Consider the following 57,671-nt stretch of genomic DNA (forward strand, 5'->3'; position numbering starts at 1 on the left):
TAAAAGGGAAAGGGGACGCTGATTTCCCCCTCGCCCCTTCGGGGAGAGGGCTGGGGTGAGGGGAAACGTTCACTCACTTCTTCATCTGCCCCAAAATCGTCCGGCATTGATTATCGCTGCCTTCAGAAGTTGAGATCAGCGCAACCAGCGCCGCAGCCGGCGTGACCAGCGTCGCAAGCGCAGCGGCCACCGCACCACGAACGATCAGCGGCCCCGGCTTCACGCCCGCATCCGGGTTTTTGAACGTGCCGCGCACGTAGAGCGGTGAACGCAGGGTAATAATACGAATCCCTTTGCTCTCCGGATCGATGGTCAAATCCAGACGTTCGCTGGCAAAGTTGGTGCTGCCGGTCACGTTGATCAGGGCGTTTTCGGTATCAAAGGCGAAAATCCTCGGCGTCGCGATGCCGTTACGCAAATCCAGGTTCGCCGCAGCGCAGTTTATCCGCACCTCCTCGTCGCCAAAAATCTTCCCGACAATGTAGTTCCCAACGTTCAGGCCTACGATTTCCATCAGGTTGCGGCTGATAAGCCCGTCGTTCATCAGCAGCTTCAGGCTGCCGTTGCTGGTGCCAAGCAGTGCAGCCACGGAGTTACCGCGCCCGCTCAGGTTAGCGTCACCGTTCAGCTCACCGAGCGTTTTCTGCATCGATTCCACCTTTGGCATAAGCTGCTTCAGTTGGAGACGACGAGCCTGAATATCCGCTTTCCCCTGCATCGGTTTTTTGTCGCCTTCAAGGTGGATATTGGCATTGATGGACCCTCCCGCCATGCCGAATTTCAGCGGCTGCAGGCGCAGGTCAGCGTTATTCAGAATCACGTGGGTGCTCAGGTCGCTGAGCGGCAGCGTGCCGCTGTGCTCTATACGCTGCCCCTTAAAGCGCACATCGGCGTCCATCACGTTCCACTTGTCCGTCTCAAAGCGATCGTAAGGCAGCACTTTGTCGGCGGGCTGCGCCGTACTTTCTCCGCGCTGCTGTTTGGCTTTTTTCGTCTTCTCTGCGCCCTTCCCTGAGTCGACGCCAATCAACGGCCCTAAATCGGCCAGCCGCAGCTGTTTAGAGACTAAATCACCTTCAAGCTTAGGCCGCGGTTTGCCCTGGCTGTAAGTCAGGGAGCCGTGAATATCGCTGTCGCCAATGCGCCCGTTAAAATCCTGGTAACGGAAGACCGAACCTTTATCCGTATCGATTTTCGCCAGCAGATGGCCGTCCGTTTCAAACGGCGGGGTATCCGGCAGCAGCACGCCTGTCAGCGCGTAAAGGTTACCGAGGGAGTCCCCGGAGAATTTAAGCCTGAGGTCAACCCCGCCCATTTTCATTGGGTCGTTGACGGTCCCCACAAAGGCCACGCGAGACGTGCCAGAACGCACGTCGGCCTGCACCGGGAACGCGCTATCGCTTTCACTGCGCAGCGCCAGCATGCCGCCGATTTTACCGCTGCCTTCCACCGGCTGGCCGTTGTAGTGACCATTCACTTTCAGCCCGAACGCGTAATCCGCCGCCTTCGCCGCGTCCTTCCCCTGCGGCTTTTGGCCTGACACTTCACTGAACGGCAGCGGTTTACCCAGCGGATCGACGAGGATCGTTAGCTCTGCCCTGGTGACCTTGTCGTCTACCGCGATCCGGCCTTTATCAAACAAAATATTGTCCAGCCGGAAGGACCAGCCGGACGGTTTTTGATGGGGATCGTTGTCGCCAGAGCTGGCAAGGTTAAAGGTCCAGTTATTATTTTTTTCCGACAGCCGGATAATTCGGGCGTCGGGCTCAACCAGCTTAATCCAGGGGATGTAGACCGTTTTGGTGAGGAGCGAGAGTGGGGCAAGCGTCGCATCCACCCTCGGCAGATGAACCATGGTGACTTCGGGGATATCCGGCGGGTTGCCAAGAAGAATGTCCTCGGCGTGAACGTGCGGCCATGGCACCCAGCTACGCCAGCCGCTTTCGTCTTTGTTTCGCTCCCAAACCACGCCCAGATCGCCACGAATGGCAAAGGGGCGGTTCAGTTCGGTCGAGACTTTTTGGTTGATGGTTGGTTTTAGTCGGTTCCAGTCAAACGTCGCAATCACGACGATCGCCACCACAACCAACAACAAGAAAATCCCGGCGATTACACTGCTAATTTTACCTGCTCTTGTCATCCTTCTTACCTCTCCTGATGCCGGCCTGCCTGACTAAAAGATAGTCCAGCATGACCGAAACGGCATCAGGGGAGGTGAATCAGCACATGTTCAAGGTTTTCGAAAGGAACCGGGCGCGAAAGGAAATAGCCCTGCGCTGCATAGGCAGGCGAAGACTGAACATCCCTCCATTCTTCAACCGTTTCAATACCTTCCACAATTACGCCTTTGCAGTAACGGTTCATCAATTGCAGCAGCATGGTGAACAAATTGCGCCCTTCATCGCTTTTTCGCAGCATGATGAAAAGTTCGCGCGCCACTTTGATGTAGTCATAACGCACTTCGCTCAGCGCAGAAAAGTTTGCCAGGCCGGTGCCAAAATCATCCAGCCAAAGCGGGCCAAACTCGTGCATACCGGCCAGAGTTGCCGCCTGCGGCAGGTTGATATGCTCCACCAGCTCAAAGCGCACCCACGGCAGTTTTGCGATCAAATCGAGGATCGGCTGATGCTGCTTCATGGCAATCAGGGTGGGGCCATCAACGTTCACCGAGGCCAGAATGTCATGCCCGATAAAGGTCTGCTCCCATGCTTCCAGCAGGCGCAGCTGCTCTTCCACCACCGTAAGACGCTGGCGGCCGGGGATCGAAGAGAAATAGCGGTCAGGCGGAATACGCACGTCTGCCTCGGCCGGATGCGTCACCACCGTGAGCAGCTCCACTGCCATCAATTTCCCGTCTGTTTTATAAATCGGCTGAAAGGTATAGCGCCGCTGGCACTGCAGCCAAAATCGTCGCTCCTGCAAACTTTCAACGCTCGCCTCAAGCGTATGCAGCCGGTGAGTAATCTGTTTCAACTTCATCTGTACATCCTGTTTGACCTGATGACTCTACATGGCTCGTCGAAAGGTTATCGGCGTGGCAATTGAGAACTTTATGTTCGCTTTCGCAGCAAAATCGACTAGAGCGATTTTTGTCACAATCACAACAACCTGGCGCACATCAAAATTTTCCGAAACACTGTTTTAAAATGTTTGACTCACTTTTCACCACGGCGGAGAATGCGAAAAAACAGTCTTTTTGTTCATTTCATCATCAGGTTTCCTATGCCCACTCAGAAAATTGCCGTGATTGGCGAATGCATGATTGAACTGTCTCAGAACGGCGCTCAGCTGCAGCGCGGCTTTGGTGGCGATACCTTAAATACCTCCGTATATCTCGCTCGCCAGATCAGCGAAAGCGAGCTTGAAGTGCACTATGTCACCGCCCTTGGCGAAGACAGCTTTAGCCAGCAGATGCTGGACACGTGGCGTAAGGAGCGGCTGCATACGGCGCTGATTCAGCGCCTGGAACACCGCCTTCCGGGCCTCTACTACATCGAGACCGACGCCCACGGCGAGCGCACCTTCTACTACTGGCGTAACGAAGCGGCGGCGCGGTTCTGGCTGGAGAGCGAGCGTTCAGAGGAAATTTGCGCCGAACTGGCACAGTTCGATTATCTCTACCTGAGCGGTATTAGCCTGGCTATCCTCAACGAAACCAGCCGCGAGAAGCTGCTGGCAATGCTGAAGCAGGCGAGAGCCAACGGCTGCAAGGTGATTTTCGACAACAACTATCGCCCACGCCTATGGGCCAGCCCCGAAGAGACACGGCGCGTTTACCAGCAGATGCTGGCCTGCACGGATATTGCCTTCCTGACGCTGGATGATGAAGACTTGCTTTGGGGCACTGCCCCGGCAGGTGAGGTGATTCGCCGGACGCACGCTGCAGGCGTAGAAGAAGTGGTTATCAAACGGGGCGCAGAGTCTTGCCTGGTGTCGATCAGAGGTGCAAGCGAACTCGAAGTCCCCGCCCTTCGACTGGCGAAAGAAAACGTTGTGGATACCACCGCGGCAGGGGATTCGTTTAGCGCAGGCTACCTGGCGGTGCGTTTAACCGGAGGAACGACGGAAGAAGCCGCGAAGCGCGGCCATCTGACGGCAGGGACGGTGATCCAGTTTCGCGGGGCGATTATCCCGCTGGAAGCAATGCCCAAATAAGTGGACCCTCACCCCGAGGGCTAAAAGAATTCCCCCTCTCCCCTATGGGGAGAGGGTCGGGGTGAGGGGCAATCCCGGCACTAAGAAGCCGGAGGAATATCCGAAACATCCTGCTTAGGATCGTCGGTCACCGGCGGCGCGGCGGCTGGAACCATCACCTTATCCCACGTCGCTTTCAGTTCCTTCATGTTGTACTCAGGCTCGCCCTTAGGCTGCAGCAGTATCAGCGACATATCCTGAGACAGCTGCTGACGCAGGTCCTGGTTGAGCATCGACACGGTCAGGCTGTCGAGGAAGTCCTGGCGCAGCTTCTGATACTGTTCCGGCGCAATATCGACAACCTGGTTCTGCAGCGAGCGCATGCGCTGGCTGATCAACACATCGGTGTCGGTGCGCGCGTAGGTGGCAAACAGCTTCGTCAGCTCGCCCTTCTTCTGGGCAATCAGCGCATCAAACTCTTCCTGAGACAGGCCCTTATCACGCACTCGCAGCAGCTCGCGGCCTACGCTGGTCAGGCTGGCGTTCAGCTTATCGTTTGGCGACTCAATGTTTATCCCGCACTGGGCACGCAGATAGAGCACGCGACAGTCGAAGCTGAGGTTCAGGTCTTTAACGCCGTTTTTGCCCAGGCTTTGCTGCACGTTCCAGAACAGCGCTTCGCGAGCCAGGTCCGCACGCCAGTAGCGCAGCAGCGCCGCAGACTCACGAATCGGCTGCCAGGTGTTGTCCCACATCAGAGAAAGCCTGTCCTGGTGCACGCTATCGGTCATCAGGCTGACCGGCTCAGGCTTGAGCGGGGAGAGCGTTGGCACCGGCGCAGGCGTTTCGCGCTTGCCTTTCAGCTCGCCGAACGTTTTGTTGATTTGTTCCGCTACGCTGCGGCTGTCTACGTTGCCGACCACGATAAGGGTCATGGCGTCCGGGGTGTACCATTTGTCGTAAAACGCTTTCAGCTGCGCGGCGTCAACCGGGCGCTTGAGGCTTTCTGCCGGATCATGGCCCAGCAGCGTGGAGCCTTTGAGGCGATAGCGCCACCAGCTGTCTTTGGTGTTCATCGGCCAGGTGGCAACCATATCCGGCGCGTGCAGCGCAGCGGTCACGGTGCCAGAGGCCACGTCCAGCGAGCCGGTATTCGTCGCCAGGAACATCAGCGCTTCTTTCAGTAAATCATTACGGTTATTCGGCAGGCTGAGGTTAAACAGCGTGAAGTCATACGAGACGATAGCCGGAGGAAGTGGGCGCTCCGGGTCGCTGCTTTGCTGCCATAACGAACGCGCCTGGCTCGTCGGCAGGCCGCCAGCCTGCGTCAACACCATGCGCGGTAAAAAGTGGCTGTAACCGCTTTGCTGAGCGGTTTCGGCGAGCGAACCGGTATTCACCATCAGGCGAATTTCAACGCGATCGCTTGGGCGCTGGGGAGTGGATAAAACCTGCCACTGGAAGCCGTTAGAAAGCGTTCCCTGTTGCCAGGCCGGGTCCGGCTGGAGTGCTTCTGCCTGCACGTTACCGGCCATTGCTGCTAACAGCAATCCGCCAGCTAAAAGTCGAATCTTGGTGCCCTGCATGTGAACCCCTAAAAACAATCCTGGTTAAAAGTAGCACATCGGCGCGGCATTCGACGTCCGCAGACCGACATAGGTGACGTTTCACCAATCCGTTTGACCGCATTTCTGCGAAAACGTCACTTAAGAAAGTGAAAAATAGAGAGTGTTGAATATTTAGCGGGGTAATTATGCAGAGTCGCCCGCAGCGAGGGCAAGTCGCTGCGGGCAATTGGTCGGATTAGTGGGAGACTTCGGTCACTTTTTTGTCGGATTGTGGATTATCCAGCTGCTGGCGAAGCTGTTTTTCATCCAGCTGTTTCACCCATTTGGCCACCACGACGGTCGCCACGCCGTTACCCACCAGGTTGGTCAGCGCACGGGCTTCGGACATGAAGCGGTCGATACCCAGAATCAGCGCCAGACCGGCGACCGGCAGATGCCCTACCGCAGAGATGGTTGCAGCCAGTACGATGAAGCCGCTACCGGTCACGCCTGCAGCTCCTTTAGAGGAGAGCAGCAGCACCACCAGCAGCGTTATCTGGTGGAAGATATCCATGTGGCTGTTGGTCGCCTGAGCGATAAACACCGCCGCCATCGTCAGATAAATCGACGTGCCGTCCAGGTTGAAGGAGTAGCCGGTTGGAATAACCAGGCCAACAACGGATTTACGGCAGCCGAGTTTTTCCATCTTATCGAGCATGCGCGGCAGCACGGACTCGGAAGAGGACGTTCCCAGCACAATCAGCAGCTCTTCTTTGATGTAGCGGATGAACTTGAAGATGCTGAAGCCGGTGACGCGCGCAATAGAGCCCAGCACCAGAATCACAAACAGCAGGCAGGTAATGTAGAAGCAGATAATCAGCTGGCCCAGCTGAACCAGAGAGCCGACGCCGTATTTCCCGATGGTGAACGCCATCGCACCAAACGCCCCGATAGGCGCCAGGCGCATGATCATGTTGATGATACCGAAGATAACCTGAGAGAAGCTTTCGATGACGTTAAAGATCATCTGGCCTTTGTGGCCCAGGCGATGCAGGGCAAAGCCAAATAGCACGGCAAACAGCAGCACCTGCAGGATGTTACCGCTGGCAAACGCGCCAATCACGCTGCCTGGAATCACGTCCAGCAGGAAGGCAATCACGCCCTGTTGCTGAGCCTGTTCGGCGTAAACCGCCACCGCTTTAGCATCCAGCGTCGCCGGATCAACGTTCATCCCCGCGCCAGGCTGCAGCACGTTGACCACGATAAGCCCGATAATCAGCGCGATGGTGCTGACAACTTCGAAATAGAGTAACGCTACCGCGCCGGTACGGCCCACGGCTTTCATGCTTTCCATGCCCGCGATCCCGGTCACCACGGTGCAGAAGATGACGGGCGCAATAATCATTTTAATCAGTTTAACGAACGCGTCGCCAAACGGTTTCATTTGGGCACCCAATTCCGGGTAAAAGTGACCCAGCAAAATGCCGATGGCAATTGCGGTCAGCACCTGAAAATACAGACTTTTGAAGAGTGAGGTTTTCATTAGAGTATCCTTGGGACGGAGAGTAACCGCAGCCCGGCTCAGGGACCGGTATCACTGCGGCACTCAACATATCACCCCAAAAAAAACGCAGAAGTGGCCTCGATCGACTTTGTTAACGGAATTGTTAAAAACTTGAACTGAACCGATCCAGCTCGCAACATTTGTAACTAATGTTTTTCATTCAGGCAGCAAGAAATTCACTTTCAAACTGCTCCAGGGTGCGGGCTTTGGCATACAGGAAGCCCTGCGCGTAGATAACGCCGTGCGCCACCAGCCACTCGCGCTGTGCCTCTTGCTCAACGCCCTCGGCCACCACTTTCAGGTCCAGCGCTTTGGCCATCGCGATGATAACCCCCACCATCGCGTTGTCTTCCGGCAGCCCTTCCACGAAGCTTTTGTCTATCTTCAGCACGTCAATCGGCAGCGCTTTCATGTGGTGCAGATGACGCAGGCTGGCGTAGCCCATACCAAAATCGTCCAGCGCGATGCGCACCCCAGCCTGGCGAAGCGGCCGCAGGATATTCACCGCCGCTTTCGGGTCGTCTATGCGGCGGCTTTCGGTCACTTCGAGGATCAGCGTGCCGGGCTGGATACGATAGCGCTTAAGCAGCTCCAGCAGCGACGGCACCATCTCTTCATGCAGCAATTGTAACGCAGAGAGGTTCACGCATAGCGGCAGCGTAATGCCCCTGCTTTGCCAGGCAGACAGGGTGCGGCAGGACTCTTCGAGGATCCAATTACCGACGGTAATCATCATTCCGCAGGCCTCAATGCGTTCAATCAACCCTTCCGGCAGGCTCCAGCTGCCGTCCAGCTGGCGCTGACGCAGCAGAACTTCGGCGCTGACCACGCTGCCGTCGCGCATATCCACCTGCGGCTGCAGCCAGACGGCAAAATGGTGTTTTTCCAGCGCGTTTAAAATATCGTGTTCTTCGGTCAGGCGACGCTGCGCTTTTTCCATTTGATCGGGGTCGAAGAACTGAATCTGATTTTTCCCGCAGCGGCGAGCAGAAAGCGTCGCCGAGGCCGCCCGACGGTAAAGCTGCTCGGCGCTGAGCCCGGGCTTGAACATCGCAATGCCGAGGCTGGCGGTTGGCTTCAGCTGAAGCGCCTGAACCGGCAAACGGGCATTGAGCGTTTCCATGATTTTCTGCGCCAGCGACATCGCATACCACGGGTCGCTGACGCCGTAGAGCAGCAGCCCAAAATCATTCAGGCTGAGCTGGGCCAGCACCGCGTTGGCAGGCAGCACGGGTTTGATTTTTTCCACCAGCGTCAGCAGCAGCATCTCGCGCTGCTCTTCGTTCAGCACGCCGGCCGCATCCTGCAAGGTTTCGCTGCCGATTAACATCAGCGCACCGTGTTTCTCGTTCACCACCATCTGCTCAATCAGCGCCAGCAGCAGCGCTTTGTTTGGCAGCTCGGTGATCGGATTGTGGGTGCTCATCGTGTTCATCTGCTCTTGAAGACGCAGCGTAACCTGCTGGTTGCGGTTATAGCTGCGCACCAGCATGCCGATTTCATCGTCATGGTGCAGCGGCGGCAACGTTAGCTGGTGCTCACCCGCCTGCTGGGGGTTAAGGCCATCCAGCTCGCGGCTAATCTTACGGATCGGATGCACCACCAGCCGATTGATGCACCAGCTGATCGCCACGGTCAGAATCAGCGCCAGCAGCAAATAGGTGGTCAACAGGGTGGAAATCGTGCTGATGATGATGCGATACATGCGCCACGAGTCGGCCTGTAGCACGAGATAAGCCAGCGGCTGCGGGTTAGCCGGGCGCTCCAGCGAATAAAGCGGGAGAGATATCTGCACCGGCAGCTCAAACACGCGGGTGATCAGCATCGGGATTTGGTGTTCCGGTATAAAGCTAAGCCGAAGCGCCTGGAACTGGTTCGGCAGCACCACGTCCGCCCGGCTGATAATGCCGGAAGGTTGGATCTGGTGCAGGATAGCCTCGGCCTGAGGAATGTCCGCCCGAAGGATAGCGTCAGACAGCGGAAGACGAATGGAGTGGGCGATTTTCTCCATTTGGGTGGCGGTGTCGTAGCGGTTTTGCTGCACAAAATGGAACAGCTGAATGACGATAAAAATAAAAATAAACACCAGGGCCACGGCTGACACCATAGCCATCTGTTTTATCGTTAGGGAACGACTGACTCGCAAGCTGACTCTCCGCTTATGCTTAACCCACGCCACGCCCGGCATCAGGATATTCTTATGCCCGCAGAGTATACTGCATTGCCACGGTTTTTAATCCTCGCCCCTGGATAATCGGCTAATTCTGCTTTTATGGCTAAATTTGAGTCAACGTCGGGCTGAAGAACCGCTGACGGCGGGCTAACCCGCCGTCTTAGAATACGCCCAATCAGAAGTCTGCGTAAGGCACCAGCGGCTGCGGCGGCATATCCATATCGCCCTGCCAGCCCGCCATCGAGTAGCGAACGAAAATCAGCGCGTGGCTTGGGGTGTAATCCTTGGCCTGCTGAATATCAATCCCGGCACCGATTGACCAGTGCGAACTGATGCGGCGCTCTACCAGCGCCCTGGCCGTGTAGCCGAAGCCGTTGCTGCTGCTGGCTGAGGATGGGTCGTTACGGTCCGGATAGCCATTGAGATCGTCCGGGTAGGCGTTAGTGTTATTTGGCACGAGGTTACGCAGCGGATAGCGCATGCCCGCATTGCTGTGGGAATAGGACCAGGAGCCGGAAGCGCCCAGCTCCCAGGACCAGTTCTCTGTACGCTTACGCCAGGTCACCGGCACGGCAAACGACACGTATTTCTGCGGGCTGTAATAACCGCCCTGGCCGAGGAAGTAGTCACTAAGATCTTTTTCATAGTGCCAGACCATATTGGTGAGGCCGACGGTCAGGCGCTGGTTATTCTCGTTGATCAGCTTGTAGTAGTAGCCCGTCATCCAGCGCACGCGCCAGTTATCGGCCACGTTTTTCCCGGTAAGCGTGTCTGCGCTCAGGCTGGACCAGACGCCGTTAGCTTCGCCCTTATCGTAGCTCAGGCTGACACCGCCGCCGGTTGCCCGAACGCCGCCCCACACGGTATTGGTATTCGGATCCCGCTGCCCGCCGAAGGAAAGCAGGGAGCTGGAGATTGGGCGTCGGTGCGCATTCACGGTGTAGCCAATCGGCCCGAGGTCGTTGCTGTAGCTCACGCCGCCCACGACATCAACGACGTCAAAGCCCAGCGGCGTAGTGCCTATATCCGTCTGCCACGTATCGTTTTTCCAGCCAACGGCCAGGCTTGCGCCGTTGCCACTCTGTTTTGTGTTGCCGAAACAGTTGTGTTCCGCACAGGTGCCCCAGCGCTCCTTGTAGCCCGAGCCGTTATCTTTGAACGATCCGGCATCCATGTTCACCATATCGGTACGGAACCACATGCGTCCATCGCTGAGCGGGGCGTCCACTTCCAGCATGGTGGTGTGCGCTTTCAAATCTGAATAACCCGGCGTGCCGCTGGAACCCCAGTATTCGTGGTCAAGCGTCACGTTCACATCCTGCTGACGATAAAGATCGGCGGCGTCGCTACGCACGCCACGCTTCAGCCAGTCGTCTTTTTCGTCATTACGCGTAAGGCGAGTGAAGCTGTCGTTATCCACCGGGCGCGTCCGGGTGATACCTGAAGACACCATCGCGTCTTTATAGGTTTCCAGCGCCTGCTGCGGCTGGCCGCTTGCGGCCTGGAAGCGGGCGGCATCACGCATCACCAGCGCGCTGTCCATCGACGGCGGCTGGCTTTTCGCCGCAACCAGAATCGGGGCATAGGTTTGTGCAGCTTTTTCGTTATCACCCAAAACAGCCCAGGCATTTGCGACCCGGCGCTGGGTATTGATCGACGGGGTAACGCCCGCCGGGGTTGTTTGCAGCTTAGCCAGCAGATCACGAGCCTGCGGTTTATCACCTTCGGCGATCAGCACCTCGGTTAAGCCTAACAGCGCGTCTTCGTTATTCGGCGAGCGCTGCAGGACTTTCTGATACTGCGATTTCGCCGTGGTACGGTCGCCACGCTCGGCGGCCCAGTCGGCCAGCGTTAAATCAATGCGATCGGACGGCGTCTGCTGCTGAAGCAGCGCAATGGCGTCTTTTTCTTTACCGCCGTCCCGCAGGCGGTTAGCCGTTTGCATCACTTCGTTGAACTGCAACCGGTCGGCAAGCTCATGAATATTATCGTTCCACTGCGCTTTTGGCAGCGTATTGAGGTGGCTCAGCGCCGCCGCATCGTGGTTATTGCCTGAAAGGTAAAGCCCGTAGGCGAAGACCTGCTCAGGGTCGCCAGGTTTACGCTGGGCAAGACCTCGCATCAGGCTATCCGCCTCGCTATGCTTCCCGGCGGCGTAGAGATCGTTAGACAGGCGATAGGTAATCCATACGCTGTCCGGGTCAAGCTTGAGCCGCTGACGCTGAACGTCCGCTGCTTTTGCCCACTGCCCCTGACTTTCCAGCGCGGTAGCCTGCTGCTCCAGGCGATCTGCCGTCAGGCTGCGTTCAATATCATCTATGCTTTTGCGCTGGCTGGAGGAAAGGCTCTGAATATAGGCCGCAGCGCGCTCCGGCGACTGACGGCGATAAACGTTTGCCAGACCGCGAATGGCGTTGCTGTTCCCACGATCCATGCGCAGCGCCTGCTGGTAATAACGCTCGGCGCCCGCGTCGTCTTTTTTGGCGACGGCAACATCGCCAAAGCCCAGCACCGCATAGCTATCGGTATTATCAATTCTTTGCGCCTGCTGGTACTTCTGCAGCGCGGCATCCGGATTATTGGCTTTTAGCTGGGTATCACCCTGCTCAATAAGCAGCCAGTAGCGGTTCGTTTTGAGCAAGCTGTCCCACTTCCCGCGGTTATCGCTTTCAGGATCCATCTGAATCGCTTTTTCAAACTGCTGCACCGCCAGGGCACGTTTTCCCTGCTGGGAATAAGCCTGCCCCAACGCGCCAACCACTTCGCTGTCGTTCTGCTTAGCGTTTAACGCCTCTTTCAGCTGCGGGATCGCCTGGTTTCCGCGCCCGCCGCTGACGTCCTCTAAACCTTTAGCACGCGCCCGGAAGGCCGGATCGGCCAGCTGCTTTTGCTGCTGTGCGAGTTGTTCACGCGCGCTGGCGACCGTATCGCCCTCGGTGAACACGGTGAGAAAACGCTGCAAAGCCGCCACGCTTTCTGGCCCTGCCGGCAGGTTCTTAATTTGACCATACCACTGCACAGCGGCATCGCCCCGGCTGCTGTTGGACTTCGACATCTTCTCCAGCATCTGGTAAGCCTCGGCGCTGCGGTCGTTGGCAAACATCAGGCGTGCCAGGTTGCCACGCAGCTCGGCATTCCCCGGCGCGGCAGCGTCCAGCGCTTTGAGCTTATCAATCGCCTGGTTAGCACCACCGGGACGCTTCGCCATCAGCATCCAGTATTCAATCGCTAAATCACCCTCAGGCGGGTTGCCGCCAAACATTTTTTCATAGGCCGTAATAGCCTGCTCGGTGTGGCCGCTGGCCGCGAGTAACCGGGCTTCCTGCAGCTGCTGGCGGCCGTCCGCGCTGGTCAACATCATGGTGGACTGAGACTGTTTGTAGCCATCAGAACCGGGGGCCAGCTTTGCCAGCCGCTCCAGCTGCTTTTTCGCCCCGGCGTTGTCACCCTGGCGCAGCATGTAGCGCATCCGGGCTGAAATAACGTCCGGATCGTCGGGTGCCATCAGCTCCAGTCGGGCAAGGGACTGACGCACGATATCTTCGCGCTTGCTGGCCTCGCCCATACGCACCTGATCGAGCAATTGCTGCTGAGGCGTCAGGGCGGCCTGGGCCATCGGCATCAGCGCCATGCCCAGTGAGAGAGTGACTAAACTTAATGAGAACTTGCGCATACCTGACCCCAGCTCGGGATTAATTCACCCAGAGAATTGAAGCGAAAACGTTTTTGATCCCATCCCTGACCAAAGAGCGTTAAAACGTAGCTGTAATAGGCGTCAGCCTGGGGGAAATTGTCCTTAACCCGCTGGCGCTGCACTTCCCGTGCTTCGCTATCCTGTAAAAAAGGCAGCATCGCGGCGGAGAAACCCACCGGCCCGTTGCCCTGAATATTTCCGGTTTGCACCTCGACTTTTTCCGGCGGCAAACCTTGTTTAATCGTCATATCGGCCATCGGCTGGAATGCCTTTAGCAGCCGGGCCTTGTGCGGATCGTCGTCGGCCATCATGCCAACCCAAAGGTAAACGCGTATCGAGTCATAGCTGCCGTAGCGGGCATCATCTGTCGCAAACTGCCAGCCTTTGCCTTCGCGCCAGTCAGCCCAGTTTGGGGAGAATCCTTTTGGCGCAGTCTCGAGCAGTAACCGCTGATTAGCCGCCCGCATCGCCGGCCATGGGCCACGGTAGCGAACCACCCGCTGTAGCACCTGCGGCGGAAGGTAGCTTGGGTTCAGCCGCCACTCAGGGGAATGGTTAAAACCCACACGCCCAGGCAACAGTGAAAAACCAAGCCCAGGGATTTTAATCACTTCCTCTTTCGCCACGCGCTGAAGCAGCTTTTCGCCAAGGCGCTTATAGGCAGGCTCATGCCACAAACGCCCCGCCTCCAGCAGGCTCCAGACAATCCACATGTCGGCGTCAGAGGCAGAGTTAGTGTCTAAAACCGTCCACTCGTCTTTGTCGTTTTTGCCCCATAACCAGGCGGGCAGATGGTCTTTTAGCGCCCCTTCTGCAAGGTTGTTTTCCGTCCAGCTCAGCAGCTGGTCGAACATTGCCCTGTCGTTAGCGGCCAGCGCAAAGAAGAGCGCATAACTTTGCCCTTCCGAGGTGGTAATTTTGCGTTCATCGCTGGGGTCGATAACCCTTCCCTGGTCGCTGATGTAGTTCTGTTTAAACTGCTCCCAGGCAGGCCAGGTACAGGCGGCCTGCCCGGTAACGGCTGTCAACATCAGCCCGACCATCAGCAGTACGGAGCTGATTTTCATCGTGATTACTCGTCTTCAGGATCGATACGGCGGCGGCTAATAATACGCAGGATGCGCCACAGCACCCAGGCCAGTAGCACTACGCTTATCGCCGCAAAGATAGCCAACAGAACCGGATGGTTCGACAATGCGTACCAGATGCGCTCGAACCAGGGCAGATGGCCAACGTAGTAAATATCACCCACGCGCAGGCTATCGACGCCGGATTCACGAATCACCGCCACGGACCCGGAAATCGCCGCACGTTTGCCGCTGTCATTAAGCGCACCGTTCAGCAGTTCGTAGCCGCGAGGGCTGTCGGCCAGTAAAGCGAGGACGCTGCGCTGGTCGTTATACGGCGACTGGAAGCCCACGATGGCGGCCATCGCACCTTTGGAATTGACCGTGGTTTGCGTATCCGCCGCGCGATCTTTTGGATCGGAAACGCTGCTCAGCAGCGGCGTCTGGCGGACCGGCGTTTTCACCCAGCTTTGCGCGGCTTCAACCAGAAGATCGATACGTTTGTCATCTTTCATCGTCGGCGGAATGGTGCCGATTATCATGATGTCCGCATCTTTGCCCTGAATTGTGCTGCCATCATCCGTCAGATTCACGTTTACGGCAGGGAAGCCGGTTTGCGAACCAATGGTGCCAAGCGCGTCCAGCAGCGCGGTCACCTGAGCAGGTTTAGGCTCCTTGCTGACCACCACGATAGTTTGCGAGAGATCGGCCATGCGGCTGAACGGGAAGCCAGCATTCGCGTAGGTACGCAGATCCGGCATCGCAATAAAGTGATGGTAGTTGGAGAAGTCGATAGTTGACTCGTCCTCCACCACAACGTGGTTTTGAATCGGCTGGTAAGTAATACAGTTTTCAAGCGAACCACCCGGCATCGGGTTCATGTACGAGAAGTCAAAGCGCAGCTGGTTGGCGGCACCCAGGCGCAGCGCCGGAATGGCCACGTCGGTTTTGCCGTCCAGCAGCCCTTGCAGCACCGGCAGGCGCAGCAGCAGCTTGCTGTTCTCTTCGCTCGGCGTCAGGCTGAACGACTGCAGGAACTGGTTGTTCAGGCTGATATCCATGCGCGAGCTGTCTTTCATCGCTGGCGCGGTGTAACGATATTTCAGGTTCAGATCGATCCCGTTACTGCGCAGCAGATAGAGATCCGGCGGCAGGTTCATGGTCACGCTAATCGCACCCGGCTGCACTCCGCTGGACTGCAGCTGCTCCTGGTAGCCTTTCATTTCGCCAAGCGTCACCGGGCGGTCGGTTCTCACCCAGTTTGGCGCATCGTAAGGTTCACGTGGCAGCAATGGCTTCACATCATCCACGGTGACGCTGCTGCCGCGGAACAGGATATTGCCCTGGGCAATCCCTTTTGCGGCCTGCACGAGGTCTTTGTCATCGCGCCCCATCACCACCAGCAGCTTAACGTATGGGTTATCCGGGTGGCTTATCATCTCAACGGTTGGCGCCTGCACGGCCGGATGGTCACGCAGGAAGTCAGGACGCTTGTCGTTAGTGGCAAATACGATACCGTTGCTTGTCGGCAACTGGTTGAAAAGCACCGGGAAGCTCTGCCCACGCCACGCCGTGCGGGAGCCAAACCATGAGGCGACAATCCCTGCGGCGCGCTGCTGCTCAATATCCGGGCTGGCGGCAAAAACAATCGGCAGCGTCAGCGGGCGGTCATCGCGCGAGTCGAAGAACGGCACCGGGAAGTGCGACAGGTCGTTTTGCACCGGCAAACGCTGATAGGTCAGCGACAGCGAACTGCTGCGCCCGACATCCATCCACAGCGTGCTGCTGGCCGGGTTTTCACAGATATCGCGATAGTGGCCGACAAACTCCAGCCGCACGCGGTTAAAGTCGGTGATATACAGCGGATCGACCGGCACCTGAGCAAACGTCTTTTTGCCCAGCTGTTCTTTGGTGACCGGCAGAACGCCCATCAGCTCGTCGTTAAGATAAACTTTCAGCTGAGACTGCACCGGCAGCAGGGCAGGCGAAGGCGTGTATTCAAGATTCAGCAGCGCTTTCGAGACGATTTCATCCCGACGCATGCCAAACTCAACCCCGCTGTTCGGCTGCACGCCGGTTAACACCATACTTCCCGGCGGCGGCGCAATTTGCGCGAAATTCAGCTTCACATCGCGAGAAGGCACATTTTCGGCGACGATGGGTGCATTTGCACCCGGCACACCCGGCAAAACCTGCCCAACCATAGGGGCGTTTTCCGCAGGCGTTGCAGGCACCACCGCGTCCGTCGACCCAGGCTGAGGTGTCACCACCGCCTGGTTTGCCGTAGCCACGGCAGGAACCGTCGGAGCCGGGGTCGCGTCAGCCGCGTTCACCGCCGTAACAGGCAGGGCGCTGATGCCTACCGCCGCCGCATAAAACCAGGATATTTTTCTTTTCATCGCGTTTTCATCAAATTAATCAGGCTGTTGACAAACCTCAGGCGAAGGAAGAAACACCAGAGAACATCAATTCGTTATTTCGGTTGCCGGCTACAAAAAGGGAAAAACCACGCTTCCTCCCTCTTCATAAGCAATCTCGTCAGGCCAATGCAGACAAGGTCCGCCGTTTTGCTGGTTCGGCCGTCGGGCTGTGCGGAATAAACGACACAACCCAGTCAACCAGCACGGTGATCGCGTGGAAAATAAACTTCAATGACGGTGGAGCAAACTCCGCGAGGTGCCGGTAGCCCCGGAAACCAAGCTTGAGAATATCCACCAGGCTTTCCAGCGGCTTATCCTCAGGGAAACTGTCCTGCCATAGCGCCCAGGTGTCGGCGCGGGCAAAAGTACACTGAATAAAATCAATATGTTGTTTGGTGGTCATCTGCGCCAGCTGCAGGCCGACTTCGTCACCAAAGACCCTCATCACCTGGGCCGGGAAGAAGAACTCCTGCGCCCCACGCTTGAGCAGCAGATTCACTTTTTGGCCTTCCAGCACCTGCGTTGGGCCATGAATCTTGATGCCTACCCCGCCGTCTGAATAGTCGTGCACGGTGCAGGGGAACAGATGGCCGTCTTCACGCGCCAGCGCCGCCGGCATGGCGATTTCAACGCGGTGCGCGCGCCTGACCTGCTTACTCTCAACCGAAACGGCGACTGCGCCACCGAGAATAATCAGGTTGTAGAATACCCAAAGCAGGCTCACCACCACCGTTAGCGCCTCGTTTTCGGGGCCGTAGAAGAAACGCCATGCCCCAACGGCAACGCCCAGCAGGTTAACCAGCACCAGCACGAGGTACGGCCTTGTGATCACCCAGTCTACGTACTCGTTTTCAACTAACCCGCCTTTCGCGGTGACGTTGAACTTCCCTTTGTGCGGGTTGAATAGCGCCACCAGCGTAGGCTGGGCGATATACCACGCCAGCACCGTTTCATAGATTTCACTCCAGAACGAATGGCGGTACTTGCCCTGAATTTTGGAGTTGGTCAGGCTGGCGTGAACCATGTGCGGCAGAACAAACAGCGCAATCATGATAGCCGGGGCGTAAATGATATAGGCGTGGAACAGCAGAAACGCCAGCGGCGCAGTCAGGAAGATAAGCCGCGGGATCCCCGACAGGAAGTGGAACATGGCGTTGGCGTAACAGAGTCGCTGGGCAAACTTCAGCCCTTTACCGAAGAACGGGTTATCGAGACGGAAAATCTGCGTCATGCCGCGCGCCCAGCGAATACGCTGCCCGATGTGTGCCGAAAGGCTTTCCGTTGCCAGCCCTGCCGCCTGCGGAATACGCAGATAAGCCGAGGTGTAGCCGCGCCGGTGCAGGCGCAGCGAAGTGTGCGCATCTTCGGTCACCGTTTCGACGGCAATACCGCCAATTTCATCCAGCGGCCCACGGCGGATCACCGCACAGGAGCCGCAGAAGAACGTGGCATCCCACATGTCGTTCCCGTCCTGCACCAGCCCGTAGAACAGCGTGCCTTCGTTAGGCGTTTTACGAAAACGCCCAAGGTTGCGCTCGAACGGGTCGGGCGAGAAGAAGTGGTGCGGCGTCTGCATCATCGCCAGCTGTTTCTCTTTGAAGAACCAGCCCATAGTCAGCTGCAGGAAGGAGCGCGTTGGCACGTGGTCGCAGTCGAAGATGGCGACGAAATCACCTTTGGCATGCTTCAGCGCGTTATTGATGTTCCCCGCTTTGGCGTGCTCGTGCGTTGGGCGAGCGATATAATTTACCCCGACCATATCGGCGAACTGCTTAAACTCCTCGCGCCCGCCGTCGTCCAGAATCCAGATGTTCAGCTTGTCCTTCGGCCAGTCTATGCCCAGCGAGGCGTAGATGGTGCCCTTCACAACGTGCAGTTCTTCGTTATAGGTCGGGACAAAAATATCCACCACCGGCCAGGTGCTCATGTCTTTTGGCATCGGCACCGGCTGGCGGTTAAGCGGCCACACCACCTGGAAATACCCCATCACCAGCACCAGCCAGGCGTACGTCTCGGCAAACAACAGCCCCAGCCCGAAGGCAAGGCTCACCGGATCGTTCCAGTTAAGGGTCGAGGTGTAGCGCCACCAGATATAGCGGCAGGAAACGGTCAGCGACAGTACGATCAGCATCAGCGCGGCAAAACGCCCGGGCAACCGGCGAACCAGCAGCGCTACGCCCCACAGCAGCAGCAGGAAGATAAGCTGCGACAGCGGGTTAAACGGCTGAGTGATGCAAAGCAGGGCCAGAACGGCGGAAAAGACCACGATCGCGCCCAGAATAATACGCCGGGCGGTGTGGCTGATATGGCCAAGCTCTTTCTTCTCTTCGAGGTGCTGGGTGCGATTGCTAAAGTTTTCCGGCAGCTTATTCAGCCAGTCATGCCAGCTCTCGCGCCACGCCTGAATTCGGGCAAAAGAACGCACGCGAGGGCGCCCGCTTTTCTTGCCGGCACGAAGCATCAGCCACAGGCTTTGAATAGCGTAACGGACAGCGTCCAGCGGCCGAGGCCTGTCGGGATTGATGTGCGGATAAAGCTGGTCATGCTCGGCGCGTATGCGGCTCCAGCGCTGGCCTTCAAGCGGCAGAACAATCCACGCCAGAATAAAGACTATGCAGCCCAGCACGGCGCTGAACGGCGGAGCGCCGTTGCGACGGAAAGTACGATAACGCTCCCCCAACCGCCGGCTGGCAGCAGGAAGTAACAGCCACGAGGCCAGGTTACTCATGCTTCTTCCCTGAAAGGTTCAGCAGGCACCAGTTAGCGAGCGTCATAATTTCTTCTGCGATAAGTGAGTCCGGACGATGCTCGCCAGGCGGCTGTTTTACCGCGGCGCTTTCGGCCATCGCCTCATCCCGGTGGAGAATAATAGGGATCATCGTGCGCTGGCTCTGCAGCCAGATTTGGTAGATATCGTCCTGCAATTGGCTCGCTACCAGAAGATAGTTCACCAGTAAGTGCGCGCCTTTAGGCAGGGCCTGCTGGTGCAGGCGGATATGGCAGTTGGTGTCCGGTTTTACCACCGTCAGTACGCTATCGGTTTGCGCCAGAATCTGACGCGTTAATGCGTTAAAGCCGTGAGGTAAGTCCAGTAAAATCCACTGGTATTGCTGGCTCGCTTTCAGGTCAGCGAGAAAATGGCTGAACTGCCCGAGGGCTTTTTCCACCGTCTCGAACGTTTCATGCTCAGCCGGGCTCAGTTGACCAAACGGCAGCACGTCGAGGTGGCTGGTATAACGCCACGCGCTTTTGCGCCAGTCTTCGTTATCCAGCATGGCGCGCGCCCAGCCCTTAGGCTCTGCGAAATCAATATTATAAAACATGCGCAGCAGGTTATCTGGCGAGATATCTATCACCAGTACCGACTCCCCAAGCTGCTGCAACGACCAGCCAAGTGCCGCGGTGATAGAAGTCGTCCCTACGCCACCACGCAACCCCTGCAACCCAATGACAGCCATCAGGCCTACTCCCTATTGTTGCGTTAATTCCGCCAGCAACGGCCAGCGCTTAATTGCCGCCGCCAGCTGTTCCTGCTGCGATATATCGGTGTAATCTATTTCCGGCAGTGAGAATGCTTTACTTAGCGCCAGAAAATCATTTTGGAAGGCATAAACAAGCTTGTTTTCCTGAGCATTGCCAGTCTCTTCATCTTGCATTTTGGTAGTCATCCCTCGGGCAGGTTTCGTCACCAGCGATAACGGCAAATGTCCGGAAAACGAAAAGTGTTTTACAATGCTAAAACTGATGCTGTTTATTTTCAATGGTAGGTTTCTTTCTTAGCTTACGCTAGTAAACTGACATACATACTAATTTATCTCCAGGGGACGCCATGGAACCCATATTTTCGCTTGGCATCCGTTCATTGTGGAACGAATTGAGCCATATGCCCGCAGGCGGCATCTGGTGGCTAAACGTAGAACGTCAGGATGACGCAATAAACATTGTTAATCAAACAATTGCAGCCCAAAACTCGGATGCAAACGTTGCCGTCATTGCAATGTCAGCCAGGCCAAAACAAACGATAAAGCTCGACTCGACGAAAGGCCCGGAGAAAATACGCCTTTTTACGATGCCTTCGACTATCAATGGGCTCAACTCGCTGCGCCGTGATTTGATGTGCAGCATTAATCCCGAACACTACTTTTTTATACTCTTAAGCTCAGATAACGTTTGGGACAATATATCAACAGCCGACCTGCGCCATTGGCTTGCCGCGATGGGAAAATGGACCAAACGCATTAAGTGCAGTCTGCTTTTTGTCAATGTCGGAAATAATAATGACAAACAATTCTCATTATTAGTCAGCGAACATCGCAGCCTTTCCGGCCTCGCCAGCCTGCGCGCACAAAGTGATATTCACCGTTATGACGTAGCCTTCTGGTGTAATGAGAGAGGCGTCACAGCCGATCAACAACTTAATATTCAATGGCAAAATGAAGCGTGGCAGGTGCAGGAAAATTCCGAAAACGCCCCTCAGCCTCGCAGCGATGAAAAACGCGTGCTCAGCCACATTGCGGTGCTGGAAGGAGCCCCTGCCCTGTCGGAAAACTGGCAGCTCTTCGACAACAACGAGCAGCTGTTTGAAGCGGCGCGAACCGCGCAGGCCGCGACGATCATTTTCTCTCTCACCCAGAACGGCCAAATCAACAGCATTGCCCGCCAGATCCACTCGCTCCGCCGCCAGCGCGGCAGTGCGCTCAAACTCGTTGTCCGCGAAAACCAGGCCAGCCTGCGCGCCACCGACGAAAGGCTTTTACTGGGCTGCGGCGCCACGCTGATTATTCCGTGGAACGCCCCGCTTTCACGCTGTCTGACGATGATAGAAAGCGTGCAGGGCGCGAAGTTTACCCGCCATGTGCCGGAAGACATTAGCGTCCTGATAGACCAGATGCAGCCGCTGAAGCTGCGCGGCTACCAGCCGTGGGACGTCTTCTGCAACGGCATCGGCACGCTGATGAACAACGCTTTGCTGCCTGAAGACGGCAAAGGCGTAATGGTCGCGCTGCGCCCGGTGCCAGGGCTGCGGGTTGAGCAGGCGCTGACGCTGTGCCGTCCGAACCGCATGGGCGATATCGTCACCCTCGGCGAAAACCGGCTGGTGCTGTTCCTCTCTTTCTGCCGAATTAACGATCTCGATACCGCGCTGAATCACATATTCCCGCTGCCGGTGAACGACATTTTCACCAACCGCATGGTGTGGTTTGAAGACAGCCAAATCACGGCTGAAATACTCCAGATGCAGGCCATGCGTCCGGAGAAGTGGGCGAAACCGCTTGCCGCCACCCTCGACCTGAACACCGTGCGCCATGTCAGCCGCGAAGGGCACGGCTGGCGTCGGGAGCCAACGCCCATCACGCTGCTGGATGACACGCCGAGGGAGCAGACACCATGATGAACATCACCGACATCATTCAGCTCATCGTGCTTTGCGCGATTATTTTTATTCCGCTGGGCTACACCGCTCGCCGCTGGCTTCCTCGCCTTACCGCTTCGGTACGGCTGATGTTTTTAAAACCACGCTACGTTAAACCGGCCGGAACGCTGCGCCGAACTTCCGTCAAGGCAGACCATCAACATGACTAATCACTCTCAAACGGCAAAGTCGCCAGCCTATTTTCTGCAATACTGGCGTGGTCTGGGTGGCTGGAACTACTACTTCCTGTTGAAGTTCGGGCTGCTGTGGACCGGCTATCTTAATTTTCATCCGCTGGCAAACCTGGTTTTTCTGGCCTTTTTGCTGTTCCCGCTGCCGCCGCTCAAACTTCATAAGCTGCGTAACTGGATAGCCCTGCCGGTAGGGATTGGCCTGTTCTGGCACGATACCTGGCTGCCGGGACCTGACAGCATCATGAGCCAGGGCTCGCAGGTTGTCGGCTTTAGCGCAGACTACCTTCTCGACCTGGTGACCCGCTTTATTAACTGGCAGATGATCGGCGCGGCGTTTGTGCTGCTGGTTGCCTGGCTGTTTGTCTCGCAGTGGCTGCGCGTCACGGTCTTCGTCGTGGCAACCCTGGTGTGGCTGAACCTGCTAACCGTGGCCGGCCCGGCTATCTCTTTACTGCCGTCGACGTCGCAAACGACAGCCTCCGTTAACGCTGGCGGCACGGCTGGGGCAACAACTTCCGGCAATACGCTGGCCCCGGTTCCCGGTGATATTCCGGCGCAAACGGCACCACCGACCAGCGATAACATCACCGCGTGGCTGAACAGCTTCTATGCCAGCGAAGCTAAACGGCAGACCAAATTCCCGGACGCGCTGCCCGCAGACGCTCAGCCTTTTGAGCTGCTGATCATTAACATCTGCTCGCTTTCCTGGTCCGATATCGAGGCGGTGGGCCTCAGTTCGCATCCGCTGTGGAAACACTTCGATATTCTGTTTAAAAACTTCAACTCGGCGACGTCTTACAGCGGCCCGGCGGCTATTCGCCTGCTCCGCGCCAGCTGCGGCCAGTCCACGCATAAAGGTCTGTATGAGCCAGAGGGCAACCAGTGCTATCTGTTTGACGATCTTGCCCGCCTGGGCTTTAAGCAGCAGCTGATGATGGATCATAACGGCGTGTTCGGCGACTTCCTGAAAGAAGTCCGTGAGTACGGCGGCATTCAGGTGCCTCTGATGGATCAAAGCGGGCTGCCAAGCGACCTGCAGGCGTTCGACAATTCGCCAATTTACGACGACACTGCCGTGCTGCACCGCTGGCTGCAGGGTGAGCAGAACGACGGGGTTAACCCGCGTACCGCCACCTTCTACAACCTGGTACCGCTGCATGATGGCAACCACTATCCGGGGAACAGCAAGCCTGCAGACTATAAGGTACGTGCCCAGAAGCTGTTTGATGAGCTGGACTCATTCCTGACCGAGCTTGAGAAGTCGAACCGTAAAGTGATGGTGGTGATTGTGCCGGAGCACGGCGCGGCGCTGAAAGGCGACAAAATGCAGGTGTCGGGCCTGCGTGATATCCCAAGCCCGGATATCACCCACGTTCCTGCAGGCGTGAAGTTCGTCGGTATGAAGGCGCCACACGGCGGCGATGCCATTGAAATCACTCAGCCGAGCAGCTATCTGGCGATTTCTGAACTGGTTTCCCGCTCGATAGACGGCAAGAACTTTGTCGCCGACCAGGTCGACTGGAACGCGCTGACCGGCAACCTGCCGCAAACCGCCCCGGTTTCCGAAAACTCTACGGCGGTGGTGGTGAAGTACCAGGATAAGCCTTATGTCCGCCTGAGCGGCGGCGACTGGGTGCCTTATCCGCAATAAGGTTTGCGTTTAGACGATTGAAAACCGGCGCCTGGAGCGCCGGTCACATTGATGACAAACAGCCGAAAAACGTGGTTTTCGACTGTTTGGGGCAAACCAGAGAACATTATTCATTGTTTTTAGTAGACCTGGGTTCGGACTTTTTTAGAGCAATGAACTTTGTCAGCAGTCTCACCGGCGCCTGGGGCGCCGGTTTTTTTTATGCGGTTATCGGAAAATCTGAACCGCAGTGAGTCAGATTACCCCAAAGGACTCAGGGTGATTTCTACGCGACGGTTTTGCGCTTTGCCTTCCGCAGTGCTGTTGCTGGCGATAGGATTCGCCGGGCCTGCACCGGAGGTGCGAATACGGCTCGCGTCAACGCCCTGGGTAATCAGCGCGCTGCCTACGCCGTCCGCACGCTGCTGTGACAGACGCATGTTCAGCTCTTTGCTGCCGGTACTGTCGGTATAGCCGACCACGTTAACCGCCGTTTTTGGATATTCTTTCAGTACCATCGCCACGCCGCTCAGGGTATTGGCCCCCGCCGGTTTCAGGGTGGCGCTACTGCTGTCGAAGGTGACGTTATTCGGCATATTCAGCACGATGTTATCGCCGCTGCGGGTCACGCTCACGCCGGTTCCACGCATTTTGTCGCGCAGTTTGGCTTCCTGCACATCCATGTAATAGCCCACGCCGCCCCCGAGCGCTGCACCCGCGGCCGCGCCAATCAGAGCGCCTTTACCGCGATCTTTCTTCGATGACGAAAGAACCCCTACGCCAGCCCCTACCAGCGAGCCAATTCCGGCTCCTATCCCTGATTTCCCGGCCTGGCTTTCACCGGTGTACGGGTTAGTGGTACAGCCAGAAACCGCTAAGGTGCCACACACGACGGCGGCGATAATCATGACGCGTTTTTTCATCTTATTTCCTTCAATCCTTATTCATCCTTTGCCGGATACGAACCCGGCGATTGATTATGACGATAATTCGTGTAGAAAATTCCGGTAAGTATTCTGAATAGTTGTCGCAAATTGAGTGGGCATAGCCCACCGCCTGCAATCGCGGAGCCCAAATTGGCCAATTCATCCTCTTCACGTAAACAGATCCTCACTGCCGCGCACTGGGGCCCCATGCTGGTCGAAACCGACGGAGAACGTGTTTATCACTCTCGCGGCGCGCTTGAAACCGGTCATCAAAACTCCCTGCAAAGCGCGGTGCCGGATCAGGTTCACAGCAAAGCTCGCGTCGCGTTTCCCATGGCGCGTAAAGGCTTTCTGGCCTCGCCGGATAAGCCACAGGGCGTTCGAGGCAAAGATGAGTATGTGCGCATCAGCTGGGATGACGCGCTGACGCTGATTCACCAGCAGCACAAACGCATTCGGGAGAACTACGGCCCGGCGGCAATTTTCGCAGGCTCCTACGGCTGGCGCTCCAACGGCGTGCTGCACAAAGCCTCCACGCTGCTTCAGCGCTACATGAGCCTGGCGGGCGGCTATACCGGGCACTCCGGCGACTACTCGACCGGTGCCGCGCAGGTGATAATGCCCTACGTGGTCGGCTCCAATGAGGTTTACCAGCAGCAAACCAGCTGGCCGCTGCTGCTTGAGCACAGCGACGTGGTGGTGCTGTGGAGCGCGAACCCGCTTAACACGCTGAAAATCGCCTGGAATGCCAGCGACGAACAGGGCGTGAAGTACTTCGAGCAGCTAAAAAACAGCGGCAAAACGATTATCGCCATCGACCCGATGCGTTCAGAAACCGTCGACTTCTTCGGGGCACGCGCCGAATGGATCGCCCCGCACATGGGCACCGACGTAGCGCTAATGCTCGGCATTGCCCACACGCTGGCTGTGCGTGGCAGGCACGATACGGCCTTCCTGGCACGCTGCACCTATGGCTACGACAAGTTTGAAGCCTACCTGCTCGGCAACACCGACGGCATCCCGAAAAGCGCAGCCTGGGCCGCTGAGATCTGCGGTATTCCGGCAGACACAATCGAAAAACTGGCGGACCTTTTCAGCCAAAAACGCACCATGCTGATGGCCGGTTGGGGCATGCAGCGCCAGCAATACGGCGAGCAAAAACACTGGATGCTGGTCACGCTGGCGGCGATGCTGGGCCAGATAGGCACGCCTGGCGGCGGCTTTGGTCTTTCCTATCACTTTGCCAACGGCGGTAACCCGACGCGTAGCGCGGCCGTGCCCGGCTCGCTACAGGGCTCGCTTGCTGGCGGCACCGACGCAGTAGAAAAAATCCCCGTGGCACGTATCGTCGAGGCGCTGGAAAATCCAGGGGTGGCCTATCAGCATAACGGCAGACAGCACACCTTCCCCGACCTCCGCATGCTTTGGTGGGCGGGTGGCAGCAACTTCACCCATCATCAGGACACAAACCGTCTTGCCGCAGCCTGGCAGAAACCGGAGCTGATCGTTATCTCCGAATGTTTCTGGACGGCGGCGGCAAAACACGCCGATATCGTTCTGCCGGTAACCACCTCGTTCGAGCGAAACGACATGACGATGACCGGGGATTACAGTAACCAACACCTTGTGCCGATGAAGCAGGTGGTTTCCCCGCAGGGCGAGGCGTGGAATGATTTTGATATCTTTGCTGAACTGAGTGAAAAATGGGAAACCGGCGGTAAAGAACGGTTCAGTGAAGGAAAAAGCGAGCTTGAATGGCTGGAGAGTTTCTATGACATTGCCCGCCAACGAGGCGCAGCCCAACGGATCGAACTTCCGGAATTTAACGACTTCTGGGAAGCTAACCAGCTGATAGAAATGCCAGAAAACGCGAAAAATGCTGAATTCATTCGCTTCTCAGCTTTTCGCGACGATCCTGAAGCAAACCCGCTCAAAACGCCGAGCGGTAAAATTGAAATCTATTCCGAGCGCATCGCCAGCTTTGGCTACCAGGATTGCCCGCCGCACCCAAGCTGGCTGGCACCTGACGAATGGCAGGGCAACGCTGCTTCCGGCCAGCTGCAGCTGCTCTCATCCCATCCGGCACACCGCCTGCACAGCCAGCTAAACTACGCCGCGCTGCGCGACCAGTATGCGATAGCGGGACGTGAACCTATTACGCTGCATCCGATTGACGCCAAAGCACGCGGCATTGAGCACGGAGATTTAGTGCGGGTATGGAACGCTCGCGGGCAGGTCCTGGTGGGCGCTCAGGTTACCGACGGCATCAGGCCCGGCGTGGTCTGTATCCACCAGGGTGCATGGCCCGATCTGGACGAAGATAACCTGTGCAAAAACGGCGCGGTTAACGTACTCACGATGGATATTCCGTCTTCACGGCTGGCTAACGGCTGCGCGGCAAACAACTCCCTCGTCTGGGTAGAGAAATTTACCGGTCCGGCGCCTACGGTGACGGCGTTTGATCCGCCTGCCAGCTCATAATCCACGTCGGGTGCTGCGTCTCTTCCTGCCACGCGCTTTCTTCTATGCGAAAGCCGTGGCGGTGGTAGAAATGTACCGCCTGGCGATTTTTCTGGTACACCTCGAGGCTCAAGGCCGGGTATTCCTCTTTGGCCTTCTCCAGCAGCTTGCCGCCGATGCCTTGCCCCGTGCAGGAAGGCGCCACGAACAGCGCGCCAATAAACTGCTTCTCCATGACGCTGATAAACCCCACCAGCTGCCGCTCATGCAAATAGACCCACGTTTTTGACTGCGGGATATACACATTGCGCACCAGGTTCACGCTCTCATGCCAGTAGCTTTCCGCGATAAACGGATGCCCGTCGATGGTGCTCTCAAGCCAGAGCGCCATCAGCGCATCCATTTCCCCGGCGTTAAATGGCCGGATCATTGGCGAAAATCTGGGTGGCAGAAGCAGCCCGTCACATGGTCATTGACCAGGCCGCAGGCCTGCATAAACGAATAGCAGATTGTCGAGCCCACGAACTTAAAGCCGCGTTTCTTCAGCGCTTTAGACAACGCATCGGAGGTTGGCGTAAAGGCTGGAACTTCGCTGAGCGAGGCGGCATGCGAGATCTGCGGCTTATTCTCCACGAAGGCCCAGACGAACTCGGGGAATTTCTCTCCGTTGGCCTCCATCGCCAGAAAGGCTTTGGCGTTATTGATAATGGCCTCAATTTTCCCACGATGGCGAATAATCCCGGCGTCCTGCATCAGCTCATCCACCTCTTCCGGCTGGATCAGCGCGACGGCATAAGGGTCGAAATTCCTGAAGCGCTGGCGGTAGTTCTCACGTTTTTTTAGCACGGTTATCCACGATAGCCCTGCCTGCTGGCCTTCAAGACAGATCATCTCAAACAGCTTTTGTCCGTCGGTGACCGGCACGCCCCATTCTTTGTCGTGATAGTCCAGATACAGCGGATCCTGAGTGACCCAGCCACAACGTTCCATTTCGTTCTCCCTCATCACCTTCCGCACCCGCGGGCAAATTCACAATCTGACAATAGTGAATCCGGGGCGTTTCGCAACCCTAAACGAGATCAAAGAAAGGTGATTTAGCACTGATGATTTTGCAAAGTGTTAACTATGTCCCATTTATGATTTAACATTTAATATACAGCAATCACGCACAATAGATTGATAGCAAGCACTAACTAACAGAACTCAACATGCATTGTGGAGGCCGTTCATACCGCCTCAGAGGCATTTCATTCCGTTCTCCACGCATTTCATGCCGTTTTTTCCTGGAATAAACGGCGCTTCGCTATCGTAGGCGGCAGATAACTTCCCTTAGATTCGCAGGACATCTGCCATGAACACTGCCACCTACAACCGTACTCGCTGGTTAACCCTCATCGGGACCATCATTACCCAGTTCGCACTGGGTTCCGTTTATACCTGGAGCCTGTTCAACAGCGCGCTGTCCCAGAAGCTGGACGCCCCTATCAGCCAGGTCGCCTTCTCCTTCGGCCTGCTGAGCCTGGGCCTCGCCATCTCCTCTTCCGTAGCGGGCAAACTGCAGGACCGCTTCGGCGTGCGTAAGGTCACCATGGCGGCAGGCGTGCTGCTCGGTGCCGGTCTGTTCTTCACCGCGCACGCCAACAACCTGATGATGCTGTGGCTCACCGCAGGCGTACTGGTCGGCCTGGCCGACGGCGCAGGCTACCTGCTGACGCTGTCTAACTGCGTGAAATGGTTCCCGGAGCGCAAAGGCCTGATTTCTGCCTTCTCCATCGGTGCCTATGGCCTCGGCAGCCTCGGTTTTAAATATATTGATACCCATCTGCTGGCGGCCTACGGCCTCGAAAACACCTTTATGATTTGGGGCGGCCTGGCGATGGTCATGGTGCTGTTCGGCGCCACCATGATGAAAGATGCTCCGCTGCAGGAAACCAAAACCGCAAACGGCGCGGCGAAAACAGACTTCACCCTGGCGGAATCTATGCGTCAGCCACAGTACTGGATGCTGGCGCTGATGTTCCTGACCGCCTGCATGAGCGGCCTGTACGTTATCGGCGTAGCAAAAGATATCGCGCAGGGCATGGTGCACCTGGATGCAATGTCCGCCGCCAACGCGGTGACCGTTATCTCAATTGCTAACCTGAGCGGCCGCCTTATCCTCGGTATTCTGTCCGATAAAATCGCCCGTATTCGCGTTATCACGATTGGCCAGGTGATTTCTCTGGTCGGTATGGCGGCCCTGCTGTTTGCCCCGCTGAACGAAATGACGTTCTTTGCGGCCATCGCCTGCGTTGCCTTTAACTTTGGCGGCACCATCACCGTTTACCCTTCTCTGGTCAGCGAATTCTTCGGCCTGAACAACCTGACTAAAAACTACGGCGTGATTTACCTGGGCTTCGGTATCGGCAGCATCTGCGGCTCCATCATCGCCTCGCTGTTTGGCGGCTTCTACGTCACCTTCTGCGTCATCTTCGCCCTGCTGATTCTCTCCCTGGCGATTTCCACCACGATTCGTCAGCCAGCCCGTACAGCGCTGAACCACAAACACGCACACGCCTGATTATTCCTGATAATCAGCAGATACAGCCGCCTACTCGGGCGGCTTTTTTTATTCCAGAAGCGCAGGTCAGGATTGGGCCACTGCCTACAAGTAAGGTAATTAACTCACCATCAAAGATCTGAGGCGCCAACTGTAAATAACGGGCCGGATCGTCACGTATCTGGATACATCCCTCTTATCCTGTGCTCTACTAGCCGCCGCTGAGTTTTGACGCGGAGATGAGATTTTTCTTTGAATTCACCCCTCATAGAGAACTACGCTCGAACCCCACGGTCTGATAAGCGCTAATATGTTTATATCGCCAGGATACCCTGCATGAATTACTTTAAGACAATGTCCCAGCAGAAATTATGTTTACTGCTCGGGGTCTACATTGGTTGGTTTTTAAATATTTCTGTTTTCTATCAACGCTTTGATAGCCGGGCACAGGTTTTCATCGCCTGGAAGGGCCTTGCCGCTGCAACTGAGTTTTTCGCCTGCCTGCTGGTGACGTTTTTCCTGTTCCGCCTGCTGTCGATTTTTGGCCGCAACCTCTGGCGCGTGCTGGCTACCTTTGTAGTGCTTTGCTCGGTGGCCGCCAGCTACTATATGACCTTCTTCAACGTGGTGATCGGCTACGGCATTATTGCCTCGGTGATGACCACTGATATCGACCTGTCTAAAGAAGTGGTGGGCTATCACTTCGCTATCTGGATGGTGCTGGTTAGCCTTATACCGCTGTATCTGATCTGGACGAACAGGTCACAAGATACGCTGCTTCAGCAGCTGAAAACCCCTGGCCAACGCATTAAAAACATCGCTATCGTCGTCTGCGCAGGCTTACTGGTTTGGGCGCCGCTGCGTACGCTGGGTGAAATACAGTCCAACGATGAGCGCGGCTCAACCACAGATATGGCAAGCTACGGCGGCGTCGTGGCGAGTTCCTATGTTCCGGTAAACTGGGTTTCCTCGCTGGGGCTGTTTGCCTGGGCACAGGCCGACGAATCTGACGGTAACGGTTCTCTGATGAACCCAACGAAAAAATTCACCTACGTCGCGCCGCCAGGCATGGATGACACCTACGTGGTGTTTATTATCGGCGAGACAACCCGCTGGGATCACATGGGCCTGCTCGGCTATGACCGCGACACCACGCCAAAACTCTCTAAAGAGAAAAACCTGGTCGCTTTTCGCGGCCAGTCCTGCGATACCGCCACTAAACTCTCGCTGCGCTGCATGTTCGTGCGCGAAGGCGGAGCTGAAGATAACCCTCAGCGAACCCTCAAAGAGCAGAATGTTTTTGCGGTCCTGAAACAGCTGGGCTTTAGCTCCGACCTGTACGCCATGCAGAGCGAAGTCTGGTTCTATAAAAATGCCATGCCGGACACCCTGGCCTTCCGCGAACAAATTGCCGCTGAGCCTCGTAACCGCGGTAAAACCGTGGACGATATGCTGTTAGTGGATGAGATGAAGCAGTCGCTCAATCGCAACCCCGATGGCAAACATCTTATTATCCTGCACACCAAGGGTTCTCACTTCTCCTACGCTCAGCGCTATCCGCGCAGCTTTGCGAAATGGACGCCTGAGTGCATCAACCTCGAAAAAGGTTGTTCAAAGGAACACCTGATCAACGCCTTTGATAACTCGGTGCTGTACATCGATACGATGCTCGACAGCGTGATTGACCAGGTGCGCGATAAGAAGGCGATTGTTTTCTACGCCGCGGATCACGGTGAGTCCATCAGCGACTCAATGCACCTGCACGGCACGCCGCGAGCTATGGCTCCGCCAGAGCAGTTCCGCGTGCCGCTGATGATTTGGGCCTCGGACAAGTATCTGGAGAACCCAACGTTCGCCGAGTCCTTTAAACACCTGCAGGAACAGGCAAAAATGAAGGTGCCGCATCGCCACGTTGAGCTGTACGACACTATTCTCGGCTGCCTGGGGTATACCTCACCCAACGGCGGGATTAACCAGAACAACAACTGGTGTCACGTTCCAAATAAAGCCGTGAACTAACCGATTCACTGCAGCACGCATTTGAATAAAACACTCCGTATCGCGGGGTGTTTTATTCTCTTCAGCCCACGGGTTTATTCGCATCAGGTTCTGCTATTTTGGCCTCTGCCAGGCCACATTAAGTCATCGTGTTTGGTTATGGAAAACCGTGGTTTTTTGCGCCGTCGCTTATGATGGGAGACAGCATTTTCCGCTGTGAGCGATGCAGATCACAAAATAAATCGTGCAACAATTCATCATTTAACACAAAATTTTACCCATTCAGGGCAATCGATTCCCTCTGTAGGTTGCAAATTAATCAGTGTAATATTCTGGTAACAAGCCTGTAGCATAAATTTCCCTGCTGGAAATGACCCCTGAAGGTTTTTTTAATCTTTGCCCGCTGAATCCCACCTTGCTTGTAAATCCCCGTAACCTGTATTGACGTTTCCTTAATCTGTTGACAGATTGTAGGACGAGAGGAGCTATTTACGGACCGTCTGTGCTACCTCCATGCATGACTCGCGAAAGGAACTGCTAGCCTCACCACTGCCTCCGGGCACACCGTACCGACCACCCACAAATAACAATGGTCAGACGGTTACAAAACACAACACGACACATAATTGGAGCAGAATAATGAGTATTTCCTTGAAGAAGTCAGGGATGCTGAAATTTGGTCTGAGCCTGGTTGCCATGACCGTTGCAGCAAGCGTACAAGCCAAAACCCTGGTTTACTGTTCAGAAGGTTCCCCAGAGGGCTTTAACCCACAGCTGTTCACCTCCGGCACGACTTACGATGCCAGCTCCGTACCGATTTATAACCGACTGGTAGAATTCAAAACCGGCACCACCGAAATCATCCCTGGCCTCGCTGAGAAATGGGACGTTAGCCCGGACGGTAAAACCTACACCTTCCACCTGCGTAAAGGCGTGAAGTGGCATGACAATAAAGACTTCAAACCGACTCGTGATTTTAACGCCGACGACGTTGTGTTCTCCTTCGACCGTCAGAAAAACAAAGACAACCCGTACCACAAAGTTTCTGGCGGCAGCTATGAATACTTCGAAGGTATGGGCCTGCCTGACCTGATTACCGAAATCAAGAAAGTCGACGACAACACCGTGCAGTTCGTGCTGGCACGTCCAGAAGCGCCATTCCTCGCGGACATGGCCATGGACTTCGCCTCTATTCTTTCTAAAGAATATGCCGACAACATGATGAAAGCCGGCACCCCGGAAAAAACCGACCTGAACCCAATCGGTACCGGCCCATTCCAGCTGCTGCAGTACCAGAAAGACTCCCGTATTCTGTATAAAGCCTTCGAAGGCTACTGGGGCACCAAGCCGAAGATCGATCGTCTGGTCTTCTCCATCACCCCAGACGCTTCCGTGCGTTACGCCAAGCTGCAGAAAAACGAATGTCAGGTGATGCCGTTCCCGAACCCGGCTGACATCGCCCGCATGAAAGAAGACAAAAACATCAATCTGATGGAACAGGCCGGCCTGAACGTGGGCTACCTCTCCTTCAACACCGAGAAGAAGCCGTTTGACGACGTGAAAGTGCGCCAGGCGCTGACCTACGCGGTAAACAAAGAAGCGATCATCAAAGCGGTTTATCAGGGCGCGGGCACCGCGGCTAAAAACCTGATCCCACCAACCATGTGGGGCTACAACGATGACGTGAAGGACTACACCTACGATCCTGAAAAAGCGAAAGCGCTGCTGAAAGAAGCGGGCCAGGATAAAGGCTTCACCGTTGACCTGTGGGCTATGCCGGTACAGCGTCCTTATAACCCGAACGCTCGCCGCATGGCCGAGATGATTCAGGCTGACTGGGCGAAAGTGGGCGTGACCGCCAAAATCGTGACCTACGAGTGGGGCGAGTACCTGAAGCGTGCTAAAGCGGGCGAGCACCAAGCCGTAATGATGGGCTGGACCGGCGACAATGGGGATCCGGATAACTTCTTCGCGACCCTGTTCAGCTGTGCCGCGGCGAAAGACGGTTCTAACTACTCTCGCTGGTGCTACAAGCCGTTTGAAGACCTGATTCAGCCGGCTCGCGCAACCGACGACCACAACAAGCGTATTGAACTGTACAAACAGGCTCAGGTTGTGATGCACGATCAGGCGCCTGCGCTGATCATCGCTCACTCCACCGTGTTCGAGCCAGTGCGTAAAGAAGTCAAAGGCTACGTGGTCGATCCGCTGGGCAAACACCACTTCGAAAACGTGTCCGTCGAATAATAAAAGTTACGTGCTTTATTCCCTCTCCCTCAAAGGGAGAGGGGAAACATTTGTGAGCAATACAGACGGAACAGTTACCAGGCTTTCCGTCACTACAGAGAATCCGGGATATGCTGCAGTTCATCCTCCGACGACTGGGGTTAGTCATCCCCACGTTTATAGGTATTACCCTACTCACCTTCGCTTTCGTGCATATGATCCCCGGAGACCCGGTAATGATCATGGCCGGAGAGCGTGGTATTTCTCCTGAGCGCCATGCTCAGCTGCTGGCCGAGCTTGGTCTCGACAAGCCAATGTGGCAGCAATACCTCCATTACATTTGGGGCGTAATGCATGGCGATCTGGGTATTTCATTAAAGAGTCGCCTCCCGGTCTGGGACGAGTTCGTGCCACGCTTTAAAGCGACGCTGGAACTCGGCATCTGCGCGATGATGTTCGCCGTTGCCGTCGGTATTCCGGTCGGGGTACTTGCCGCCGTGAAGCGTGGCTCTATCTTCGACCACACCGCCGTGGGCCTCGCGCTGACCGGCTACTCCATGCCAATTTTCTGGTGGGGCATGATGCTCATCATGCTGGTCTCGGTGCACTGGAACCTGACGCCGGTTTCCGGGCGCGTGAGCGACACCGTGTTCCTTGATGACTCCCTGCCGCTCACCGGGTTTGCGCTGATAGACACCGCTATCTGGGGCGAGCCGGGCGACTTTATTGACGCCGTAGCCCACATGGTTCTGCCTGCCGTCGTGCTGGGCACTATCCCGCTGGCGGTTATCGTGCGTATGACCCGCTCCTCGATGCTGGAAGTGCTGGGCGAAGACTACATCCGTACCGCTCGCGCCAAGGGCCTGACGCGTATGCGCGTAATCGTGGTCCATGCGCTGCGCAACGCGATGCTGCCGGTGGTCACCGTAATCGGCCTGCAGGTCGGAACCCTGCTTGCGGGTGCCATCCTGACGGAAACTATCTTCTCCTGGCCGGGTCTTGGCCGCTGGCTCATCGACGCCCTGCAGCGTCGTGACTACCCGGTAGTCCAGGGCGGCGTGCTGCTGGTGGCGACGATGATTATCCTCGTCAACCTGCTGGTAGACCTGCTGTACGGCGTGGTGAACCCGCGTATACGCCATAAGAAATAAGGGGCCATCATGACGCAACTGACTGAAAACAAAGTGGTGGCAGCACCCAAGCCGATGACGCCTTTCCAGGAGTTCTGGCACTACTTCAAACGTAATAAAGGGGCGGTGATCGGCCTGGTGTACGTCGCCGTAATGATCTTCATCGCCGTGTTCGCTAACTTCATCGCGCCTCACGCGCCCGCAGAGCAGTTCCGCGACGCGCTGCTGCGCCCGCCGGTCTGGCAGGAAGGCGGCAGCTGGAGCTACATCCTCGGCACCGATGACGTGGGCCGCGATGTGCTCTCCCGCCTGATGTACGGCGCACGCCTGTCGCTGCTGGTCGGCTGCCTGGTGGTCGTCCTGTCGCTGGTAATGGGCATCGTGCTGGGCCTGGTCGCCGGTTACTTTGGCGGCGTGGTCGACAACATCATCATGCGCGTGGTCGATATCATGCTGGCGCTGCCAAGCCTGCTGCTGGCGCTGGTGCTGGTGGCTATCTTCGGCCCGTCTATCGGTAACGCCGCGCTGGCGCTGACCTTCGTTGCGCTGCCGCACTATGTGCGTTTAACCCGCGCTGCGGTGCTGGTGGAAGTTAACCGCGACTACGTCACCGCTTCCCGTGTTGCGGGCGCCGGTCCGGTTCGCCAGATGTTTGTGAATATCTTCCCGAATACCCTCGCGCCGCTGATTGTTCAGGCGTCGCTCGGTTTCTCGAACGCCATTCTCGATATGGCCGCCCTTGGCTTCCTCGGCATGGGTGCGCAGCCGCCAACACCGGAGTGGGGCACCATGCTCGCCGACGTGTTGCAGTTCGCGCAGAGTGCCTGGTGGGTTGTGACCTTCCCTGGGGTTGCGATCCTGCTGACGGTGCTGGCATTTAACCTGATGGGTGACGGTCTGCGTGACGCGCTCGATCCCAAACTGAAGCAGTAAGAGGTTCGAGATGGCGTTATTAAATGTAGATAAATTATCGGTGCATTTCGGCGACGAAGACGCACCGTTCCGTGCCGTTGACCGCATCAGCTATAGCGTGGATCAGGGGCAAGTTGTCGGCATCGTGGGGGAGTCCGGCTCCGGTAAATCCGTCAGCTCGCTGGCGATTATGGGGCTTATCGACTTCCCAGGCCGCGTAATGCCGGAAAAACTGGAGTTCAACGGCCGGGACCTGAAGCGCATTTCTGAGAAAGAGCGCCGCAACCTGGTGGGCGCCGAAGTGGCGATGATCTTCCAGGACCCGATGACCAGTCTGAACCCGTGCTACACCGTCGGTTTCCAGATTATGGAAGCCATTAAGGTGCACCAGGGCGGTAATAAGAAAACCCGCCGCCAGCGCGCTATCGACCTGCTGACGCAGGTGGGGATCCCCGATCCGGGTTCGCGCCTCGACGTTTATCCGCACCAGCTCTCCGGCGGGATGAGCCAGCGCGTGATGATCGCCATGGCGATTGCCTGTCGTCCTAAGCTGTTGATTGCCGATGAGCCGACCACCGCGCTCGACGTAACCATTCAGGCGCAGATCATCGAACTGCTGCTGGAGCTGCAGCAAAAAGAGAACATGGCGCTGATCCTGATCACCCATGACCTCGCGCTGGTTGCCGAAGCCGCCCATAAAATCATCGTGATGTACGCAGGTCAGGTAGTGGAAGCGGGCTCGTCCCACGATATCTTCCGCGCGCCTCGCCACCCGTACACTCAGGCCCTGCTCCGTGCGCTGCCGGAATTTGCACAGGATAAAGCGCGTCTGGCCTCGCTGCCGGGCGTGGTACCGGGCAAGTACGACCGACCAAACGGCTGCCTGCTTAACCCGCGCTGCCCGTACGCCACCGACAAATGCCGCAGCGAAGAGCCGGAGCTCGCCATGCTGGCAGACGGGCGTCAGTCCAAATGCCACTACCCACTCGATGATGCCGGGAGGCCAACCCTATGAGTACCCAACAGGCCGCCGCGCAACCGCTGTTGCAGGCCATCGACCTGAAAAAACACTACCCGGTGAAGAAGGGCTTTTTCGCCCCTGAACGCCTGGTGAAAGCGCTGGACGGCGTGAGCTTCACCCTCGAGCGCGGTAAAACGCTGGCGGTCGTCGGCGAGTCCGGCTGCGGGAAGTCCACCCTTGGCCGCCTGCTGACGATGATTGAAGTCCCAACCGGCGGGGAGCTGTACTACCAGGGCCAGGATCTGCTGGTCCCGGACGTTTCAGCGGAAAAACTGCGCCGCCAGAAAATTCAGATCGTGTTCCAGAACCCGTACGGCTCGCTGAACCCACGTAAAAAAGTCGGGCAGATTCTGGAAGAACCGCTGCAAATCAACACCAGGCTGAGCAAAGCCGAGCGCCGTGAAAAAGCGCTGGAAATGATGGCGAAAGTGGGTCTGAAAACCGAGCACTACGACCGCTATCCGCACATGTTCTCCGGCGGCCAGCGTCAGCGTATCGCTATCGCCCGCGGCCTGATGCTTGACCCGGACGTGGTGATTGCCGATGAGCCAGTGTCCGCGCTGGACGTGTCGGTTCGGGCGCAGGTGCTGAACCTGATGATGGACCTGCAGCAGGATTTGGGGCTGTCCTACGTGTTCATCTCCCACGACCTGTCGGTGGTGGAGCACATTGCCGATGAAGTGATGGTGATGTACCTGGGCCGCTGCGTGGAGAAAGGCAGTAAAGAGCAGATTTTCTCTAATCCACTGCACCCGTACACCCAGGCGCTGCTGTCCGCTACGCCACGTCTGAACCCGGACGAACGCCGCGAACGCATCAAGCTGACCGGCGAGCTGCCAAGCCCGCTGAACCCACCGCCGGGCTGCGCCTTTAACGCCCGCTGCAGCCGTCGCTTCGGGCCATGCACCCAGCTCCAGCCGCAGCTTAAGGATTACGGCAACGGCCAGCTGGTGGCGTGTTTCGCTGTCGATCAGGATGTGAACGGGGAACTGCGTTAATTTCCCCAACAGTAAAAAAAGAAAACCGACGTGAGAGCGTCGGTTTTTTTATATGCTCGCCTGAACCAGACGATGAAGGCGCGACGTATCCACAGACTTCTCGGCCTCAGCGAGGCTGAAAGCGCTCTGAATTTTCATCCAGACATCAGGCGAACTCCCAATGACGATAGAAAGCTTAAACGCCATTTCAGGCGTCAATGCGGCTTTTCCCGTTATGTTCCTCTATGCGCAACAAAAGAACCGCGCATCTGTGAAGGGTAAGCGGCAAGAATATGGGGAGCTGCGGCAGCCAAAAAGCTGCCATTGGCAAAGCAGGAATCCGTCTCGCAGAAACTCTTTTTTATTATTTCAGGTGTTCAACCAGCGCAGCATAATGCTCGGCCATCGCCTTTCCCCCGCAAAAAAATATGTTACTCTCCGCTGGGTTACCCCTCTGGAGATGGCTATGAACGGCAAGGCAGCGCGCCCTACGATAAGCGATGTCGCAAAAGCGGCGAAGACCGGGAAGACCAGCGTCTCCCGCTACCTTAACGGCGAGCAAAACGCGCTGTCCGACGACCTCCTTGGCCGCATTGAGCGTGCCATTGCCGATCTCGATTATCGCCCAAGCCAAATGGCCCGAGGCCTGAAACGAGGTCGTACCCGCCTCATCGGCCTGATCATTGCCGACATCACCAATCCCTATTCCGTCGACGTGCTTAGCGGCATAGAAGCCGCCTGCCGCGAGAAAGGCTTCACGCCGCTGGTGTGTAACACCAACAACGAAGTCGATCAGGAGCTGCACTATCTCGACCTGCTGCGCAGCTATCAGGTTGAGGGGATCGTGGTCAACGCGGTTGGGATGCGTGAAGAAGGGCTCAACCGCCTGCAGCAGTCCGCGCTGCCGATGGTGCTTATCGACCGTAAAATCCCAGGCTTTGCCTGCGACATGGTCGGGCTGGACAACATTCAGGCCGCAACCACCGCCACCGAACACCTCATCGAGCAGGGCTTCGAGGCGATACTATTCCTGAGTGAGCCGCTGGGCATGGTGAATACTCGCCATGAACGCTTACGTGCATTTCGCAGCACGCTGGAGCGCTATCCCGGCGTGATCGCCGAAAATGCCGAAACGCCGCTGCATGAGGCAGAGTTAATCGACAACACGCTGCGCCAGTTCCACACCCGCCACCGTGGGATGCGCAAAGCGGTTATCTCCGCCAACGGCGCACTCACCCTGCAGGTTGCCCGCTCTCTGCGCCGCATCGGCCTGAGCTGGGGCAGCGATATCGGCCTGCTGGGCTTTGACGAGCTGGAATGGGCAGAGCTTGCCGGCGTTGGCATTACCACCCTGAAGCAGCCGACCTGGCAGATAGGCTATGCCGCGCTGGAGCAGGTTGTGAGGCGCATTGAAGGTACCGCTGAAACCGTGCGTGAGCAGCTCTTTTCCGGCGAGCTTATCGTGCGCGGCTCCACCTCCCGCTAAATCTTTTGTTCGTGATGGCGCTCAAAAATTAGCACTGGCGTTCTTTTCTTTGGAACCGGTTCCATCTAGCGTAATAACATCGTTAGTTAGCTGTTATCGCCCTGGAGACCGCCATGTCGCGAAAAATTATCGTCGTCACCGCCGCCTACGGCCACGACCGCATTGCCGCCCTCGGCGGGCAGCAGGCCTTGCTGCCCATTATTGCCGAAGCAGGTGCCGACGGCGTAGAGATCCGCCGCGAACTGTTCACCTCCGCGCAGTTAGATTTTCTGTCGACGATGGCCGGTGAAATCACCCAGCACGGGCTGGAAGCCTGCTATTCCGCGCCGGAGCCGCTGTTCACGGGCGACGGCAAGCTGAATCCGCTGATCCCTTCGCTGTTACAGGAGGCTCATCAGTTGAACGCCCGCTGGCTCAAGCTCTCTCTCGGGCAGTTTAACCACGCCCGGATGTTCGACACGCTGAAGCAGTGGCTTAGCGAAAGCCCCGTCGCGCTGGTGGTGGAAAACGACCAAACCGACAGCGGAAAGCTGGCCCCGATGCAGCGCTTCCAGGCCGCCTGTGACGTTCACAACCTGCCGGTCACGCTCACTTTCGACATGGCAAACTGGCTATGGGTGGATGATTCCCCACAGCAGGCCGCGCGCGCCCTGGCGCCTTCCGTCAGCTATATCCACGTGAAAACGGCAGTTGCCCACCATAACCACTACCGCGCCGTGGCGCTGGATGACGCCAGCTCTGACTGGAAAGGGCTGCTGAACATGCTGCCGGTGGATGCCCCACGCGGCATTGAGTTTCCGCTGGAAGGGCGAGACCTGGTCGCGGTAACCCGTCATTACGTCAATCTGCTACGCGAGGAGTAACCATGCATCAGCTGGATGTCATCACGATTGGTGAAGCGATGGCGATGTTCGTCGCCAGCGAAACCGGCGATCTGGCCGCCGCCGAACACTTTGTTAAACGCGCCGCAGGTGCCGAGCTGAACGTCGCCACAGGGCTGGCTCGCCTGGGCTTAAACGTCGGCTGGGTAAGCCGCGTAGGCAATGACTCCTTTGGCCGCTACGTGCTGCAACAGCTGGCGAAGGAAAACATCGATGCCCGCGCCGTCACCGTAGACGAGCAATACCGCACCGGCTTTCAGCTCAAATCCAAAGTCGAAGATGGAACCGATCCCATCGTGGAATATTTCCGCAAGGACTCCGCCGCCAGCCATCTGTCGGTGGCCGACTTCAACAGCGAATACTTTCTCTCGGCGCGCCATCTGCACCTGAGCGGCGTGGCGGCAGCCCTGTCAGGCACGTCGCTGGAGCTGCTGAATCACGCGGCAAAAACGATGAAGCAGCAGGGCAAAACGCTCTCCTTCGATCCTAACCTGCGCCCGGTACTGTGGCGCAGCGAAGCCGAAATGGCGCAGCAGCTTAACCAGCTGGCCTTCCAGGCCGACTGGGTGCTGCCCGGCGTGAAAGAAGGCATCGTGCTTACCGGGCAAAACACCCCGGAAGGGATCGCCGATTTTTATCTTCATCATGGCGTAAAAGTCGTAGTGCTAAAAACCGGCGCGGACGGCGCCTGGTATAAAACCGCAGACGGCGAGAAAGGCGCGGTCGCGGCGGTAAAAGTAGACAACGTAGTGGATACCGTGGGTGCCGGAGACGGCTTTGCGGTCGGGGTGATAAGCGCCCTGCTGGAAGGGAAATCTTTGCATCAGGCCGTCAGCCGGGGCAACAAAATCGGCTCACTGGCGATACAGGTCATCGGTGACAGCGAAGGTCTACCGACCCGAAGCGCACTGGGCGAATAAACCCGACTCCATCGCTTTGTACCCTACAGACAAAGCGATACGGTTAACCTCAAGATAGAGGCACTCTCATGAAAAACCAGACAATCGCGCCGAAGCGCTGGTGGTACATCATGCCTATCGTGTTTATCACGTATAGCCTGGCTTACCTCGACCGCGCCAACTTCAGCTTCGCCTCCGCCGCGGGCATCAACGATGACCTCGGCATTACCAAAGGGATTTCATCCCTGCTGGGCGCGCTGTTCTTCCTCGGCTACTTCTTCTTCCAGATCCCCGGGGCGATGTACGCCGAGCGCCGCAGCGTGCGCAAACTTATCTTCGTCTGCCTGATCTTATGGGGCGGCTGCGCCTCGCTGACCGGCATGGTGAGCAACATTCCGATGCTGGCCGCCATTCGCTTTGTGCTCGGCGTGGTTGAGGCGGCGGTGATGCCGGCGATGCTGATTTATATCAGCAACTGGTTTACCAGGTCCGAACGTTCCCGCGCCAATACTTTCCTGATCCTCGGCAACCCGGTCACCGTGCTGTGGATGTCGGTGGTGTCCGGCTACCTGATTCAGGCCTTCGGCTGGCGCGAAATGTTTATCTTCGAGGGGATCCCGGCGGTTATCTGGGCTTTTGCCTGGTGGATGCTGGTAAAAGATAAACCTGCCCAGGTGGGCTGGCTGTCAGACGGTGAAAAATCTGCCTTGCAGGCACAGCTACAAAAAGAACAGGAAGGCATTAAAGCCGTGCGTAACTACGGTGAAGCCTTCCGGTCACGTAACGTGGTTATCCTGTGTATGCAGTACTTCGCCTGGAGCATCGGCGTGTACGGTTTCGTGCTGTGGCTACCGTCGATTATCCGCAGCGCGGGTGCGGCGGGCATGGGGATGGTGGAGGTCGGCTGGCTCTCTTCCGTACCTTACCTGGCCGCGACTATCGCGATGATCGCCGTCTCCTGGGCGTCGGACAAAATGCAAAACCGGAAGCTGTTCGTCTGGCCGCTGCTGCTGATTGGCGCGCTGGCGTTCCTGGGCTCATGGCTGGTCGGGGCCAACCATTTCTGGGTGTCCTATACGCTGCTGGTGATTGCCGGGGCAGCAATGTACGCCCCGTACGGCCCGTTCTTCGCCATTATCCCGGAGATGCTGCCGAAGAACGTGGCCGGCGGGGCGATGGCTTTAATCAACAGCATGGGTGCGCTGGGTTCTTTCGTCGGCTCCTGGTTTGTGGGCTACCTGAACGGCGCCACGGGCAGCCCGGCGGCGTCCTATGTCTTTATGGGGCTGGCGCTGCTCGCCTCGGTATGGCTTACTCTGATTGTTAAGCCTGCTAACCATCAACAAATACCGTCCGGCGCACATCACGCCTGACCCCGCGCCGGGCGATTTGTCGCCCGGTTCGCGTTTAACCGAAAACGGAGAATCTCATGAAGCCGTCCGTCATCCTCTACAAGGCGCTGCCTGATAACCTGCTGTCCCGACTTGAAAGCCACTTTACCGTCACCCAGCTTGACGATATCAGCCCGGAAACCGTGCAAGCGAACGCAGAGCTTTTTGCCAACGCGGAAGGTATCCTGGGCTCCGGCGGCAAAGTCGACGGCGCGTTTTTGGCCAATACGCCCAAGCTGCGTGCGGCTTCTACCGTTTCTGTCGGCTACGACAACTTTAACGTGGAGGCCCTGAACGAGCGCGGCGTGGTGCTGATGCATACGCCGACGGTGCTGACTGAAACGGTGGCCGACACCGCCATGGCCCTGATCCTCTCCAGCGCACGCCGCGTGGTGGAAGTCGCCGAGCGCGTGAAGGTAGGCGAATGGCAAAGCAGTATTGGCGCTGACTGGTTTGGTATCGACGTGCACCATAAAACGCTCGGTATTCTGGGCATGGGACGCATCGGCCTGGCGCTGGCACAGCGCGCACACTTCGGCTTCAGCATGCCGATTCTGTACAACGCCCGTCGCCATCATAAAGAAGCGGAAGAGCGTTTTAACGCCCGCTACTGCGACCTGGACACCCTGCTGGCAGAGTCCGATTTCGTTTGTATCCTGCTGCCGTTAAGCGAAGAAACCCGCCATCTGATTGGCGCAGAGCAAATTGCGAAGATGAAATCCTCCGCCATTCTGATCAACGTCGGGCGCGGCCCGGTGGTTGACGAAAAAGCGCTGATTCAGGCGTTGGAAGAGGGGAAAATTCACGCCGCCGGGCTGGATGTTTTTGAGCAGGAACCGCTGCCGCTGGACTCCCCACTACTCGGCATGCCAAACGTGGTGGCCCTGCCGCACATCGGCTCAGCCACCCATGAAACGCGCTATGGCATGGCAGAATGCGCGGTGGAAAACCTGATTACCGCGCTGACCGGCAAGGTGGAAGTGAACTGCGTGAACCCGCAGGTGCTGAAATAGTTCCGTATTAACGCCCATAAAAAAAGCGGAGTCGCCGTTAAGCGCTCCGCCTTTTCTTAGCTTACTAAATTTACTGCATTGCGGTCTGTGCCGCGCTCCAGGCCTGAGTAAACGCCTGATGCTGGGCAGACAGCGGACCAATCAGCGAGTTGTACTGGCTTGCCTGCTGGGAAGTCGGGAACTGAATACCGCCGTTAGCAAAGCCAACCTGAGTCCCCTGCTGAGCGATAAAATCACCCACCTGTACCAGCTGCTGGGTCAGGGTTTGCGCGGCTGGGATCAGCGGCGCCATGGCGTTCGCCGGGCCGGTCACCACTTTCTGGTAAACCTGGTAGTAAACGGTTTTCAGATCGTCAGGCTGTTTCAGCGCCGCAAGCGCGCCGTCGGCCTGCATTTTTGCATTTTGCACCTGCTGACCTAAGACGTTCAGCGAGCCGTTAGCCTGGCGCAGCGCGTCGCGCTGGGTCATATAATCCTGCGGCGCGCGGATGCTGTTCACGCTATCCACGACCGGCTTCATTCCTTCGTCCATTGCCTGGCTAACCTGCTGGGAGAAGCCGTACAGAATGGCGTAGTCGGAGACCAGCGGGCCAAACTGTTTTTTCTGATCGGACGTCAGCGTTGGCAGACGATCGCCGCTACGCATAGCCGTGTTTTGCAGAAAATCGATGAACGCCTTACGCTGGTCGCCTTCTTTATCGAAGCAACCACTCAGGCTCACCACCATTAATAACGCCGCCAGCGGCGCAAACCAGCGAGACCAGGACTTACCTGTCGCCATCATTTCTACTCCTGTCACCAATGCACTACCTGGCAAATTGCCACCCAATAACGATGCTAAGAATAGTCCAACAGCCCTTCGCAAGATACCCTTTCGCAATAATCTCTTATGCTTCTTCCACGGCGGAAGACTGCGCGCGAAAAGCCCTGCGGGACAAAGGCTGGATTAGCTTGCTAAGGATTTGCATAACTATTTACACATTTATACTAACGCCCACCATCAGAAGCTTTTCAAACGCTTACTTCGACTGGGCATTCAGCTGAAACGCATAAGCATTTTTTTTCAGCACGTTTAGCCCCTAACGTGATCCTACGCACGCTTTAAATCCAGCTACAGTTAATAGGCTTCTTTGCGTTCACGTTCTCGCTGTGTGATTTATGAGGAGTTCTCAATGGAATATAAAGATCCAATGGTTGAGCTGCTTAGCAGTCTTGAGCAGATTGTTTTTAAAGATAATCAGGTCATTAGCCTGAGTCAGAAACCCAGCGCCTTCTCGGAGTTTGAGCAGCTACGTAAAAGTACCGGACTAAAAATCGATGATTTTGCTCAGGCGATGGGGGTTAGCGTCACGATGGTGCAGGAATGGGAGTCCAGACGACTCAAGCCCTCAAGCACCGAAATGAAATTGATGCGTCTGATTCAGGCCAATCCAGGCCTCAGTAAGCAGTTAATAAGCTAGAAAATCGTTGCTCCGTTTGAAAACAACCCCGCTATGATGCGGGGTTTGTCATTTTAGCGCCGGGATCAGAACGTTTCCCAGTTTGCATCGGCCGCCGACGCTGCCTGTGGTTTTAACATGGCCGGCTGAGGACGCAGTTTTTCCTGCACTGGCTCCACACGACGCCCTCCGGCCTGCTGAAGCTGGAACACCGCCACAGCCTGACGCAGTTCGCTCGCCTGATCTTCCAGCGCGGCAGCGGCAGAAGCGGACTCTTCCACCAGCGAGGCATTTTGCTGGGTCACGCTGTCCATCTCGGACACCGCCTGTGCCACCTGCTCAATGCCTTTGCTTTGTTCTTCGGAAGCGGAAGCAATTTCACCCATAATGTCGGTCACGCGGGTGACAGCCGAAACGATTTCCTTCATGGTCGCACCGGCTTCGCGAACCTGGCTTGAGCCGGTATCTATGCGCGATACCGAGTTTTCAATCAGCACTTTAATCTCTTTCGCGGCCTGCGCGCTGCGGCTGGCCAGCGTTCTGACCTCCCCTGCAACAACGGCAAATCCACGGCCCTGCTCGCCCGCACGGGCAGCTTCTACCGCGGCGTTAAGCGCCAGAATGTTGGTCTGGAAGGCAATACTGTCGATAACGCTGGTGATATCCACGATTTTGCCGGAGCTTTCGGCGATTTCGTTCATCGTGCTGACCACGCTATCGACCACTCGCCCGCCTTTCTGCGCGGTTTCGGAGGCGTTTTTCGCCAGACCGGTCGCCTGGCGTGCGTTGTCGGTGTTCTGTTTCACGGTGGCGGTAAGCTGCTCCATGCTGGCCGCCGTCTCTTCCAGCGCCGCTGCCTGCTGCTCGGTGCGGGAGGAGAGATCGCTGCTGCCGGCAGATATTTCGCTGGCGCCGGTGTAAATGGAATCGGCGTTGTCGCGCACCACGCTCACGGTCTTCGCCAGCGACTGCTGCATGGATTTAAGCCCGGCAGACAGGCGGCTCATTTCGCTGCGCCCTTCGGCGTCGATAGTGCGGGTTAAATCCCCTTCCGAGATAGCCTGAATGTGCCCCATCGCGGTTTTTAGCGGCCACAGCAGCACGCGCTGCAGACCCAGCCAGATAACCACCAGCGCGGCGATAACAATCAGCAAAATGGTGCCCAGCGTCCAGAGCATACCGGTATAGCTGCTTTGGTTCTGCGCGCTGGCGGCCTTCAGCAGACGGGTGTTTTGGGTCAGCCACTGGCCATAAACGGCTTTGAAATCGTCCTGAGCCTGCTGGGCATCAAGGTTGCCGTAGGCCTGGTAGTTATCGGCCTTCAGGAACTGAATGGACTGCGCCATGACGTCATGCATTTGCTTAAAGCTGGCGGCCGCTTTGTCATCAATGGCTTTGTCCTGGCCCGGCACATCGTCGGAATCCATGTAGTTGCTGAACTGCTTTTGCGCCTCGACCAGCAGCCCGCCAGCATTCGTCAGCAGCTTGTTCATCGCCTCCAGCGAGGCAGGATCGCGCTGATTTTTCAGGACACGAATCGCCACGCGGTTGATGGTGACGCGGGTTTCAACCAGCGTCTGGAAGCTGCCGCCAAGCTGCTGTTGCTGGTAGTTAAGCAGGCCGGTATTTTGGAAGTTAAGGCGATCGCTGCTGACGGAGGAGTAGAACAGAGCCCCGGTCACCAGCAACAACACGCTGAAAATCCCGAGCGTAGTCACGATGCCGGTAATAACTTTGATATTTTTCATAGCGCCGAACGTTCCTGAAGTAGTGGCCGATATGAGATATATCGGTTCGGCGCAGATTTACCTTATCGCCCCTGGCGCGACTTTTTGTTAATCCATTGATATTTGAAAGTAAAAAAATTAATAAAAAAACCCGCCGAAGCGGGTTTCTGAAGGTGTATAGCTTTTAAACCATTACTGCAACAGGGAGATATCCGCCACCTGCAGGAACAGCTCGCGCAGCTTGGTCAGCAGCGTCAGGCGGTTAATACGCAGATCTTTATCTTCCGCGTTAACCATTACCTTGTCGAAGAACTCATCCACCGGCTCGCGCAGATTGGCCAGCTCTTCCAGGGCTTCCTGGTAACGGCCTTCGGCGAAGTACGGCTGCAGCTTATCGCGCAGCACAACCACGTTAGTCGCCAGGCGAATTTCTTCGGCCTCTTTCAGGACAGAAGCATGCACGATGTCGTTCAGCACTTCATCGGACTTGGCAAGAATGTTGGACACACGCTTGTTAGCCGCCGCAAGAGACGCCGCCGCTTCCAGAGTACGGAAGTGGGAAACCGCCTTCATGCGGGCGTCGAAGTCCGCCGGTTTGGTTGGACGACGCGCCAGCACCGCCTGAATGGTGTCAACCGCGTGGCCTTCTTCCTGATACCAGGCGCGGAAGCGGCCCAGCATAAAGTCGATAACCTCATCCACTACGTTGGTGTTGGTCAGCTTGCTGCCGTAGAGGCGAACCGCTTCTTCGGTCAGGGTCTGCAGATCCAGCGGCAGGTTTTTCTCAACGATAATGCGCAGCACGCCCAGCGCGGCACGGCGCAGCGCGAACGGGTCTTTATCGCCTTTCGGATGCTGACCAATGCCGAAGATGCCCGCAAGGGTGTCCATCTTGTCGGCAATCGCCACCGCACAGGCCACCAGGTTAGACGGCAGTTCATCGCCCGCAAAGCGAGGCTGATACTGCTCGTTTAGCGCAACCGCTACGTCTTCCGCTTCGCCGTCGTGACGTGCGTAGTGCATGCCCATGATGCCCTGGGTATCGGTAAACTCGAACACCATGTTGGTCATCAGGTCACACTTGGACAGCAGGCCAGCGCGGGTTGCATGATTCACGTCTGCGCCAATCTGGCCCGCAATCCAGCCTGAAAGCGCTTCGATGCGGTTAGTTTTGTCGCGCAGGGTGCCCAGCTCTTTCTGGAACAATACGGTTTCCAGACGCGGCAGGTTATCTTCCAGACGCTTTTTGCGGTCGGTATTGAAGAAGAACTCGGCGTCCGCCAGGCGCGGGCGAACCACCTTCTCGTTACCGGAAATGATCTGCACCGGGTCTTTCGACTCGATGTTCGTCACGAAGATGAAGTTTGGCAGCAGCTTGCCGCTGTTGTCGTAAACCGGGAAGTACTTCTGGTCACCCTTCATGGTGTAAACCAGCGCTTCGGCAGGCACGGCCAGGAATTTCTCTTCGAACTTCGCGGTCAGCACCACCGGCCATTCCACCAGCGAGGTGACTTCTTCCAGAAGGCTTTCGCTCAGGTCCGCGTTACCGCCAATTTTACGGGCGGCTTCTTCAGCATCACGTTTGATTGTGGCTTTACGCGCTTCGTAATCAGCGATGACCTTCCCGCGCTCCTGCAGGACTTGAGGATACTGGTCGGCATTGTCGATGGTGAATTCCGGCTCGCCCATAAAGCGGTGGCCGCGAATCACGCGATCGGACTGAATGCCCAGAATAGTGGCAGGGATCAGCTCGTCACCCAGCAGCAGCGTCACGGTGTGAACCGGGCGCACGAACTGAATGTCGGACGCGCCCCAGCGCATCAGTTTTGGAATCGGCAGCTTCGCCAGGGAAGTGGCGATCATGTTCGGCAGCAGTGCCTGCACGCTTTCGCCCTTCACGTGGGCGCGGTACATCAGCCATTCGCCTTTGTCGGTCGCCAGACGCTCGGCCTGGTCAACGGTAATTCCGCAGCCACGAGCCCAGCCTTCGGCAGCTTTGCTTGGTTTGCCTTCGGCGTCAAACGCCGCAGACACCGCAGGGCCGCGTTTTTCGACTTCGCGATCCGGCTGAGAAGCCGCCAGGTTAGCGATTTTCAGCGCCAGGCGACGCGGAGCAGCAAACCATTTTACTTCGCCGTGGGCGATGTTGGCCGCATCCAGCTCGGCGGTAACGTTAGCAGCGAAGGATTCAGCCAGGCTGCGCAGGGCTTTTGGTGGCAGCTCTTCAGTGCCGATCTCCACCAGAAAAGTTTTTTCAGACATGGCGGCCTCTTAGTTGTTCTTATTACACATCGGGAAGCCAAGCGCTTCACGAGAAGCGTAGTAGGCTTCGGCCACGGCTTTGGTCAGGGTGCGAATGCGCAGAATGTAGCGCTGGCGCTCGGTCACGGAAATGGCCTTGCGCGCATCCAGCAGGTTAAAGCTGTGAGCGGCTTTCAGAATACGTTCGTAGGCCGGCAGCGGCAGCGGAGTTTCCAGCGCCAGCAGCTGCTGCGCTTCTTTCTCGTACTGCTCGAAGCAGGTGAACAGGAAGTCCACGTCGGCGTATTCGAAGTTATAGGTGGACTGCTCCACTTCGTTCTGGTGGAACACGTCGCCGTAGGTGGTTTTACCCAGCGGGCCGTCGCTCCACACGAGGTCGTAAACGCTGTCTACGCCCTGAATGTACATCGCAAGACGCTCTAAACCGTAGGTGATTTCGCCGGTCACCGGCTTACACTCCAGGCCGCCAACCTGCTGGAAGTAGGTGAACTGCGTCACTTCCATGCCGTTAAGCCACACTTCCCAGCCCAGGCCCCATGCGCCAAGCGTTGGGTTTTCCCAGTTATCTTCCACGAAGCGAATGTCATGAATCGTTGGATCCATACCCAGCTCTTTCAGAGACCCGAGGTACAGCTCCTGAATGTTATCCGGGGAAGGCTTAATCACCACCTGGAACTGATAGTAGTGCTGTAAACGGTTCGGGTTTTCGCCATAGCGGCCATCGGTAGGACGGCGGGACGGCTGCACGTAAGCGGTGGCCATTGGCTCCGGGCCTAAGGCACGCAGGCTGGTCATCGGGTGAGAGGTGCCTGCGCCTACTTCCATGTCCAAAGGTTGAACAATGGTGCAGCCCTGGCGAGCCCAGTAGTCCTGTAAGGTCAGGATCAGGCCTTGAAAGGTCTTGGTATCAAACTTTTGCATGTTGAATTCGCACGCGTTCGGTGGATTTAAGAGAAGCGGCCAGTATATACGCAAACGCGGTCGAGTTGTATCAACACGGCAACGGAACGGCCGTGAGCGGGAAAGGCGTCAGGTTGTTGCCCGTTGGTTGAGGTTTTCGCGGCTGGAAAGGTGTGAAAATTGACCACTTTCGTCAAACGAACAGGTAAATCCCTCTTTGCGGGTGGTGCTGCCCATCATTTCGTAGCTGGCCTGGTACTGCTTAAATTCAGACAGGTTGATGCGCTGCGGCTGCGTGTTGTAGCGGTACGCGGCCTGGTTTTTACAGGCAAGCTCCATCGTCCCGGTATGAACAATCGGCCGACGCTCTTTTGCCGACTGGCTTTCCTGCTGTGGCGCGCTGCAGGCGCTAAGCATGAGCGCGAAAAAAGCGCTTAAGAGGAGTCTATTTTTTCTTTCTGCCATCATCATTTGCTACCAGTGCGTTAAACTCGGTTTCTTATTCATACTCCCCGTGGAGTCCGGCATTTTGCGAAGCCGTCGCGGGGATAGCAAGATGCGCGGAGCAAACTCAGACATTTCCGGGCGCAGGTACACAAGCGGCTTCAGGGGAACGAATGCAGCAAAAAATAAACTGGATTGATAACCTTCGGGGCATTGCCTGCCTGATGGTGGTTATGATCCATACCACGACCTGGTACATCACCAATCCACATACCGTAACCGCTTTTAGCTGGGATTTTTCAAACGTTCTGAACTCGGCTTCACGCGTCAGCGTGCCGCTGTTTTTCATGATTTCCGGGTATCTGTTTTTTGGCGAACGCAGCGCGCAGCAGCGCCATTTTCTACGCATAGCCAGCTGCCTGCTGTTTTATAGCGCCATTGCGCTGCTCTATATCTGGCTGTTTACCCCGATAAGCGTCGGCCTTGCGCTGCGCTACATCCTGGTAAAACCGGTGTTCTATCACCTGTGGTTTTTCTTCGCGATTATGGTGATTTACCTGCTTTCGCCGCTGATACAGGTGAAGAAGGTCAGCGCGGTGACAATCCTTGGGTTGATGGTGCTGCTCGGCGTGGTAGCCAACCCCAACACGGTGCCGCAGACGCTGGGCAATATGCGCTGGCTGCCCGTTAACCTCTACATTAACGGCGACACCTTCTATTACGTGCTTTACGGCCTGTTAGGCCGGGCGATTGGCATGTTCGATACCCAAAGAAAAGGCGTGAGTGGCCTGGCAGGCAGCCTGTTCGTGATTTGCGTCATGTCGATTGCGCTGGGCACCCACCGGCAGTTGGAAATCAACCAGAACTTCGCCGAAACCTTCTATGTGTATTGCGGCCCGCTGGTGTTTATTGCCGCCATTAGCCTGCTGGTCGTGGCGAAGAACTGCCTGAACCAACGCCCGCTGCCCGGCCTGACGTTTATTTCGCGCTACTCGCTGGGCATTTACGGGTTTCATGCGCTGATCATTCATTATTTGCGCACACACGATATCCAACTGACCCACTGGCCGGTGCTGGATATTCTGTGGATTTTCGGCGCAACGCTGGCAGGCAGCCTGCTGCTGGCCGTTGGCGTTGGAAAACTCGACCGCAAAAAACTGGTTAGCTAAGCGCCACGCATTCTGCCCCGCGCCCGATGCAGCTGGCGCGGGGAAGAAAATCCTGCGGCGCTGGCGGCCTGCTCGAGGCGCTGCCCCTGCTGTAGCCGTTGCTCTGCTACCGCAAGCCGCAGCTGTTCCAGATAGTCGCGCACGGAAATCCCCAAATGCTGCTGAAAAAGGCGGGATAAGTGCCGCGGGCTGACGTGAACCCGGTCGGCAATTTCCGGTACCGGCCAGGGCGCTTCAGGAGATGCGGCAAGCAGATCCTGCGCACGGTGCACGGCGGGATGAATATGATTCCGGTAGCGAAGCCAGGGTGAAAGCTGCGGGTCGTCGCCCGAGCGGCGGAACCAGACCACCATCTCTCTGGCTACCTCCAGCGCTACCCTCGGGCCGCAGTAGCGGTTAATCAAATGCAGGGAAAGATCGATCCCGGAGGTTATCCCGGCGCTGGTCCAAATCCCCCGGTCTTCAACAAAAATCCGGTTGTCTTTGACCTGCGCGCCGGGGGCCGCCGCTTTCAATCGCTCAAGGACGTCATGATGCGTTGTGCACTGAATGCCATGCATCAGTCCCGCTCGTGCCGCCAGCAGCGCCCCGGAGCACACGCACATCAGGTTAAGCTGCTGGCTGTGAATTTGCGGCTGCAGGCGGGTTAACCAACGCCTGACCTCTTCTGCCTGCGGCGTGGCAAAAAATCGGTTTGAATCGCACACGCCGGGCAGCACCAGCAGGCTCCCGGGGGGAAGGTTTTCAGGTAGCGGCTGAATACCGCTGAAGGTCAGGCCAATGGAGGTTTCAACCTGGGGGTCTGGCCCAATGTAGTGCAGATCAAACGCGTTCTTCGCCAGCCCCAGCGTTTCCGCCGGGCCGCTCAGATCGAGGGATAATATCCCCGGCAGCACCACAAACCAGACCCCAATACTCATTCCAGCGACTCCAGACACTCGGCTACGGTTTGTATTTCGGCGAACCGCCCGGCCAGCACGGTTTCAGTGCGGTGGCGCAGGGTGGCGGAGTCCAGCGTAACGCCTTTCCAGGTCATCGGGAAGGTGAGCATGGCTTCGCTCACGAAAGAAACCCGGTAACCCAGGTCAGAGGCAACGCGCGCGGTGGTTTCACAGCATTGCTCGGTGCGGATCCCACAGATAATCAGGTGGTTGATGTCTCGGGTACGGAGCCAATGATCCAGCCCGGTATCGGTAAACGCGTTATGAACGTGTTTCTGGAAACTGACCGCTGCCTGATGCTGCAAAAACGGCATCGGCGTAACAAACCCGGATTTCAGCGAAAAAACATCGTCTTCATCCACGTGGAAGATATCCACCACCGGTATGCCCTTCTGCTGGCAGCCGGCAATAAGCGCCAGCATCGCCTGCTGAAACGCAGGCACATCATCCTCTTGCCAGTAATTCCGGTGGAAGAAAGACCGTTGGGTATCAATATTGATCAGCGCGGCACGTGACATATTCGGACTCCTCATTGGTTTGCTTAAAACCATTCTGGCAGGGGATTCCGCAAGCGCTGATACCAAAAAAGGACAGGATGGTGTTGGTTTGAGACGACGATCTTCACTCATTCTAAATGGCTGTCTTTTAGCCCAAAATACGTTCTATGAACGATGGACTTAGGTTCCGTTCACTTCTAGCCCTGCTTTATATGTCATCACAGAGACGGTGAACGTCTCGGTGGAGTCACCGTCACTCCCCCGAGGCCCCGGACTCCCGGCCAAATAAATCGCCGCAAGCGGTAAACCTCAGCTTTATCTCCCAGTCCTGGGTCGCCTGAGATGCGTTCCCGACGCTCTCAGCCTCCGGCCGTTCCCGACGGCCGGACCCCGGCCAGTCGGAGAGAAAACTGAGGCGATTTAAGCCGGAACCGAGCCTCGCTTTTGACCCAAATCCATCCTGAAAGTCATTGTTGCTTCAAGTCCTACAGCCACGCCCTTACTCCTGGAAACAGGCTTCTTTGCACGCCTTCTCCCTCACTGGGAAAACGGCTATCAGGACATCAGCGGCAACAGCTGCTGATAAATCTGGTTAAACACCTGACGCCGCCCGGCGTAGCGCTGATGCCGGGCAAAATCTGGCTGATGCCTTTGCTCGAGAGGCAGCTGGGGCAGCAGCGACTGCAAAGGCTGCCCCGGTGAGAGCGCGATTTGCGCCAGGCGAGCTGCACCCAGAGCAGGCCCAACGTCGCCGCCTGTGCGGTAGTCCAGCACCTGACCGCTGATATCGGCCAGCATTTGCCGCCAGTACGGGCTGCGTGCGCCCCCGCCAATCAGCGTGACGCTGTCGGGCGTAATGCCGCATTCATGCACAACGTCCATGCCGTCCGCCAGCGCGTAGCCCACGCCTTCCAGCACCGCACGGGCAAGCTCGGCGGGGCCATGTTGATGGGTCAGGCCAAAAAAGGTGCCTTTAGCCTGAGGATTGTTGTGCGGGGTTCGTTCGCCGGAAAGATAGGGCAGAAACCAAATAACGCCCGCCTCCGGGTTAGCCTGTTCCGCCGCCGCCAGCAGGGCCGGAACGCTCCCCAGACCGGTGAGTTTTGCCGCCCAGTCAAGGCAGGAAGCCGCGCTGAGCATGACCGACATCAGGTGCCAACGGTTGGGTAACGCATGGCAAAAACTGTGTACCGCGCTTTCCGGCTTACTGCGAAAACCGTCGCTTACGGCGAAATAGACGCCGGAGGTGCCGAGCGAGAGCATGGCCTGCCCGGCGTCTACCATCCCGACGCCGATAGCCCCGGCGGCATTATCCCCGCCGCCAGCCACCACGGGCACCGCAGGCATATTCCAGCTTTCAGCGACATCGCGCTTCAGCACGCCGGTGATTTCGCTGCCCTCAAACAATTCGGGCATATGCTGGCGAGAAAGGCGGCAGGCGTCGAGCATCGTGTCGCTCCAGTCGCGCTTTGCCACATCCAGCCACATCGTGCCCGCCGCGTCGGACATATCGCTGGCAAATTCCCCGGTCATCCTCAGGCGCAGGTAGTCCTTCGGCAGCAGCACTTTATTGATTTGCGCAAAGATATCCGGCTCGTGGCGCTCGACCCACAGCAGCTTCGGTGCGGTAAAGCCGGGCATCATCAGGTTGCCGGTTATGGCTCTTGCCTCTTCAACGTTGCTTTCCAGCAGCGCACATTCTTCGCCGCTGCGGCCATCGTTCCAAAGAATGGCCGGGCGAAGCACGCGCTGTTTGCTGTCCAGTAACGTCGCACCATGCATCTGGCCGGCAAGCCCAATCGCCTTTACGCCGCTAAAAGAACGTTCCGCCCCTAGTGCACGCATCGCGCGGTCTGTGGCCTGCCACCAGTGTTCGGGATCCTGCTCGGACCAAAGGGAGTGAGGCCGGGAAACGGTCAGCGACTCGCTATGTGCAGCCACCACCTCGCCTGCTTCGCTCAGCAGGATTACCTTCACGCCCGACGTGCCAAGATCGATGCCGATATACATGGTAGCTCCTTAATATCGCGCCGCTTTTCGGCGGCGCAGGCAAGTTTAGTTATCGAACAAATAGTGGTTAATCAGGTTTTCTAAAAGCTCCTGATGCCCGCTCTGATGCTGCGGGGCCAGCTTGTGCTGCTCAGCGTACTGCGCCAGCTGCGTGAGCGATATCTGGCCTTTAAGAATTTGCTGGCCCAGCTCACTATTCCACCCGGCGTAACGTTTCGCGACGCGTTTATCCAGCTCACCATCCTCAACCATGCGGGCAGCAATTTTTAGCGCCAGCGCCATCGTATCCATGGCGCCGATATGGCCGTAGAACAGGTCATATTTATCGGTGCTCTGACGGCGCACTTTGGCATCGAAGTTCAGGCCACCGGTGGTGAATCCTCCGGCCTTCAGAATTTCATACATCACCAGCGCGTTTTCCTCAACGCTGTTCGGGAACTGATCGGTATCCCAACCCAGCTGTGGATCGCCTCGGTTGGCATCGACCGAGCCAAAGATACCTAATGCAATCGCGCTGGCGATTTCGTGGTGGAAGGAGTGACCAGCCAGCGTCGCGTGGTTCGCCTCGATATTGACCTTTATCTCTTTTTCGAGACCAAACTGCTTCAGGAAGCCGTAAACGGTCGCAACGTCGTAATCATACTGATGCTTGGTTGGCTCCTGCGGCTTCGGCTCGATAAGCAGCGTGCCGCGAAAACCGATTTTATGCTTGTGCTCAACGACCATTTGCATGAAGCGGCCAATCTGCTCGCGCTCCTGCCGTAGGTCGGTATTCAATAGGGTTTCATAGCCTTCGCGCCCACCCCACAGCACATAGTTTTCCCCGCCTAATTGATGCGTGGCATTCATTGCCGTCACGACCTGGGTCGCCGCCCAGGTGAACACTTCGGGATCGGGATTCGTTGCCGCCCCGGCGCCGTAGCGCGGGTGAGTGAAGCAGTTAGCGGTGCCCCACAGCAGCTTCACGCCGCTTTCCTGTTGTTTTTGCGCCAGGACTTCCGTCATCTGGGCGAAATTGTTTAGGTATTCCTTCAGAGAAGCGCCTTCCGGTGAGACGTCGACGTCATGGAAACAGTAATACGGCACGCCAAGTTTCTGGAAAAACTCAAACGCCACGTCAGCCTTGCGCTTCGCCAGCGCCAGTGCGTCTCCAGCCTGCTGCCACGGGCGTTCAAATGCCCCCACGCCGAACATGTCCGCCCCCGTCCAGCAGAATGTGTGCCAGTAGCAGGCCGCAAAACGCAGGTGCTCTTCCATGCGTTTCCCAAGAATTAATGCATCCGGGTTGTAGTGACGAAACGCCAGTGGGTTGGTGGTTTTCGGGCCTTCAAAACGCACGCGATCGAGTTGGTCGAAATAAGCTTGCATAATTAACTCCGTCATCAGGAAACAGCGGTCAGGATATTGAGTTATTTCATCCTGAATTCTCCCTGGCGGTTGCTCAATTACGTTATTTCACTCTGGGGTTAAGAGAATACCCAAATGTGCGTCACCTCGCAAAAAACCACTAAAATAATAAAAAAATATCGCGCAACGCCTTCCATAAATGAGTGCAACAGGCCGTCAATTCAATATTAAATTAGATCGCCATCATATTTTTACGATTAAACAAAAAAACATAACGCGAAGATAAAAATCTGTAATTGATGGTCACGCCTATACGGATAACAATCTACAGGGTCTGCTGATATGAATCATTCTTTACTCCTATAAGCCATTTCCCCTACAGGTAAAATAATATGAAGATAAAGAACCTCTTACTCACGCTATGCGCCTCACTCATTCTTACCAGCGTAAGCGGTATCGCCAAAGAAGTGAAAATCGGTATGGCGATAGACGACCTGCGCCTGGAGCGTTGGCAAAAAGATCGCGATATTTTTGTGAAAAAAGCGGAATCCTTAGGGGCAAAAGTGTTTGTCCAGTCCGCCAACGGTAACGAAGAAACGCAGATGTCGCAAATTGAAAACATGATCAATCGCGGCGTTGATGTATTAGTTATTATTCCTTACAACGGCCAGGTATTAAGCAACGTGGTCGCAGAAGCGAAACGCGAAGGTATTAAAGTGCTCGCCTACGATCGCATGATTAATAATGCCGACATTGATTTTTATATTTCTTTCGATAATGAAAAAGTCGGTGAATTACAGGCTAAAAGTATTGTAAGCAAAGTGCCTCAAGGCAATTACTTTTTGATGGGCGGTTCGCCGGTGGATAATAACGCGAAATTATTCCGCGCCGGGCAGATGAAAGTATTAAAACCTTATATTGATGAAGGAAAAATTAAAGTCGTCGGCGATCAGTGGGTTGACGGCTGGTTGCCGGAAAACGCGCTGAAAATTATGGAAAACGCTCTGACAGCGAATAATAACAAGATTGATGCGGTCGTGGCGTCTAACGATGCCACGGCAGGCGGTGCTATCCAGGCACTAAGCGCGCAAGGACTGGCCGGGAAAGTCGCTATTTCGGGTCAGGATGCTGACCTGGCGGGCATTAAACGTATTATCGCCGGCACCCAAACGATGACCGTCTATAAACCCATTACCAAACTGGCAAATACCGCCGCTGAAATTGCCGTCGAATTAGGCGA

General features: G+C 56.7%; 43 protein-coding genes and 1 pseudogene (1 of these 44 running past the window's edge). 20 read left to right on the plus strand and 24 right to left on the minus strand.

The window, feature by feature from the left end; genetic code table 11:
- Positions 1 to 73 precede the first annotated feature (73 nt).
- Together ACE38U_RS18355 and pdeH are read right to left on the minus strand one after the other, a co-directional pair.
- The gene (locus ACE38U_RS18355; protein ID WP_176981280.1) at positions 74 to 2,140 is read right to left on the minus strand and encodes an AsmA family protein; all 2,067 of its coding nucleotides are present in this window, start codon (positions 2,138 to 2,140) and stop codon (positions 74 to 76) included.
- Positions 2,141 to 2,205: 65 nt separating this feature from the next.
- Complete coding sequence (gene pdeH / locus ACE38U_RS18360) at positions 2,206 to 2,979, minus strand: cyclic-guanylate-specific phosphodiesterase (protein WP_038477544.1); 774 nt, start codon at positions 2,977 to 2,979, stop codon at positions 2,206 to 2,208.
- 243 nt (positions 2,980 to 3,222) lie between these two features.
- Here pdeH and kdgK point away from each other — a divergent pair, with 243 nt between their 5' ends.
- A complete protein-coding gene (gene kdgK / locus ACE38U_RS18365) occupies positions 3,223 to 4,155 on the plus strand; it encodes a 2-dehydro-3-deoxygluconokinase (RefSeq protein WP_176981281.1) in 933 nt (310 codons plus the stop codon).
- A gap of 80 nt (positions 4,156 to 4,235) precedes the next feature.
- Here kdgK and ACE38U_RS18370 read toward each other — a convergent pair whose 3' ends face one another.
- The 9 genes from ACE38U_RS18370 to bcsR form a co-directional block, all read right to left on the minus strand.
- Entirely contained in the window at positions 4,236 to 5,720 is a 1,485-nt protein-coding gene (locus tag ACE38U_RS18370; RefSeq protein WP_038477538.1) for a M16 family metallopeptidase, read from the minus strand.
- Positions 5,721 to 5,937: 217 nt separating this feature from the next.
- Positions 5,938 to 7,224 (minus strand): dicarboxylate/amino acid:cation symporter, encoded by a 1,287-nt coding sequence (locus tag ACE38U_RS18375; RefSeq protein ID WP_038477534.1) that lies wholly within the window; start codon positions 7,222 to 7,224, stop codon positions 5,938 to 5,940.
- 181 nt (positions 7,225 to 7,405) lie between these two features.
- Positions 7,406 to 9,391 (minus strand): biofilm formation regulator HmsP, encoded by a 1,986-nt coding sequence (gene hmsP / locus ACE38U_RS18380; protein WP_375530316.1) that lies wholly within the window; start codon positions 9,389 to 9,391, stop codon positions 7,406 to 7,408.
- Positions 9,392 to 9,593: 202 nt separating this feature from the next.
- The gene (gene bcsC / locus ACE38U_RS18385; RefSeq protein ID WP_375530317.1) at positions 9,594 to 13,091 is read right to left on the minus strand and encodes a cellulose synthase complex outer membrane protein BcsC; all 3,498 of its coding nucleotides are present in this window, start codon (positions 13,089 to 13,091) and stop codon (positions 9,594 to 9,596) included.
- Positions 13,073 to 14,179, minus strand: a complete 1,107-nt coding sequence (gene bcsZ / locus ACE38U_RS18390; protein WP_038477528.1) for a cellulose synthase complex periplasmic endoglucanase BcsZ — start codon at positions 14,177 to 14,179, stop codon at positions 13,073 to 13,075. The genes bcsC and bcsZ overlap by 19 nt, the downstream gene beginning before the upstream one ends.
- 5 nt (positions 14,180 to 14,184) lie before the next feature.
- Positions 14,185 to 16,578, minus strand: a complete 2,394-nt coding sequence (bcsB, locus tag ACE38U_RS18395) for a cellulose biosynthesis cyclic di-GMP-binding regulatory protein BcsB (protein ID WP_375530318.1) — start codon at positions 16,576 to 16,578, stop codon at positions 14,185 to 14,187.
- A 139-nt stretch (positions 16,579 to 16,717) separates the two neighbouring features.
- Entirely contained in the window at positions 16,718 to 19,327 is a 2,610-nt protein-coding gene (gene bcsA / locus ACE38U_RS18400; protein WP_038477522.1) for a UDP-forming cellulose synthase catalytic subunit, read from the minus strand.
- Positions 19,320 to 20,057 (minus strand): cellulose biosynthesis protein BcsQ, encoded by a 738-nt coding sequence (bcsQ, locus tag ACE38U_RS18405; RefSeq protein ID WP_038477520.1) that lies wholly within the window; start codon positions 20,055 to 20,057, stop codon positions 19,320 to 19,322. The genes bcsA and bcsQ overlap by 8 nt, the downstream gene beginning before the upstream one ends.
- Before the next feature lie 12 nt (positions 20,058 to 20,069).
- Complete coding sequence (gene bcsR, locus ACE38U_RS18410; RefSeq protein ID WP_038483072.1) at positions 20,070 to 20,255, minus strand: cellulose biosynthesis protein BcsR; 186 nt, start codon at positions 20,253 to 20,255, stop codon at positions 20,070 to 20,072.
- Between the two features lie 173 nt (positions 20,256 to 20,428).
- Here bcsR and bcsE point away from each other — a divergent pair, with 173 nt between their 5' ends.
- Genes bcsE through bcsG form a run of 3 tightly spaced genes read left to right on the plus strand, consistent with a single transcriptional unit; the run spans position 20,429 to position 23,857 of the window.
- The gene (bcsE, locus tag ACE38U_RS18415) at positions 20,429 to 21,991 is read left to right on the plus strand and encodes a cellulose biosynthesis protein BcsE (protein WP_375530319.1); all 1,563 of its coding nucleotides are present in this window, start codon (positions 20,429 to 20,431) and stop codon (positions 21,989 to 21,991) included.
- Positions 21,991 to 22,182: a cellulose biosynthesis protein BcsF gene (bcsF, locus tag ACE38U_RS18420; protein WP_235212935.1), complete on the plus strand. Its 192-nt coding sequence runs from the start codon at positions 21,991 to 21,993 to the stop codon at positions 22,180 to 22,182. The genes bcsE and bcsF overlap by 1 nt, the downstream gene beginning before the upstream one ends.
- Positions 22,175 to 23,857 (plus strand): cellulose biosynthesis protein BcsG, encoded by a 1,683-nt coding sequence (gene bcsG, locus ACE38U_RS18425; RefSeq protein ID WP_375530320.1) that lies wholly within the window; start codon positions 22,175 to 22,177, stop codon positions 23,855 to 23,857. The genes bcsF and bcsG overlap by 8 nt, the downstream gene beginning before the upstream one ends.
- Before the next feature lie 239 nt (positions 23,858 to 24,096).
- On the opposite strand, the gene ACE38U_RS18430 is transcribed toward bcsG, so the two are convergent.
- Positions 24,097 to 24,759, minus strand: coding sequence for an OmpA family lipoprotein (locus ACE38U_RS18430; RefSeq protein ID WP_038477507.1), 663 nt, complete (start codon positions 24,757 to 24,759; stop codon positions 24,097 to 24,099).
- A 153-nt stretch (positions 24,760 to 24,912) separates the two neighbouring features.
- Between ACE38U_RS18430 and ACE38U_RS18435 the strand changes: the two genes are divergently transcribed.
- The gene (locus ACE38U_RS18435; RefSeq protein WP_375530321.1) at positions 24,913 to 27,243 is read left to right on the plus strand and encodes a molybdopterin guanine dinucleotide-containing S/N-oxide reductase; all 2,331 of its coding nucleotides are present in this window, start codon (positions 24,913 to 24,915) and stop codon (positions 27,241 to 27,243) included.
- Here the strand turns inward: ACE38U_RS18435 and ACE38U_RS18440 are convergent.
- Positions 27,206 to 27,652 (minus strand): N-acetyltransferase, encoded by a 447-nt coding sequence (locus ACE38U_RS18440; RefSeq protein ID WP_176981289.1) that lies wholly within the window; start codon positions 27,650 to 27,652, stop codon positions 27,206 to 27,208. The two genes, ACE38U_RS18435 and ACE38U_RS18440, sit on opposite strands and share 38 nt — an antisense overlap.
- Positions 27,649 to 28,212: a DNA-3-methyladenine glycosylase I gene (gene tag / locus ACE38U_RS18445; RefSeq protein ID WP_176981290.1), complete on the minus strand. Its 564-nt coding sequence runs from the start codon at positions 28,210 to 28,212 to the stop codon at positions 27,649 to 27,651. The genes ACE38U_RS18440 and tag overlap by 4 nt, the downstream gene beginning before the upstream one ends.
- A 361-nt stretch (positions 28,213 to 28,573) precedes the next feature.
- Here tag and ACE38U_RS18450 point away from each other — a divergent pair, with 361 nt between their 5' ends.
- The 7 genes from ACE38U_RS18450 (at position 28,574) to dppF (ending at position 38,046) form a co-directional block, all read left to right on the plus strand.
- Positions 28,574 to 29,782, plus strand: coding sequence for an L-lactate MFS transporter (locus ACE38U_RS18450; protein ID WP_375530322.1), 1,209 nt, complete (start codon positions 28,574 to 28,576; stop codon positions 29,780 to 29,782).
- A 315-nt stretch (positions 29,783 to 30,097) separates the two neighbouring features.
- The gene (eptB, locus tag ACE38U_RS18455) at positions 30,098 to 31,780 is read left to right on the plus strand and encodes a kdo(2)-lipid A phosphoethanolamine 7''-transferase (protein ID WP_375530323.1); all 1,683 of its coding nucleotides are present in this window, start codon (positions 30,098 to 30,100) and stop codon (positions 31,778 to 31,780) included.
- 618 nt (positions 31,781 to 32,398) lie between these two features.
- Positions 32,399 to 34,006: a dipeptide ABC transporter periplasmic-binding protein DppA gene (gene dppA / locus ACE38U_RS18460; RefSeq protein ID WP_375530324.1), complete on the plus strand. Its 1,608-nt coding sequence runs from the start codon at positions 32,399 to 32,401 to the stop codon at positions 34,004 to 34,006.
- A gap of 110 nt (positions 34,007 to 34,116) precedes the next feature.
- The gene (dppB, locus tag ACE38U_RS18465) at positions 34,117 to 35,136 is read left to right on the plus strand and encodes a dipeptide ABC transporter permease DppB (RefSeq protein WP_038477484.1); all 1,020 of its coding nucleotides are present in this window, start codon (positions 34,117 to 34,119) and stop codon (positions 35,134 to 35,136) included.
- A gap of 9 nt (positions 35,137 to 35,145) precedes the next feature.
- A complete protein-coding gene (dppC, locus tag ACE38U_RS18470; RefSeq protein WP_038477481.1) occupies positions 35,146 to 36,048 on the plus strand; it encodes a dipeptide ABC transporter permease DppC in 903 nt (300 codons plus the stop codon).
- A 10-nt stretch (positions 36,049 to 36,058) separates the two neighbouring features.
- Positions 36,059 to 37,042: a dipeptide ABC transporter ATP-binding protein gene (dppD, locus tag ACE38U_RS18475; RefSeq protein WP_038477478.1), complete on the plus strand. Its 984-nt coding sequence runs from the start codon at positions 36,059 to 36,061 to the stop codon at positions 37,040 to 37,042.
- Positions 37,039 to 38,046: a dipeptide ABC transporter ATP-binding subunit DppF gene (gene dppF, locus ACE38U_RS18480; protein ID WP_038477475.1), complete on the plus strand. Its 1,008-nt coding sequence runs from the start codon at positions 37,039 to 37,041 to the stop codon at positions 38,044 to 38,046. The genes dppD and dppF overlap by 4 nt, the downstream gene beginning before the upstream one ends.
- 48 nt (positions 38,047 to 38,094) lie before the next feature.
- On the opposite strand, the pseudogene ACE38U_RS18485 reads toward dppF, so the two are convergent.
- Positions 38,095 to 38,268 (minus strand): annotated as a pseudogene (locus ACE38U_RS18485) (helix-turn-helix domain-containing protein); the annotation flags it as partial.
- A 223-nt stretch (positions 38,269 to 38,491) separates the two neighbouring features.
- Between ACE38U_RS18485 and ACE38U_RS18490 the strand changes: the two are divergent.
- The 5 genes from ACE38U_RS18490 (at position 38,492) to ghrB (ending at position 43,695) form a co-directional block, all read left to right on the plus strand.
- On the plus strand, positions 38,492 to 39,511 hold the full coding sequence (locus ACE38U_RS18490; RefSeq protein ID WP_375530325.1) for a LacI family DNA-binding transcriptional regulator: 1,020 nt from the start codon (positions 38,492 to 38,494) through the stop codon (positions 39,509 to 39,511).
- 113 nt (positions 39,512 to 39,624) lie between these two features.
- Positions 39,625 to 40,374, plus strand: a complete 750-nt coding sequence (locus ACE38U_RS18495) for a sugar phosphate isomerase/epimerase family protein (protein ID WP_154187340.1) — start codon at positions 39,625 to 39,627, stop codon at positions 40,372 to 40,374.
- Between the two features lie 2 nt (positions 40,375 to 40,376).
- Complete coding sequence (locus ACE38U_RS18500) at positions 40,377 to 41,312, plus strand: sugar kinase (RefSeq protein WP_375530326.1); 936 nt, start codon at positions 40,377 to 40,379, stop codon at positions 41,310 to 41,312.
- Between the two features lie 68 nt (positions 41,313 to 41,380).
- Positions 41,381 to 42,664, plus strand: a complete 1,284-nt coding sequence (locus ACE38U_RS18505) for an MFS transporter (RefSeq protein ID WP_038477463.1) — start codon at positions 41,381 to 41,383, stop codon at positions 42,662 to 42,664.
- A gap of 56 nt (positions 42,665 to 42,720) precedes the next feature.
- Positions 42,721 to 43,695, plus strand: coding sequence for a glyoxylate/hydroxypyruvate reductase GhrB (ghrB, locus tag ACE38U_RS18510; protein ID WP_375530327.1), 975 nt, complete (start codon positions 42,721 to 42,723; stop codon positions 43,693 to 43,695).
- A gap of 70 nt (positions 43,696 to 43,765) precedes the next feature.
- Here the strand turns inward: ghrB and ACE38U_RS18515 are convergent, their stop codons facing one another.
- Positions 43,766 to 44,476: a DUF3053 domain-containing protein gene (locus tag ACE38U_RS18515; protein WP_038483066.1), complete on the minus strand. Its 711-nt coding sequence runs from the start codon at positions 44,474 to 44,476 to the stop codon at positions 43,766 to 43,768.
- A 391-nt stretch (positions 44,477 to 44,867) separates the two neighbouring features.
- Between ACE38U_RS18515 and ACE38U_RS18520 the strand changes: the two genes are divergently transcribed.
- Positions 44,868 to 45,155, plus strand: coding sequence for an HTH-type transcriptional regulator (locus tag ACE38U_RS18520; protein WP_038477456.1), 288 nt, complete (start codon positions 44,868 to 44,870; stop codon positions 45,153 to 45,155).
- A 65-nt stretch (positions 45,156 to 45,220) separates the two neighbouring features.
- Here ACE38U_RS18520 and tcp read toward each other — a convergent pair whose 3' ends face one another.
- The 4 genes from tcp to ACE38U_RS18540 all read right to left on the minus strand — a co-directional run bounded on the left by tcp (position 45,221) and on the right by ACE38U_RS18540 (position 50,440).
- Positions 45,221 to 46,882, minus strand: a complete 1,662-nt coding sequence (gene tcp / locus ACE38U_RS18525) for a methyl-accepting chemotaxis citrate transducer (RefSeq protein WP_375530328.1) — start codon at positions 46,880 to 46,882, stop codon at positions 45,221 to 45,223.
- A 171-nt stretch (positions 46,883 to 47,053) separates the two neighbouring features.
- Positions 47,054 to 49,123, minus strand: coding sequence for a glycine--tRNA ligase subunit beta (glyS, locus tag ACE38U_RS18530; protein ID WP_038477450.1), 2,070 nt, complete (start codon positions 49,121 to 49,123; stop codon positions 47,054 to 47,056).
- 9 nt (positions 49,124 to 49,132) lie between these two features.
- Entirely contained in the window at positions 49,133 to 50,044 is a 912-nt protein-coding gene (gene glyQ / locus ACE38U_RS18535; RefSeq protein ID WP_038477447.1) for a glycine--tRNA ligase subunit alpha, read from the minus strand.
- A gap of 108 nt (positions 50,045 to 50,152) precedes the next feature.
- Positions 50,153 to 50,440 (minus strand): YsaB family lipoprotein, encoded by a 288-nt coding sequence (locus ACE38U_RS18540; RefSeq protein ID WP_326979611.1) that lies wholly within the window; start codon positions 50,438 to 50,440, stop codon positions 50,153 to 50,155.
- Positions 50,441 to 50,640: 200 nt separating this feature from the next.
- On the opposite strand from ACE38U_RS18540, the gene ACE38U_RS18545 reads away from it, so the two are divergent.
- Entirely contained in the window at positions 50,641 to 51,636 is a 996-nt protein-coding gene (locus ACE38U_RS18545) for an acyltransferase (protein WP_375530329.1), read from the plus strand.
- On the opposite strand, the gene ACE38U_RS18550 is transcribed toward ACE38U_RS18545, so the two are convergent.
- From ACE38U_RS18550 to xylA, 4 genes are all read right to left on the minus strand, one after another.
- Positions 51,633 to 52,556 (minus strand): GlxA family transcriptional regulator, encoded by a 924-nt coding sequence (locus ACE38U_RS18550; protein ID WP_176981298.1) that lies wholly within the window; start codon positions 52,554 to 52,556, stop codon positions 51,633 to 51,635. The genes ACE38U_RS18545 and ACE38U_RS18550 overlap by 4 nt on opposite strands.
- Positions 52,553 to 53,095: an isochorismatase family protein gene (locus ACE38U_RS18555; RefSeq protein WP_038477439.1), complete on the minus strand. Its 543-nt coding sequence runs from the start codon at positions 53,093 to 53,095 to the stop codon at positions 52,553 to 52,555. Before ACE38U_RS18555 ends, ACE38U_RS18550 begins: the two co-directional genes overlap by 4 nt.
- Before the next feature lie 534 nt (positions 53,096 to 53,629).
- Positions 53,630 to 55,084 (minus strand): xylulokinase, encoded by a 1,455-nt coding sequence (gene xylB / locus ACE38U_RS18560; RefSeq protein ID WP_038477436.1) that lies wholly within the window; start codon positions 55,082 to 55,084, stop codon positions 53,630 to 53,632.
- 45 nt (positions 55,085 to 55,129) lie between these two features.
- Complete coding sequence (gene xylA / locus ACE38U_RS18565; RefSeq protein WP_038483060.1) at positions 55,130 to 56,452, minus strand: xylose isomerase; 1,323 nt, start codon at positions 56,450 to 56,452, stop codon at positions 55,130 to 55,132.
- A gap of 371 nt (positions 56,453 to 56,823) precedes the next feature.
- Here xylA and xylF point away from each other — a divergent pair, with 371 nt between their 5' ends.
- A protein-coding gene (xylF, locus tag ACE38U_RS18570; protein ID WP_038477433.1) for a D-xylose ABC transporter substrate-binding protein crosses the window boundary here: on the plus strand, positions 56,824 to 57,671 show its 5' portion. 145 nt of this gene lie beyond the right edge of the window; only the first 848 of its 993 coding nucleotides appear in the window; its start codon is at positions 56,824 to 56,826; its stop codon lies beyond the right edge, outside the window.

Origin of the sequence: Cedecea selenatireducens, assembly GCF_042138895.1 — a bacterium.
GTDB classification, from domain to species: Bacteria; Pseudomonadota; Gammaproteobacteria; order Enterobacterales; family Enterobacteriaceae; genus Cedecea; species Cedecea selenatireducens.

Excerpts from the sequence above, each read along its gene's own strand:
- dppF (WP_038477475.1), top strand. The coding sequence starts at position 37,039 with ATGAGTACCCAACAGGCCGCCGCGCAACCGCTGTTGCAGGCCATCGAC.
- ACE38U_RS18550 (WP_176981298.1), bottom strand. The coding sequence starts at position 52,556 with ATGAGTATTGGGGTCTGGTTTGTGGTGCTGCCGGGGATATTATCCCTC.
- bcsF (WP_235212935.1), top strand. The coding sequence starts at position 21,991 with ATGAACATCACCGACATCATTCAGCTCATCGTGCTTTGCGCGATTATT.
- tcp (WP_375530328.1), bottom strand. The coding sequence starts at position 46,882 with ATGAAAAATATCAAAGTTATTACCGGCATCGTGACTACGCTCGGGATT.
- dppD (WP_038477478.1), top strand. The coding sequence starts at position 36,059 with ATGGCGTTATTAAATGTAGATAAATTATCGGTGCATTTCGGCGACGAA.
- bcsZ (WP_038477528.1), bottom strand. The coding sequence starts at position 14,179 with ATGAAAATCAGCTCCGTACTGCTGATGGTCGGGCTGATGTTGACAGCC.
- bcsR (WP_038483072.1), bottom strand. The coding sequence starts at position 20,255 with ATGCAAGATGAAGAGACTGGCAATGCTCAGGAAAACAAGCTTGTTTAT.
- xylA (WP_038483060.1), bottom strand. The coding sequence starts at position 56,452 with ATGCAAGCTTATTTCGACCAACTCGATCGCGTGCGTTTTGAAGGCCCG.
- ACE38U_RS18540 (WP_326979611.1), bottom strand. The coding sequence starts at position 50,440 with ATGCTTAGCGCCTGCAGCGCGCCACAGCAGGAAAGCCAGTCGGCAAAA.
- ACE38U_RS18490 (WP_375530325.1), top strand. The coding sequence starts at position 38,492 with ATGAACGGCAAGGCAGCGCGCCCTACGATAAGCGATGTCGCAAAAGCG.
- glyS (WP_038477450.1), bottom strand. The coding sequence starts at position 49,123 with ATGTCTGAAAAAACTTTTCTGGTGGAGATCGGCACTGAAGAGCTGCCA.
- ACE38U_RS18545 (WP_375530329.1), top strand. The coding sequence starts at position 50,641 with ATGCAGCAAAAAATAAACTGGATTGATAACCTTCGGGGCATTGCCTGC.
- bcsQ (WP_038477520.1), bottom strand. The coding sequence starts at position 20,057 with ATGGCTGTCATTGGGTTGCAGGGGTTGCGTGGTGGCGTAGGGACGACT.
- eptB (WP_375530323.1), top strand. The coding sequence starts at position 30,098 with ATGAATTACTTTAAGACAATGTCCCAGCAGAAATTATGTTTACTGCTC.
- ACE38U_RS18515 (WP_038483066.1), bottom strand. The coding sequence starts at position 44,476 with ATGGCGACAGGTAAGTCCTGGTCTCGCTGGTTTGCGCCGCTGGCGGCG.
- kdgK (WP_176981281.1), top strand. The coding sequence starts at position 3,223 with ATGCCCACTCAGAAAATTGCCGTGATTGGCGAATGCATGATTGAACTG.
- ACE38U_RS18450 (WP_375530322.1), top strand. The coding sequence starts at position 28,574 with ATGAACACTGCCACCTACAACCGTACTCGCTGGTTAACCCTCATCGGG.
- ACE38U_RS18520 (WP_038477456.1), top strand. The coding sequence starts at position 44,868 with ATGGAATATAAAGATCCAATGGTTGAGCTGCTTAGCAGTCTTGAGCAG.
- dppB (WP_038477484.1), top strand. The coding sequence starts at position 34,117 with ATGCTGCAGTTCATCCTCCGACGACTGGGGTTAGTCATCCCCACGTTT.
- bcsG (WP_375530320.1), top strand. The coding sequence starts at position 22,175 with ATGACTAATCACTCTCAAACGGCAAAGTCGCCAGCCTATTTTCTGCAA.
- ACE38U_RS18505 (WP_038477463.1), top strand. The coding sequence starts at position 41,381 with ATGAAAAACCAGACAATCGCGCCGAAGCGCTGGTGGTACATCATGCCT.
- ACE38U_RS18355 (WP_176981280.1), bottom strand. The coding sequence starts at position 2,140 with ATGACAAGAGCAGGTAAAATTAGCAGTGTAATCGCCGGGATTTTCTTG.
- ACE38U_RS18440 (WP_176981289.1), bottom strand. The coding sequence starts at position 27,652 with ATGATCCGGCCATTTAACGCCGGGGAAATGGATGCGCTGATGGCGCTC.
- glyQ (WP_038477447.1), bottom strand. The coding sequence starts at position 50,044 with ATGCAAAAGTTTGATACCAAGACCTTTCAAGGCCTGATCCTGACCTTA.
- tag (WP_176981290.1), bottom strand. The coding sequence starts at position 28,212 with ATGGAACGTTGTGGCTGGGTCACTCAGGATCCGCTGTATCTGGACTAT.
- pdeH (WP_038477544.1), bottom strand. The coding sequence starts at position 2,979 with ATGAAGTTGAAACAGATTACTCACCGGCTGCATACGCTTGAGGCGAGC.
- xylB (WP_038477436.1), bottom strand. The coding sequence starts at position 55,084 with ATGTATATCGGCATCGATCTTGGCACGTCGGGCGTGAAGGTAATCCTG.
- ghrB (WP_375530327.1), top strand. The coding sequence starts at position 42,721 with ATGAAGCCGTCCGTCATCCTCTACAAGGCGCTGCCTGATAACCTGCTG.
- bcsB (WP_375530318.1), bottom strand. The coding sequence starts at position 16,578 with ATGAAAAGAAAAATATCCTGGTTTTATGCGGCGGCGGTAGGCATCAGC.
- ACE38U_RS18375 (WP_038477534.1), bottom strand. The coding sequence starts at position 7,224 with ATGAAAACCTCACTCTTCAAAAGTCTGTATTTTCAGGTGCTGACCGCA.
- dppA (WP_375530324.1), top strand. The coding sequence starts at position 32,399 with ATGAGTATTTCCTTGAAGAAGTCAGGGATGCTGAAATTTGGTCTGAGC.
- dppC (WP_038477481.1), top strand. The coding sequence starts at position 35,146 with ATGACGCAACTGACTGAAAACAAAGTGGTGGCAGCACCCAAGCCGATG.
- ACE38U_RS18370 (WP_038477538.1), bottom strand. The coding sequence starts at position 5,720 with ATGCAGGGCACCAAGATTCGACTTTTAGCTGGCGGATTGCTGTTAGCA.
- bcsA (WP_038477522.1), bottom strand. The coding sequence starts at position 19,327 with ATGAGTAACCTGGCCTCGTGGCTGTTACTTCCTGCTGCCAGCCGGCGG.
- ACE38U_RS18500 (WP_375530326.1), top strand. The coding sequence starts at position 40,377 with ATGCATCAGCTGGATGTCATCACGATTGGTGAAGCGATGGCGATGTTC.
- bcsE (WP_375530319.1), top strand. The coding sequence starts at position 20,429 with ATGGAACCCATATTTTCGCTTGGCATCCGTTCATTGTGGAACGAATTG.
- ACE38U_RS18555 (WP_038477439.1), bottom strand. The coding sequence starts at position 53,095 with ATGTCACGTGCCGCGCTGATCAATATTGATACCCAACGGTCTTTCTTC.
- ACE38U_RS18430 (WP_038477507.1), bottom strand. The coding sequence starts at position 24,759 with ATGAAAAAACGCGTCATGATTATCGCCGCCGTCGTGTGTGGCACCTTA.
- ACE38U_RS18495 (WP_154187340.1), top strand. The coding sequence starts at position 39,625 with ATGTCGCGAAAAATTATCGTCGTCACCGCCGCCTACGGCCACGACCGC.
- bcsC (WP_375530317.1), bottom strand. The coding sequence starts at position 13,091 with ATGCGCAAGTTCTCATTAAGTTTAGTCACTCTCTCACTGGGCATGGCG.